The following is a 54,561-nucleotide window of genomic DNA, read 5'->3' as shown; positions in this document are numbered from 1 at the left end:
CACATGGGCCAGCGTGTGCGCCGCCGCCATGGCGAAGCTGCCATGGCGCAGCAGCACCAGAGACTCCCCGGAGAAGGCCGAGAACGTCGTCAGCCCGCCGAGGAAACCGGTCACCAACAGCAACTTCAGCAACTCGTGGGGTTGGCGGCCGAACCACTCCAGCGCCACGCCGATCAGCAGGCCGCCGACCAGATTGACCATCAGCGTGCCGAGCGGGAAGCCCGCCCAGCGCGTGTTGAACATGACGCCCGCCTGCCAGCGGGCCAGCGCGCCCAGCGCCGCACCGAGGGACACCGCCAGCGCATTCATCGGGCATTGCCCCCCTGGATGCCCCAGCGCGCCAGCGCCTCGTCGTCGGCCACGCGCGCATCCACCCAATGTGCGCCGTCCGGTCCATGCTCCTTCTTCCAGAACGGGGCCTGGGTCTTCAGGTAGTCCATCAGGAACTCGCAGGCCTGGAAGGCCGCGCCCCGGTGCGCACCGGTGACCAGCACCAGCACGATCTGGTCGCGCGCCTGCAGCAGGCCCACGCGGTGGATGACGCGGGCGGCGCGGATGTCGAAGCGGGTGAAGGCCTCGTCCACCATGGCCTCGATGGCCGCCTCGGTCATGCCCGGGTAATGCTCGAGCTCCATCGCCGAAACGGCCGCGCCGCTGCCATGCTCGCGCACGGTGCCGACGAAGGCGACGACGGCGCCCACGCCGCCGTCCGCGGCCCGCAGGGCGCTCATTTCTGCGCCGGCGTCGAAGTCTCCTGACTGGATGCAAACTCTGCTCATGTCACGGATTCTCACCTTGGCCTGCGGTGAGATTCACCTGTTTGAGCGTTGAAGGCGGCGCGCGGCGCCCGATACTTGTCATCATTTCTTCCACCCCCGCCGGGAATCGACATGGCCCTGATGGATTTCATCAAGAAACAGTTCATAGACATCATCCAGTGGACGGAAGACAGCGACGGCACACTGTCGTATCGCTTCCCGATGGCCGACATGGAGATCCAGAACGGTGGTCAGCTGGTGGTGCGTGAATCCCAGGTTGCCGTGTTCGTCAACGAAGGTCAGGTCGCCGACGTCTTCGGTCCCGGCACCCACAGGCTGACGACGCAGACGCTGCCGGTGCTGACCTATCTGAAGAACTGGGACAAGCTGTTCGAGTCGCCTTTCAAGAGCGACGTCTACTTCTTCAGCACCCGCCAGCAGATCGACCAGCGCTGGGGCACCAGCCAGCCCATCTCCATCCGCGACAAGGATTTCGGCGCCGTGCGCCTGCGCGCCTTCGGCAACTACGCCTACCGCATCCAGGACGCCAAGACCTTCCACAGCCAGATCTCCGGCACGCGCGAGCGCTACACGGTACAGGATCTGGAAGGCCAGCTGCGCGGCCTGATGCTGCAGCACATCAGCGACGCCGTCGCCGGCAGCGGCACGCCCTTCCTGGACCTGGCCGCCAACCAGATCGAGTTCGCCGCCGCGTTGAAGAACGCGACCGCGCCGTCCTTCGCCGCTCTTGGCCTGGAGCTGCTGTCGGTGACGATGCAGAACGTGTCGCTGCCCGAAGAGCTGCAGAAGATCCTCGACCAGCGCATCGGCATGGGCATCATCGGCCAGAACATGGGCCAGTTCATGCAGTACCAGGCCGCCCAGGCCCTGCCCGAGATGGCCAAGGGTGCCGCGGGCGGCGGCAGCGGCATCGCCGGCGAGGCGATCGGCCTGGGTGCCGGCGTGGCCCTGGGCCAGACGCTGGCACAGACGCTGGGCCAAGGCCTGGCCGGTGTCGGCACGGCGGCGCCCGCGCCAGCGGCCAGCAGGCCCGACGACATCGTGGCCCTGCTGGAGAAGCTCGGCGACCTCAAGGCCAAGGGCATCCTGACCGACGAGGAATTCGCCGCGAAGAAGGCCGACCTGCTGAAGAAACTTGGCTGAGCAGGCGCAGCGCCGCTGGCGCGCTTCGTGCCCCAACTGCGGCGCGCCGGTCGAGTTCGCCAGCGCCGCCTCGGGCAGCGCCGTGTGCGGCTTCTGCCGCAGCACGCTGCTGCGCGACGGCGAGACACTCGCTCGCATCGGCCAGAGCGCCGAGATCTTCGAGGATTACTCGCCGCTGCAGCTGGGCGCCACGGGCCGCTGGATGGGCAGCGGCTTCGCCGTCGTCGGCCGCGTGCAGCGTGGCTCCGAGCTCGGCAACTGGAACGAATGGCACCTGCTCTTCGAGGCCGGCGAGCACCCGCGCGTGGGCTGGCTCAGCGAGGACAACGGCCAGTTCGTCCTCAGCCTGGAGGCGGCGCTCGCTGAGCCCCCGCCGCAGGACGCGCGGCCCGGCCTGCCACTGACGCTGGCCGGCCAGCGCTGGCAGGTGGCCGCCGTCGTACAGGCCGCGGTGCGCGCCGCCGAGGGCGAGCTGCCGCGCCCGCCCAGGCCCGGCCGCGTCGTCGAGCTGCGCAACGCCCAGGACGAGGTCGGCACGCTGGAGTTCGGCGCGGACGGCCCGCCGGTCTGGTCCGTCGGGCGCGGCGTGCAGCTGGCCGACCTGGCCCTGCAAGGCCTGCGCACGACAGCCGAGGGCGAATCGGTTGCCGAAGCCAAGTTCAAGGGCCGGACCATCGCCTGCCCCAACTGCGGCGCGCCGCTGGAGCCCAAGCTTGCGCAGACCAAGAGCATGGCCTGCGCCCAGTGCCATGCCGTCGTGGACCTGCCGGCGGGCGAGGCCAAGGCCCTGGGCTTCACACCCCAGAGCCCCGGCCTGGAGCCGCTGATCCCGCTGGGGCGCAACGGCACGCTGGCCCTGGCCGGCGACAAGCCCGAGGCCTGGCAGGTCGTCGGCTACCAGGAGCGCTGCGACCTCCCCGAGGACGCCGACGACGAGCAGAGCTTCTGGCGCGAATACCTGCTGTTCAACCGGCTGGCGGGCTTTGCCTTCCTGGTCGACACGCGCGAGGGCTGGAGCCTGGTTCGCACGCTGACCGGCGCGCCCACGCCCGCACGCGACGGCGTGAGCTGGCAGGACCGCGCCTACGCCCAGCGCTGGGCCTACGAGGCCAAGACGACGCACGTGCTGGGCGAGTTCTACTGGCCCGTGCGACTGGAGGACCGCGTCCGCGTCGTCGACTACGCCACGCGCGACGGCCAGTACCTGCTGAGCCGCGAGCAGCAAGGCCCCGAGGTCACCTGGAGCGGCGGCCGCCCCGTGCCGGCCGAGGCGGTGCAGAAGGCCTTCGGCCTGTCCGCGCCGGCCGCACAGTTCGCGCGCGACGCCTCGGCCTTCAAGAACAGCGGCAGCACGCTGCTGCGCAACATCGTCGTCGGCCTGTTCCTCGCCGTGCTGCTGTTCGCGCTGCTGCGCGCCTTCTCCGGCGACGACTGCGAGGGGTACAAGAACAGCTTCGGCGAGAACAGCAACGAATACCGGCAATGCCGCGCCAGCACGCGCGGCAGCGGCGTCTACGTCGGCAACAGCGGTGGCAGCTACGGCGGCTACAGCAGCGGTGGCGGCGGCCACAAGTAAGAAGGAGCGATCACCATGACCCTAGACTGGCTCAAACCTGAAATCATCTTCGGCTCGGCGCTGTACGCCTTCATCGGCGTCGTCGTGTTCTGGGTGTCCTTCATCATCCTCGACAAGGTGACACCCGCGTACAAGCTCTGGGTGGAACTGGTCGAACGCAAGAACGTTGCGCTGGCCATCGTCGTCGGCGCGATGTGCCTGTCCATCGGCAACATCGTCGCAGCGGCCATCCATGGCTGAGGCGTGCACGACGCTGGGGGCGCCGTGAGCGCCCACGATTTCGCCGCGCTGACGGGCAACGCCCACGAGGACTGGACGCTGTTCGCGGTGCGCCTGCATGACCGGCCCGGCATGGCCGCGCGGCGCCGCGAGCTGCTGCAGGCCCATCTCGAGTGGGTGGCCGCCCACGAGGGCCTGCTGCGCGTCGCGGGCTCGCTGCGCGAATCGCCCGAGGCGACGCCGGTGGGCGGGCTGTGGGTCGTGCGCGCGCCGGACAGGGCCGCGGTCGAGGCGCTGATCGCCACCGACCCCTTCACGACCGGCGGCCTGCGCGAGCGCTGGGAGATCTTCTACTGGAGCAAGGCCCTGCCCCGGACGGTGTCCTTCTAGACTGCTGCCCGCCATCCCACTTCATCCGCACGCCATGCTCCTGCCGGCCCCCACCCGCCGCCTCGCCCTGCAAGCCCTGCTCTGCGCCGCCGCGGCGCCGGCCCTGGCCGCCGATGCCAGGCCCGACATCGCCATCGTGCTGGCCCGGCTGGACCTCGCCACGGGCCGGGTGAGCGAGGTCAAGCGCATCACGGACACCAGGGGCGCCAACTTCCAGCCCGCCTTCACGCGCGACGGCTCCGCACTGCTCTACGCCTCCGACCGCAGCGGCTCCAACAACGTGTACCGCCACGACTTCGCCAGCGGCAAGACGACGGCGCTGACGAACACGGAGCACAACCTCTACTCGCCCACGCCGCTGCCCGACGGCAGCGGCTTCTCGGCCATACGCGTCGTCGACGCCGACCCGAACTACGGCATCGAAAGCAAGCAGCCCTCGCTGTGGCGCTTCGGCTGGGACGGCCAGGCCATCGCGCCGGTCGTCCCCGTGCTGCGGGTCGGCTATCACGCCTGGATAGACGCGCAGCGCCTGGCGCTCTTCATCGTCGACGACGTGGCCCAGCGCAACGCCCACCGCGCCGTGATCTTCAACCGCGCCACCGGCCAGACCACGCCGCTGACCGACAAGCCCGGCCGCTCGCTGGGGCGTGCGCCCGACGGCAGGCGCGCGAGCTTCGTCGAGCAGGCCGACCCCGCGCATTGGCGCATCTGCGCGATGGGCGAAGGCGATGCCGCGCCCCAGGTGCTGGTGGAGACGCCGCTGGGACCCGAGGGAGAGAAGGATCCCAACCGCAGCCAGTACTACGCCTGGCTGCCCGACGGCTCGCTGCTGATGGCGCGCGAGCGGCTGCTGCTGCGCTGGGACGGCCGGCCGGGCAGCGGCTTCAAGCCTCTCGCCGAGCTGGCGGACGTCGGCGGGGCCATCCGCAACATCGCCGCCAGCCCCGACGGCACGCGCCTGGCCTTCTCGGTGCTGCTCGCCCCGGCCCAGCCGTGAGCGAGCAGCACCGCACGCGCGCCACGCCGGCCGAGCTGCTGCTGCTCGCCAGCGTCTTCGTCATCGCCGCCTGTGGCCTGGTCTACGAACTGGCCGCGGGCGCGCTGGCGAGCTATCTGCTCGGCGACTCGGTGCTGCAGTTCTCCACCGTCATCGGCGTCTACCTGTTCGCGATGGGGCTGGGCTCCTGGCTGTCGCGCTTCGTCGAACGGCAGCTCGTCGGTGTCTTTCTGCAGGTGGAGCTGCTGGTGGGCGTCATCGGCGGCCTCATGCCCGCGGCGCTGTTCGCCGTGCACAGCCTGCTGCCGCCGGGCGAGGCGGCGCCGTTCCGCGTGCTGCTTTATGCGCTGGTGCTGCTGGTCGGCACGCTGGTGGGGCTGGAGATCCCGCTGGTCATGCGCATGCTGAAGCGCCACTTCAGCGCGCGCTACGGCCTCAAGGACCTGGTCTCGCAGGTGCTCACCTTCGACTACCTCGGCGCCCTGCTTGTCGCGCTGGCCTTCCCCCTCGTGCTGGTGCCGCAGCTGGGCCTGGTGCGCACGGGCGTCGCCTTCGGGTTGCTGAACGTCGCCGTCGCGATCTGGGCGCTGTGGCTGTTCCGCGCCGACCTGCGCGCCAAGCGCGCCCACGCCGCCGCCTGCGCGCTGTCGGCAGTGCTGCTGCTGGCGGCGCTGGCCGGCGCCGAGCGGCTGACGACCTGGGCCGAGGACCGCTTCTACGGCGAGCAGATCGTCTTCAAGCAGAGCAGCGCCTACCAGCGCATCGTCGTCACCGACGGCCATGCCGGCACCCGCCTGTTCCTGAACGGCAACCTGCAGTTCCACTCCCGCGACGAGTACCGTTACCACGAGACCCTGGTGCAGCCCGCCATGGCGGCGCATGGCGCTCCAAAGCGCGTGCTGGTGCTGGGCGGCGGCGACGGCATGGCCGTGCGCGAGATCCTGAAGTACGCCAGCGTCGAGCAGGTCACCCTCGTCGAACTGGACCCGCTGATGACCACGCTGTTCCGCGACAACGCGCGACTCTCGGCGCTGAACGGCCACGCGCTGTCCAGTCCCAAGCTGCGCATCGTCAATGCCGACGCCTTCGGCTGGCTGGAGCAGCAGCACGACACCTTCGACGTCATCGTCATCGACTTCCCCGACCCCTCCAACTTCGCGCTCGGCAAGCTCTACACGGCCAGCTTCTACGAACTCGTGGACCAGCACCTGAGCGCCTCCGGCTATGCCGTCGTGCAGACCACGTCGCCGCTGATCGCGCGGCGCAGCTTCTGGACCGTCGTCACGACCATAGAGGCCACCGGGCTGACGGCGACGCCCTACCACGCCCATGTGCCGTCGTTCGGCGAATGGGGCTTCGTGCTCGCGTCGCGCCGGCCCTTCAGGCTGCCCACGCAGTTCCCGCCGGGCCTGCGCTTCGTCAGCCCCGGCAGCCTGCCGGCCCTGCTGGACTTCCCGCCCGACATGGCCCGCGTGCCGACCGAGGTCAACCGGCTGTCCAACCAGGTGCTGGTGCAGGAGTTCGAGGCCGAATGGGGGCGGGTGCACTGATGCTGAGGCGGCGCGAGCTGCTGCTCGCCGGGCTGGCCGGCGCGGGCTGCACCCCCGACGCGCCGGCCCTGCAGGGCGGCTGGGTCGGCACGCACCCGGAACGGGGCCATCGGCTGCGCGGCGAATTGCCCCAGGCCGGCGGACCGCCGAGGAAGACCGGCATCCTCATCGTCGGCGCGGGCATCGCGGGCCTGGCCTGCGCACGCGAACTGGCCCGTCGCGGCATCGACGACTTCGCGCTGCTGGACCTGGAAGACCAGGCCGGCGGCAACAGCCGCGGCCACGGCCTGGCCGGCTCGGCCTGCCCGCTGGGCGCCCACTACCTGCCGCTGCCCGGCCCCGAGGCACGCGAGGTCAACGCGCTGCTGCACGACCTGGGCCTCGCCCGCGAGCAGTTCGGCCGCACGGTGTGGGACGAGCGCCACCTGTGCCACAGCCCGCAGGAGCGCCTGTTCATCGACGGCGAATGGCGCGAGAGCCTGCTCCCGCCGCCGTCCGATGCGGCCGCGCTCGCCCAATACCGGCGCTTCTCGGCGCTGGTCGCCCAGGCCCAGCGCGAGCTGGGCTTCGCGATGCCCACGCACCACGCCCGCTGGACCGCCGGCCATGCCGCGCTGGACGCGCAGACCTTCGCCACCTGGCTGGACGCCAACGCGCTGACCGACACCCGCCTGCGCTGGTATCTCGACTACTGCTGCCGCGACGACTTCGGCGCCAGTGCCGACGCCGTGTCGGCCTGGGCCGGGCTGCACTACTTCGCCAGCCGCCACGGCTTCCATGCGCCGGGCGACGAGGCCGGCGAGCGCGAGCCGGTGCTGACCTGGCCCGAAGGCAATGGCTGGCTGTCGCAGCGCCTGGCCGCACCGCTGCGCGAGCGCATCCACACCGGCCGCCTGGCGATGCGCGTGACCGAAGGTCGCTCGGGTATCGAGTTGCTGGCCTGGAACGAGACGGCCGGCGCCCCCGAGCGCTGGCAGGCCCGCGCCGTCGTCATGGCCACGCCGCTGTTCATCGCCAACCGGCTGCTGGCCACGCCACCCGAGGCGCTGCGTGCCGCCGCCGGCCGCCTGCGCTACGCACCCTGGCTGACCGCCAACCTGCTGCTGCGCGAGCCGCTGCTGGCCCGCCCCGGCGCGCCGCCGGCCTGGGACAACGTGCGCTACGGATCGACGGCGCTGGGCTACGTCGACGCGCGCCACCAGACGCTGGACCCGACGCCGCGCCCGCCGCTGCTGACGGCCTATCTGGCATTGCCGACGGCCGAGCGCGACGAGCTGCTGACCCAGCCCTGGCGGCACTGGGCACAGCGCGTCATCGCGGAGCTGGCGACAACCCACCCTGACCTGCCCGCCCAGGTCGAACGCATCGACCTTTGCCGCTTCGGCCATGCCATGAGCATCCCGGTGCCCGGCCTGCGCGGCTCGGACGAGCTGGCCGCGCTGAACGCCGCACGCGGCCGCGTCGTCTTCGCGCACGCCGACCTGGCCGGCTACTCGGTGTTCGAGGAGGCCTATACGGCCGGCGTCACGGCCGCGGCGCGGCTCAGCCTCTGAGCAGTCTTTGCCGGCTCACCTCGGCCGGCTCGAAGAGCTCGACCAGCGCGGCCATCAGCCGCTCGGCCTTGGTGCTGTTGTCGCCGCCGTAGTTGCAGACATAGACGTCCAGCGTCACCGCGCCCAGCTCGGGCCAGGTGTGCACGGCCAGGTGCGACTCGGCCAGCAGCACGACGCCGGTGATGCCGCCCTGCCCGTCCGCGGGGCCGAAGCGGTGCATCAGCTCGGCCACGCCCTGCAGGCCCGCCGCGGTGACGGCCTCGCTGCACCGGGTCCCAAGCGATACCGGATCGGTCATCAGGGACAGCGCAGGGTCGACTCCGCGCAGATCCGCGGTCAGGTGCAGGCCCTTCAAGGCTCAGCCACCGGTCACCGGAGGGAAGAACGCCAGTTCGTCGCCATCCGCCAGCGCAGCGGATTCAGGCACCATCTTCTGGTTCAGCGCCGCGCGCACGGCGCGGCTGCGGGCCAGGGCTTCGGCATGCACGCCACCGCGGGCGAGCAGCGCGTCGCGCGCCGTGCCCACGGTGCTGGCGCCGGGCAGGCTCAGTGCCTCGCCCTCGCCCAGCTTCTCGCGCAGCGAGGCGAAGAAGCGCAACTTCACGGTGACCGTCACGACAGCAGCTCCGCGAAGGGGATGAAGCGCACCGCGTCGCCAGCCTTGAAGAACCGGCCGGCCGGGTTGTCCAGCAGGCCATCCGCCCAGAAGGCCGAGGTCAGCACGCCGCTGCTCTGGTTGGCGAACAGGGCCAGACCGCCCGCCTCGTCCAGGCGCACGCGCAGGAATTCGCGGCGCTTGTCGGGGTTGGGCCAGTCGAAACCGGCGGCGATGCGGTAGCCGCGCGGCGCCAGCTGCGCCGCGCCCTGCAGCTTCAGCAGGAACGGCCGCACCAGCACCAGGAAGGTCACGAGGCTGGATACCGGGTTGCCCGGCAGGCCGATGAAGTGCGCGCCACCGACGCGGCCATGGGCGAACGGCTTGCCGGGCTTGATGGCGATGGCCCAGAGGTCCAGCTGCCCCTCCGCCTGCACTGCGGGGCGCAGGTGGTCTTCCTCGCCGACGGAGACGCCGCCGGAGGTCAGGATGACGTCGGCCCGGGCGGCCGCCTCGCGCAGCGCGGCGCGGGTGGCGTCGAGCTGGTCGGGCACGATGCCCAGGTCCACCACCTCGCAACCCAGGCCCTGCAGCAGCGCCCGCAGCGTGAAGCGGTTGGAGTTGTAGATGGCGCCGGGCGGCAGCGGCTCGCCCGGCATGACGAGTTCGTCGCCGGTCGAGAACAGGGCCACGCGCGGGCGGCGCGTCACCGTCAGTTCGGCGGCGCCGGCCGTGGCCGCGAGGCCCAGGGCCACGGCGTCCAGCCGCGTGCCGGCGGGCAGCACGACGTTGCCGGCCTTCAGGTCCTCGCCGCGCAGGCGCACATGCTGGCCGGGCGTGACCGGCTGGGTCACGCGCACGCGGCCGTCCAGCAGCTCGGTGTGCTCCTGCATGACGACGGTGTCGGCGCCCGGCGGCACCTGGGCGCCGGTGAAGATGCGCGCGGCCTCGCCGGCGGCGAGCGCAAGGGGCACGCTGCCGGCCGGAATGCGCTGTGTCACGGGCAGGGCCGCAGCGGCATCGGCGGCACGCAGCGCATAGCCGTCCATGGCCGAGTTGTCGGCCGGTGGCACATCCACGGGCGAGATCAGGTCCGCCGCCAGCACCCGGCCGCAGGCCTGCGTGGCGGGCAGCGTTTCGCGCCCCGCGAGGGGCTGGACCTGGGCCAGCAGCGTGGCCAGCGCCTCGTCCAGCGGGGTCAGGGCGGGTTTCTTGGGAGCATCAGACATGGGCGTGAATGTAGGCCTTCACGGCTTCCACATCCGCCCGCATGACCTTCACGCGCTTGGGAAGCTGCTCTATGCCTTCGAGGCCCGCGGGGCGGGGCGGCTCAATGTCCAGCGCCTCGTGGATGGTGGCCGCGAACTTGGCCGGCAGCGCCGTCTCCAGCACCAGCATGGTCACGGCAGGGTCGCACTTCTCCAGCGCGACCTTGAGGCCGTCTGCCGTGTGCGGGTCGATGACGACGCCATGCTCGGCATGGCAGCGACGTATGGTCGCGATGCGGTCGGCATGGGTGCTGCGGCCGGAGACGAAGCCAAAGCCCGCGATGTCCATATGCTCGCCGGCCGTCAGCTCGAAGGCCGGCGACGTGAAATGCTGCTTCACACGGCCACCATCGCGGCCCAGCAAGTCGAACACGAAGCGCTCGAAGTTGCTGGCCTTGGAGATGTCCATCGACGGGCTGGAGGTCTCGTGCGTGTCGGCCGTGCCGCGCGGCCGGTAGGCGCCGGTGCGGAAGAACTCGTCCAGCACGTCGTTCTCGTTGGTCGCGACGACGAGTTTGGCGATGGGCAGGCCCATCATGCGCGCCACATGGCCGGCGCAGACATTGCCGAAGTTGCCCGACGGCACCGTGAAGCTGACCTTCTCCTCGTTCGACTTGGTGGCCTGGAAATAGCCGGCGAAGTAGTAGACGACCTGGGCCAGCAGCCGCGCCCAGTTGATGGAGTTGACGGTGCCGATGCGGTGCTCGCGCTTGAAGGCCAGGTCGTTGGACACGGCCTTGACGATGTCCTGGCAGTCGTCGAACACGCCCTCGATGGCGATGTTGTGGATGTTGGCGTCCTGCAGGCTGAACATCTGCGCCTGCTGGAAGGGGCTCATGCGGCCATCGGGGCTGAGCATGAAGACGTTGACGCCCTTCTTGCCGCGCATCGCGTACTCGGCCGCGCTGCCGGTGTCGCCGGAGGTGGCGCCCAGGATGTTCAGCGTCTCGCCGCGGCGGCCCAGCTCGTACTCGAACAGCGCACCGAGCAGCTGCATGGCCATGTCCTTGAAGGCCAGCGTGGGGCCGTTGGACAGGCCCTGCAGCGCGATGTGCTCGCCCAGCCAGGTCAGCGGCGTGATGGCCTCGGTGCCGAAGACCTCGGCCGTGTAGACCTTGCGCGTGATGGCGCGCAGGTCATCGGCCGGGATGTCGTCGATGTAGAGCGACAGGATCTCGAAGGCCAGGTCCGCATAGGCCAGGCCGCGCCAGCGCGCCAGCGTGGCCGCGTCGACCTTGGGGTAGGCCTTGGGCAGGTAGAGGCCGCCGTCGGGCGCCAGACCTTCGAGCAGGATGTCCGAGAAGCCGCGCTCGGCCTGGTCGCCGCGGGTGCTGATGTACTTCATGTCGGTGTCCGGATCAGGCCAGTTCTTCCTTGCGGATGCGCACGATCGGCGCGAGCACGGTCGGCAGGCCCTGCATCTTGGCCAGCGCCTCGTTCATGCGGCCCTCGATGGTGTCGTGGGTCAGGATGATGAGGTCGGTCTGGCGCTCGCCCTCGGCGGACTCGCGCTGCAGCACCGCGTCGATGGAGATGTCGTGCTCGGCCAGGATGGTGGTGATGCGCGACAGCACGCCGGGCTGGTCGGCCACGACCAGGCGCAGGTAGAAGGCCGTGTGCACGTCGGCCATCTCGAGGATGGGCGTGTCGCTGATGGCGTCCGGCTGGAAGGCCAGGTGGGGCACCCGGTGGTCGGGGTCGGCCGTGGCCAGGCGGGTCACGTCGACGAGGTCGGCAACGACGGCCGAGGCGGTCGGCTCGGCGCCGGCACCCTTGCCGTAGTACAGCGTCGTGCCGACGGCGTCGGCCTGCACGACGACGGCGTTCATCGCGCCCTCGACGTTGGCGACCAGGCGGCTGGCCGGGATCAGCGTCGGGTGCACGCGCACCTCGATGCCCTCCTGGCGGCGGCGCGTGATGCCCAGCAGCTTGATGCGGTAGCCCAGCTGCTCGGCGTACTTGATGTCGGTGGCCTGCAGGCTGGAGATGCCCTCCACATAGGCCTTGTCGAACTGCACCGGCACGCCGAAGGCGATGGCGCTCATCAGCGTGAGCTTGTGGGCCGCGTCCACGCCCTCGATGTCGAAGGTCGGGTCGCTCTCGGCATACCCCAGGCGCTGGGCCTCCTTGAGCACGGTGGCGAAGTCCAGGCCCTTGCCGCGCATCTCGGACAGGATGAAGTTGGTCGTGCCGTTGATGATGCCGGCGATCCACTCGATGCGGTTGGCGGTCAGGCCCTCGCGCAGTGCCTTGATGATGGGGATGCCGCCGGCCACGGCCGCCTCGAACGCGACGACGACGCCCTTCTCGCGGGCGGCTTCGAAGATCTCGGTGCCATGCAGGGCCAGCAGCGCCTTGTTGGCCGTGACGACATGCTTGCCGTTGGCGATGGCCTGCAGCACCAGCGTGCGCGCCGGCTCGATGCCGCCGATCAGCTCGACGATGATGTCGATGGCGGGGTTGTTGACCAGTTGCTGGGCGTCACCGACGCAAGGCACGCCGTCGCCGACGATGGCCTGGTAGGCCTTGGCACGCTCGGCGCTGCGGGCCGCCACCATCGCGATCTCGATGCCCCGGCCGGCGCGGCCGCGAATCTCGGCCTGGTTGCGCTGCAAGACGTGGAAGGTGCCGGCACCGACGGTGCCCAGGCCGATCAGGCCGACTTGAATCGCTTTCATGGAAACCCTTGGTCAGTTGGGGGCAGAGCAGCTCGCTGCGCTCGGGCGGCCTGTCCCGCAAGTCAAAAAATACTCTCTCAGGAGAAATGACGGCGGCGGTAGCCGCCCAGGAAACGTTCGATGCGGCCGATGGCCTCCCGCAGGTCGTCCACATTGGGCAGGAAGACGAGGCGGAAGTGGTCGTGCTCGGGCCAGTTGAAGCCGGTGCCCTGGACGATCAGCACCTTCTCCTCGGCCAGCAGCTCGTAGGCGAACTGCTGGTCGTCGGCGATAGGGTAGATCTTGGGATCCAGGCGCGGGAACATGTAGAGCGCCGCCTTGGGCTTGACGACGCTGACGCCGGGGATCTGCGTCAGCAGCTCGTAGGCGAGGTCGCGCTGGTGGCAGAGCCGTCCGCTGGGTGCGACGAGGTCGCGGATGCTCTGGTAGCCGCCCAGCGCCGTCTGGATGGCCAGCTGGCCCGGCGTGTTGGAGCACAGGCGCAGCGAGGCCAGCATGTTCAGGCCCTCGATGTAGTCGCGGGCGTGGCGCTTCTCGCCGCTGAGAACCATCCAGCCGGCGCGGTAGCCGCAGCTGCGGTAGTTCTTTGAGAGGCCGTTGAAGGTCACGAAGAGCACGTCGTCGGCCAGGGCCGCCATGCTGGTGTGGACGTTGCCGTCGTACAGCGTCTTGTCGTAGATCTCGTCGGCAAAGATGACAAGCTGGTGCCGGCGGGCGATCTCGATGATGCCCTGCAGCAGGTCGGTCGGGTACAGCGCGCCGGTCGGGTTGTTGGGGTTGCAGACCATGATGCCGCGGGTGCGCGGCGTGATGTTGGCCTCGATGTCGGCGAGGTCGGGCAGCCAGCCGGCGCCTTCGTCGCAGCGGTAGTGCACCGGGCGGCCGCCCGACAGGCCCACCACGGCCGTGTAGAGCGGGAAGTCGGGGCTCGGGATGAGGATCTCGTCGCCGTCGTTGACCAGCGCGTTGATGGCCATCTGGATCAGCTCGGAGGCGCCGTTGCCGAGGTACACGTCGTCCACGGTGACGCCCCGGATGCCCTTCTCCTGGGTGTAGTGCACCACCGCCTTGCGCGGCGCGAACAAGCCCTTGCTGTCGGTGTAGCCACCGGCGTCGGCCAGGTTGCGGATCATGTCCTGCACGATCTCGTCCGGCGGCGTCAGGCCGAACACGGCCGTGTTGCCGATGTTCAGCTTGATGATCTTCTGGCCCTCCTCCTCCATCTGGCGCGCCTTGTCCAGCACGGGGCCGCGGATGTCGTAGCTGACGCTGGCGAGCTTGCTGGACTTGGCGATGGGCTTCAAAAGGCGCTCCGACGCAGCGTTTGCTGCAGTGCAAAAGGGGGACTTCGGAGTTTAAGCAAGGCCCGGCCACGCAGCCCGCCGTTCTGAGGGACACTCGCGGCCGGCTTTCGCCCTGTTTTCCATGAAGTTCCAGCTCGACGAGCCGCAAGGCGGCAACAGCATTTCCCGCCATGACGCCCAGGGCGTCTGGGTCAACGGCCAGCCCCATACCGCCAGTGTCCTGGTGCCCTGGAAGGGCGAGGTCGTCGCCTGGCCGCCTTCGCGCTTCGAGGAACTTCTGCCTGCGCATTTCGAAGCGATCAAGGCGCTGAATCCGGAGCTGGTCGTCTTCGGCAGCGGCGCGCGGCTGCGCTTCCCGAATCCGGCGCTGTGGCGCGGCCTGGTCGAGGCGCGCATAGGCTTCGAGGTCATGGACATTGCCGCCGCCTGCCGCACCTACAACGTGCTGGCAAGCGAGGGCCGCAACGTTCTGGCAGCATTGCTGATCGAGGGATGACCGCAACCGGCGGGAGGCCGGGGCTAGGCTTTATAATCACTGGCTATTGCTTGCGGGCGCCCGCGTGAATTGCTTCACAAAGCAATCACGAACCGGGGACCCCGCGGGCCCAACTTGCCGCACCCCCCAATGACGCCTGCGCTCAACAAACCCCTGCCGGAAATTGAGGCTCAAGCCACCGGCGGCGTGAAGTTCACCGCCAACGCCTTCCTGGGTAAGTCGGTCGTGCTGTATTTCTACCCGAAAGACAACACGCCCGGTTGTACCACCGAGGCCATGCAATTCCGCGATCGCCACAAGGACTTCGTGAAGGCCGGCGCGGTGGTGCTGGGCGTTTCGCGCGACAACATGGCCTCGCACGAGAAGTTCAAGCAGGCGCTGGAACTGCCCTTCGAGCTGATCGCCGACACGGAAGAGAAGCTCTGCCACATGTTCGGCGTCGTCAAGAACAAGATCATGTACGGCAAGAAGGTCAAGGGCATCGAGCGCTCGACCTTCCTGATCAGCCCGACCGGCATCCTGGTTGGCGAATGGCGCGGCATCAAGGTCGCCGGCCATGTCGACGAGGTGCTCAAGGCCGTCAAGGGCCTGAAGAAGGAAGCCGCCTGAAGCGCGTGACAGGCTGACATCGCGCAGCCCCGCGGGATGTGCATAATCAGCCCATGCCCCGGGTCGAAACCTTGTCTCAGACTGCAAAGCCGCACTCATCCTGTGCGGCTTTTTGCTTTCTGGCGCCTGGTTTGCGTGGGGTTCACTTCCCGTCGACACGCCGTACATGCCACTGCCTAAGCCTCCTGCACAACGCGCCAGCCGCCTCGATGCCACTGCTTACTCGGCCACTCTGACCCCCAGCAAACCCCGCGCGACGGCCTCTGCCGTCGCGCCGGCGGCCGCACCGGCCACACCGGTCGCGGCCGCTACAGCCGAAGTGCTGCGCCTCCCCACCGCCACCCCCGCCGTCGCCAGGCCCACCCTGCCCGTGAAGGCCGCGAGCAATGCGCCGGCCAAGTCCGCCGCGCCCAAGGTCAAACGCGCACGCAAGCCGGCCGGCACGGCCAAGCTCTTCGTGCTCGACACCAATGTGCTGATGCACGACCCGATGTCGCTGTTCCGCTTCGAGGAGCACGACATCTTCCTGCCCATGATCACGCTGGAAGAGCTGGACGGGCACAAGAAGGGCATGACCGAGGTCGCCCGCAACGTGCGCCAGGTCAGCCGCGAGCTGGACCAGCTCGCCGCCAGCCTGCAAAGCAGCAGCGTCGAGGAGATGTCCAAGGGTCTTCCCCTGGCCGCCACCGGCCACCGCGAGGCCGAGGGCAAGCTGTTCTTCCAGACCGGCCTGATCGACACGCCGCTGCCGCAAGGCCTGCCCCAGGGCAAGGCGGACAACCAGATCCTCGGTGTCGTCCAGGCGCTGAAGGGCCTGCACCCGGGCCGCGAGGTGGTGCTGGTGTCCAAGGACATCAACATGCGCATCAAGGCCCGCGCGCTGGGCCTGCCGGCGGAGGACTACCGCAACGACAAGACGCTGGAAGACTCCGACCTGCTCTACACCGGCGTCCAGGCCCTGCCCTCGGACTTCTGGGATCGCCATGGCAAGACCATGGAGAGCTGGCAGCAGGGCGGCACCACCTTCTACCGCATCAGCGGGCCGCTGGTGCCCACGCTGCTGGTCAACGAGCTGGTCTACCTGGAAGCCCCCGGTGCGACGCCGCTGTACGCCAAGGTCACCGAGATCACCGGCAAGACGGCCGTGCTGAAGACGCTGAAGGACTACGGCCACCAGAAGCACTCCGTCTGGGGCGTCGCCGCGCGCAACCGCGAGCAGAACTTCGCGCTCAACCTGCTGATGGACCCGGAGTGCGACTTCGTCACGCTGACCGGCACCGCCGGCACCGGCAAGACGCTGATGACGCTGGCCGCCGGCCTGTCCCAGGTGCTGGACGAGCGCCGCTACAGCGAGATCATCGTGACCCGGGTGACCGTGCCGGTGGGCGAGGACATCGGCTTCCTGCCCGGCACCGAGGAGGAGAAGATGGGTCCCTGGATGGGGGCGCTGGACGACAACCTCGAGGTGCTGGCCAAGGGCGACTCCGCCGCCGGCGAATGGGGGCGCGCGGCAACCAACGACCTGGTGCGCAGCAAGATCAAGATCAAGAGCCTGAACTTCATGCGCGGGCGCACCTTCCTGAACAAGTTCGTCATCATCGACGAGGCCCAGAACCTGACGCCCAAGCAGATGAAGACCTTGATCACCCGCGCCGGCCCCGGCACCAAGATCGTCTGCCTGGGCAACCTGGCGCAGATCGACACGCCCTATCTCACGGAGGGCAGCTCGGGCCTGACGTTCGCGGTGGACCGCTTCAAGGGCTGGGCCCACAGCGGCCACGTGACGCTGGCACGTGGCGAGCGCTCGCGCCTCGCCGACTTCGCGTCCGAAGTGCTCTGAGCCCGCCGCCTGCGGGCGGTCGGATCCTGGCGGCCCCTTCCCAGGGGCCGCTTGCATTTCAGCGCTTCAACAGCCCGCCCAGCATGCCGGCGATGTCGCCCAGGCCGCCGGCGCCGCCCTGCGGCAGCTGACCCTGCGGCGTCAGCCGGTCGACGATCTGCGGCAGCAGCTGGCTGAGCTGCTCGCCCGCCTCGGCGTGCGACACGCCGGCCTGCTGCGCCAGCTGGCCCAGCAGCCCGCCCTCGCCGCCCAGTGCGCTGCCGATCTCGCTGCCCGAGACCGGCTGGTTGGCACCGTTGGAAATCCAGCTCTGCACCTGCTCGCCCAGGCCACCGGCCTGCAACTGCTGCAGCAGCCCGGCCAGGCCGCCATGGGCCGTGCCGTTGGACAGCAGGCCCGCAATCAGCGTCGGCCAGTCGGGCTGGCCGCCCTGCTGTCCCTGGCTGCCCAACGCCTGGGAGGCAGCACCCAGCACTTGATCCAGAAGTCCCATCACCATCTCCAATGAAAAGAGGTCGGCGGCCAGTCTAGGGAAAAAGGCGGCCTCGCAGAATGTGAGCGCTATCAATCACAATGCGACCGTCGCACTCTTTCGCCTCGCCATGATCTACCGTCCCCTCGGCCGCACCGGCTGGAACATCTCGGCCATAGGCTTCGGCGCCTGGGCCATAGGCGGCACCTGGGGCCGCACCGACGACACGGCCGCGATGGCGGCCCTGCACCGCGCACTGGACCGCGGCGTGAACTTCTTCGACACGGCCGACGTCTACGGCGACGGCCACAGCGAGCGGTTGCTGGCCCGCCTGAGGCGCGAGCGCCCGCACGACGCGTTCCACATCGCAACCAAGGCCGGCCGGCGCCTGGCCCCGCATGCGGCCGAGGGCTACCGCGACCTGCGTCCGTTCATCGAGCGCAGCCTGCGCAACCTGGACGTCGACGTCCTGGACCTGCTGCAACTGCACTGCCCTCCCAGCGCCGTCTACACGATGCCCGAGGTCTTCGGCGCCCTGGACGCGCTGGTGCGCGAGGGCAAGCTGCGCCACTACGGCGTCAGCGTCGAGCGCATCGACGAGGCCATGGCGGCACTGAAGTTTCCAGGCGTGCAGTCGGTGCAGATCATCTTCAACCTGTTCCGCCAGCGCCCGGCCGAGACCTTGCTGCCCGCCGCGCGGGCAGCCGGGGTCGGCGTGCTGGCGCGGCTGCCGCTGTCCAGCGGCATGCTCAGCGGCAAGTTCACGCGCGACAGCCGCTTCGGCGTCGACGACCACCGCGGCTTCAACCGTCAGGGCCAGGCCTTCGACAAGGGCGAGACCTTCTCGGGCGTGGACTACGAGCAGGGTCTGGCCGTCGTCGAGGAACTGCGCAAGCTGCTGCCCGAGGGCGTCAGCATGGCCCGCCTGGCGCTGCGCTGGATCCTGATGTCCGAGGCCGTCAGCGCCGCCATCCCCGGCGGTCGCACGCCGGCCCAGGTCGACGAGAACGTCAGCGCCGCCGACCTCGCCGCCCTGCCCGCGCCGCTCATGCAGGCCCTGGCCGACCTCTACCAGCGCCGCATCGCGCCGCAGGTCCACGCCCTGTGGTGATCACTCGCCGCGCTGCGCGGCCGTGGAGAAGCGCTGCACCGCGCCGTCCGCGGCCACGGCCTGGCGGCCCGCGGCGATGAGGCGGTCGATCTGCTCGGTCGGCAGCTTGAGCCGCGTCGGGATCAGGTTCAGCGCCTGCTCCTCGGCCTCGGGCAGGTCGGCGAAGCTGATCTGCGTGACGCTGAACTTGATGTCCTCGCAGCGCCAGTCGGGGTTGGCGGCGCGCAGCGCGGCCTTGCGCTCGTCGCTGAGGCTGCAGCGGTAGGTCACCAGGTCGCGTTCCCAGTTGCGCACCATGGGCACGAAGCTCGCATAGCTCATGCGCATGGTGCTCTCTATGGCCGTGTCGACGGCGCCCGACGCGATCTCCATGCCCGACGGCCCCGCCATCTCGCGGGCCCAGTCGGCACTGGGGCCCTGGCCGGCGTCGACGACGATGAAGAGCAGCCGGCGCAACGTCGCGGCGTCCTGCTCGGGGATGGGGCCGTAGGGCGTGTTCAGGAGCACGCGGCTCTGCAGGATGGCCACCAGGCCCAGGTTGTCCGTCAGCCCGCCGTCGACCAGCTTCAGATAGCGGCCCGCCTTGGGATCGGCGTTGTCGCGGAACAGCCGCGCCAGCGCCAGGCGCAGGCGGTACTGGTCGTCGCGCTCGTCGCGGCGCACCGCCAGGCCCGGTGGCAGCTGCACCTGGCAGGCCTCGGGGAAGCGCTCCAGCACCACCGGCGCGAAGAACAGCGGCACGGCCATGGACGCCGCCACCGCCTCCGAGACCGGGTAGCTCGCCAGGTCGCTGCACAGCGCATCGAAGGCCCGCTCGTGGAACGGAAAGGCCAGCCGGTACTGCACGTTGCTGGCGCTGATCCAGACGACGGGCCGCGAGCGCGCGAACATGTCGGCGAAGGTGGCGCCCTTGAAGACGTCCTTCTCCAGCCAGTCGTTGAAGTCGCTGCGGTCGTTCAGCCCGCCGGCGAACAGCCGGCGCAGGTTGTTGGGGTTGAGCAGGCTGAAGCGCAGGCCCGCCTCGCCGTCGCGCAGCAGCACCTTGTCGCGGAAGTCACGCAGGCCCTCGGCGCCATGCAGGCCGAAATAGGCCGACGTCAGCGAGCCGCCCGACACGCTGGTGATGAAGCTGACCTCGTCGAGCAGGTTGCGCCCCCGCTTGGAAGGCTGCTCGCGCAGCCCTTCCAGCACGCCGTAGGCGAAGGCCGACGCCCGCAGGCCGCCGCCCGAGAAGCTCAGCGCCACCAGGGTGTCTTCGCCCAGCGCCTTGGATACATGCTGCGGCGCAGGCACGGCCGCCGGCTTGTTGCGCGGCGGGTTCATGGGCGCGCCGGCGCAGGCCGTCAGCAGCAGGCAGGTACAGAGCAACAGCAGGGCGCGCATCGGGCGTCTCTCGGTCGTGAGGTGGGCGGACCCGCGCATTCTGCCGATGCTGCCAGCCCCTGGTGGGCCGCCGCCGGACAATCGCGGCCATGCCGCAGCCTCCCCGCTGGATCGCCCACCTCGACATGGACGCCTTCTACGCGTCCGTCGAGCTGCTGCGCTATCCGCAGCTCAGGGGCGAGGCGGTCGTCATCGGCGGCCGCAGGGCGGACGCGCCGCGGCAGCTGGAGGACGGCAGCTGGACCTACTCCAGGCTGCGCGACTACACCGGCCGCGGCGTCGTCACGACCAGCACCTACGCCGCCCGAGACCTGGGCGTGTTCTCGGCCATGGGGCTGATGAAGGCCGCGCTGCGCGCGCCCGACGCCGTCCTGCTGCCGGCCGACTTCGAGTCCTACCGCAAGTACTCGCGCCTCTTCAAGGCGGCGGTGGCCGAGGTGGCCCCCGTCATCGAGGACCGCGGCATCGACGAGATCTACATCGACCTGACCGACGTGCCGGGGGTGCGCGACGCCGTGGGCCACGACCCGCTGGGCGGCGTGAAGGCGGTGGCGCGCGAGATCAAGAACTCGGTGGGCCGCGCGACGGGCCTGACCTGCTCCATCGGCATCACGCCCAACAAGCTGCTCAGCAAGATCGCCAGCGAGCTGGACAAGCCCGACGGCATCACGGTGCTGACGCTGGACGACATCCCGCGCCTGATCTGGCCGCTGGGCGTGCGCAAGATCAACGGCATCGGCCCCAAGGCCGGCGACAAGCTCGTCAAGCTGGGACTCGCGACCGTGGGCGACATCGCCGCCGCCGCGCCGCAGTGGCTGGTCGAGCAGTTCGGCGACAGCTATGGCCACTGGCTGCACAACGCCGCCCACGGCCGCGACTCGCGTCCCGTCGTCACGCACAGCGAGCCGGTCTCCATCAGCCGCGAGACCACCTTCGAGCGTGACCTGCACGCCGTGCACGACAAGGCCTTGCTGGGCGGCATCATGGACGATCTGTGCGAAAGCCTCGCCCGCGACCTCGCCGCCAAGCGCTACGCGGGCAAGACGGTGGGCATCAAGCTGCGCTTCGAGGGCTTCGTCACCGTCACGCGCGACCAGACCGTGAAGCAGCCCATCACCAGTGCCGCCGACATCCGCCGCGCCGTGGGCCTGTGCCTCAAGCGCGTCAAGTTCGACAAGCGGCTGCGGCTGATGGGCGTGCGCATCGGCAACCTCGTGCATGCCAGCGAGGTGCCTCCGCCCGCACCGGCGCGTGCGGAGGCCCTGCCCGTGCCCGACAACCTGAGCCTGTTTTGAGCGCCTGGGCCTACACCGTCTCGGTCCGCAGCCTGTGCGAGTTCACCGCCAAGCGCGGCGACCTGGACCGCCGCTTCACGCCTTCGGCCACGGCGCTGGAGGGCCAGGCCGGCCAGCTGGCCGTGCTGGCGCGCCGCTCGCCCGGCTACGAGACCGAGCTGCCGCTGGAAGGCCTGCACGGCCACCTGCGCGTGCGCGGGCGCGCCGACGGCTATGAAGCCGACGTGAACCGGCTGGAGGAGATCAAGACCATCCGCGGCCCGGTCGAACTCATCCCCGAGAACCGCCGCGCGCTGCACTGGGCCCAGCTGGAAACCTACGGTGCCCTGATCGCCGCCGAGCGTGGGCTGGCCGAGCTGGAGCTGGCGCTGGTCTACGTGGACGCCGACACGCAGCGCGAGACCGTGCTGCGCCAGACGCTGACGGCCGCCGCGCTGCAGGCCGGCTTCGAGGCCCGCTGCGTGCAGTTCGAGGCCTGGGCCGCGCAGGAGGCCGCCCACCGCGCCGCGCGCGACGCGGCGCTGAGCCGGCTGCCCTTTCCGCTGGGCGAGCTGCGGCCGGGCCAGCGCCTGCTGGCCGAGGCCGTCTACCGCGCCGCCGCCAACGGCCGCTGCCTGCTGGCCCAGGCCCCCACCGGCATCGGCAAGACACTGGGCACGCTCTACCCGCTGCTGCGCGCCATGCCGGCCCAGGGGCTGGACAAGATCGGCTACATGACCTGCAAGGGCACCGCGCGCCTGACCGCGCTGGACGCGCTGCAGACCCTGCGCGACGCCAGCCCCGGCCTGCCGCTGAGGATGCTCACGCTGGTCGCCAAGGAGCAGGCCTGCGAACACCCCGACAAGGCCTGCCACGGCGCCGCCTGCCCGCTGGCCAGTGGCTTCTACGACCGACTGGACGCCGCCCGCGCCGAGGCCGTGCAGGCGGCCTGGCTGGATCCCGCCGCCCAGCGCCGCATCGCGCTGCGCCACGGCATCTGCCCCTACTACCTGGGCCAGGAGCTGCTGCGCTGGGCCGACGTCGTCGTCGGCGATGTGCACCATGCCTTCGACCCGCACGGCCAGCTCTATGGCCTGGCCCAGTCCCAGGGCTGGAAGCTGGCGCTGCTGGTGGACGAGGCGCACAACCTCATCGACCGCACGCGCGACATGTACAGCACCCAGCTGAGCCTGGCCCGCGTGCGCGAGGCGCTGGCCGCTGCGCCGGTGAGCCTGCGCGCGCCGCTGCGCCGGCTGGCCGCCGAACTCGTCGACCTGGGCCGCGCTCAGAGCAGCGACTACGAAGCCCTGACCGAGGTTCCCGACGACCTCGCCGAGGCGCTGCAGCGCGTCAACACGACCCTGGGCGAGCATGTGCAGAACCACCCGCTCGACGTGGGCCCCATGCTGCAGTTCTATTTCGAGGTGCTGGGGCTGCAGCGCCTGCTGGACCGCCTGGGCACCCATTCGCTATGCGACCTGCAGCGCAGCGCGCGCCAGACCTCGCCGGCGGACGCGCCCGCCAACCTCTCGCTGCTGGAGGACGACGCGGGCGACGGCCGCGACGTGCTGCTGTCCATCCGCAACCTCGTGCCCGGCGCCTTCTTGAAGGAGCGCTTCGAGGGCTGCCACAGCGTCACGCTGTTCTCGGCGACGCTGGGCCCGCCGGACTACCCCCGCCAGCTGCTGGGACTGCCCGAGGACACCGCCTGGATCGACGTGCCCGCGCCCTTCCCGCCCGAGCACCTCAGCGTGCGCGTGGCCGGCCTGTCCACCCGCTTCGACCACCGCCAGGCCTCGCTGAACGCGCTGGTGGACCTGCTTGCCGCGCAGTTCGCCGAGCATCCGGGCAACTACCTCGCCTTCTTCAGCAGCTTCGACTACCTGGAGCAGGCCTCCCAGCGGCTGGCCCTGCGCCACCCCGAGGTGCCGCAATGGAGCCAGGCCCGCGCCATGGGCGACGCCGCGCGCCGCGCCTTCCTCGGCCGCTTCGTGGAAGACGGCCGCGGCATAGGCTTCGCCGTGCTGGGAGGCGCCTTCGCCGAAGGCGTGGACCTGCCCGGCACCCGCCTCATCGGCGCCTTCATCGCCACGCTGGGCCTGCCGCCTGTGTCGCCCCTGCAGGACCGTGTGCGCGAGCGGCTGGACGCGATGTTCGGCGCCGACCATGGCTACGCCGACCTCGTGCCCGGCCTGCAGAAGGTCGTGCAGGCGGCCGGCCGCGTGCTGCGCTCGGTGGACGACCGCGGCTGGGTCTGGCTGCTGGACCAGCGCTACCGCCGCCCGGAGGTGCGGGCACTGCTGCCGGCCTGGTGGCAGCTTTGACCGGGACTGACGCTGCGCCCCGGCACCGCGCCGTTATGAAAGCTGTCGACCGGCTTTACACGCGCTTCGCCGAGCCACCGCAAGTCATTGATAAAGCTAACGTTTTTTTCATGGCACGCAAGCTGCATTCGCCCACCTCCGCCGGCATTTCCGACCTGGCAAAGGAGGCAAGATGAAGTTCGCTCGTCAAACTCTCGCCGTCGCCGCCCTGGCCGCGGCCAGCTTCGCGACCATCGCCGCACCGGTGCGATACACCTTCACCAGTGATCTCGCGCCCGTCTCGCCCAACTCGGGCAGCAACTTCGGCGGCTACGTGGAGTTCGACGATTCGCTGCTGGCCGCGAACGCCGTGATCGCGGTGTCGTCGTTCTCGGACTGGGCCTTCAGCTGGGGCACCAACTTCAGCTATGGCCCGTCGAACTCGACGTTCGCGACGGGCTTCACGATCTTCCAGCTCGGCGCGAGCCTGGAGGTGACCGTGGCCGACCTGTGCTTCTCGCCCAGCGGCGTTTGCGACACCGCCAACCACCCGGCGGCGCGCATCGGCGCCCACGGCGTTGCCGCGACCTACAACGCCAGCGGCAGCCAGGATGTTGCCGCCGGCTCGTGGTCCGGCCCCAGCAACCCGTTGCCCGAGCCGGGCTCCCTGGCGCTGGCCGGCCTGGCGCTGGCCGGCCTTGCGTTCGGGCGACGCCGGCACGGCTGACCGCAAGCCCCCGTCCGAGCAGCAGAGGCCCACGGCAGCGGGCCTGCGACTTTGCGCAGGGTTCTACTGCGCAAATGGCCCAAAAATGCCCTGAAGGCCAAGCGCTTTCCTGGACGGCAACCAGCGGCTGGCCCTACCAGCGATCGGCTTCCTGGGCTCCTGCGCAGACCGCATCAACGACGCGCCCTGCCGCGACGTCGCCCGGGCCTGCATGGCAGGCAATGCCGGCGTTGCCTGTCGCACCTGCCGGACGCAGGACTTCGGCAGCGTGCACTGAGCAGGATTCGGCAAGAGCAAAGCCGCGAAGCAAGCCGTTCAGACTCGCCTTCGCGGCTTGCTGCCCCAATGAAGGGGTCAGGCCTTGCGGGTCTTGGCGCGGCGGGCGGCGCAGGCGCCGACCAGGGCCAGCCCGACCAGGGCGGCCGCATCAGGCTCGGGCAACTGGTTGCCGGCGCCGATCTGGAAGGTGATGAACTCGCCAGTCTGCGCATCGGTCACCGTGTAGGTGCCGACAGCCATGCGCATCGAAGCGAACGAGGCGCTGCGAAAGGTCCAGTTCTGGTCAGGCGACCAGAGCCAGCCTTGGAGGTCTTCACGCCCGATGCCCAGGCCCGGAATCTGCGCGCCGCTGGGACTGCCGACATAAGTCGTGAAGGCCTTGTGGCCGCTGTTGACCGTCGTGCCGAAGCTCGAAGCGGACCACGGGCCATTCGCAGAGGCCCAGGGCGAATAGTCGGTGCCGTCGTGGAAGCCGAAGGACATGTTGATTTCGCCGACGCTCGCACCGCCCATGATGTCGTGATTGCCGTTCTCTTCGACGCCCGTCCCCCCCCACATGAACACCCTCGGCATCAGCACCAGCTTGCTGGTGTCGATGGTGCCGGAGGAGTTCATGACCACGTTGCCATCGGACTCGGTGAACTTGAAGACGATGCCGGCGTTCGCGGCGGTGCTCAGAGACGCCGCCAGTGCTGCTGCAGCGAAAGGGAAAGTGATCTTCATTGTGGTTCTCCTCAAAATGAGGATCCCCGGAAGCAATCCCCATGCCACCGAACCATCTTCTTTGGAAATCAATGACTTGGTCGTGATTGCCTTGTTTTTCATGGCTATCGATGTAAATTTCTTTGACATTCATCGAGTACCCGACTCAGGGGGGTGAACAAAGAATCTTTCGACCCGCTGAATCCAAAAGCCGCGGCCGGTCGCTCCAAGGAAGGACCATCCACCCGTTTTCAAGGAGCCGCCCGTGATGTTCGACATCCAGTCCGCCCTGCCGCTGTTCATTCCCATCCTGGCGATGTTCATTCCCATCATCGCCATCCTGTCGCACTACATCGGCAAGGCACACAGCGAGCGCCAGCGCCACGAGACCATTCGCGAGCTGGCCCGGGCAGGCCAACCCATCCCGCCCGAGTTGCTGGCCGATGTGCAGGACAGCGACTGGCGGCGCGCTCGCCGCGACCAGGCCAACCCCAACCGCATCCTGGTGCCCGCCGTCATCAACATCGGCGTGGGCCTGGGCCTGATGGGCATGTTCTCGCTGATGATGCCGGGCGCCTGGCTCTGGAGCATCGGCCTGCTGCCGCTGTTCATCGGCATCGGCCTGGTGCTGTACTGGGCCGTCGAGCGCAAGCAACCGCAGCAGCCGTGACGCCTGGCGCCTGCGTCGCACCGGCCGAGGCCGGCCTGGTGGCCCGCGCGGCCGCCGGCGACCGCGCGGCCTTTGCCACCCTCGTGCAGGCCCACCAGGGCTATCTGCGCAAGCTGCTCGGTCGCGTCTGCCGCGGCGACCAGGGCCGCGCCGACGACCTCGCCCAGGAGGCCTTCGTGCGCGCCTGGCGCGCCCTGCCCGGCTTCCGCGGCGAGGCGCGCTTTCGCACCTGGCTGACGCGGCTGGCCTACTCCGCGCTGTCCGCAGAGCGCCCGGCCCTGCCGCTGGTGGACGACGCGCCCCCCGACCCCGACGCGCAGGATGACTTCGCCCCGGGCGCCGACTGGCGCATCGACCTCGACCGCGCGCTGGCCGGGCTGGGCGAGGCCCAGCGCCACGCGCTGCTGCTGTGCTACGGCGCCGACCTCAGCCACGCCGAGGCCGCCCAGGTGCTGGGTTGGCCGCTGGGCACGCTCAAGACCCAGGTGCTGCGCGCCAAGGCGCGGCTGCGCAAGCAACTGGGCGCCTGGGAGACCACGCCATGAATGATTTCGACGATGACGCCTCCTTTGACGATGCGCTGCGGCAGCGGCTGCAAGATGGCGGCGAGCCCGACGACGCCGGGTTCAGCCTGCGGGTGATGGCGGCGCTGCCGCCGCCCGTGGCAGCACAGCAGTGCCGCCGCGCGCGCTGGGTCCGAAGGGTGCAATGGGCGGCGATCGGCACGGCCGCCTGCGGGGCGACGGCGCTGCTGGCCGGTGCCGGCGGCCCGTTGGACATGCCGCATGCGCTGGCGGTGGCGGCACTGATGGGGCTGCTGGCCTTCTGGTCGATTCCGAGCCGGTGGAGCCGGGGCTGAGGCGGGCGGCGGCGCCAGGGGCTGCCTAGCCAGGCATCGGGCCGATGCCAAGATCCAGCCGCAGCTTCTTCGGCAGCTTCGCCGCCACCAGCTCATGCGAGCGCCTCACCAGCGCCTTCAGCTCCGACAGCGGCAGGGCCTTGGCATCCTCCACCGCCACCCAGTGATACCTGGCCGCATACGGCGCCGGCTTGAAGCCGGGCAGGCCGGTCAGCTCCAGAAACCGGTGCGCATCCACCTTGAAGCTGCAATGCGTCCATAGCCCCGGATGCGGCCCACCGACGAAGAACATCTTGCCGCCGACGCTGGCGACCCAGTCGGCGCCCCATTTGATGTCCTGGGTGGCGCCCGGCAATGCCATGGCGGATTCGGCGAGAGCGGCAAAACCCATGATGCGGTGACCGGGCGAGCAAGCGGGAAGCCCATTGTGCCCAGGCCACCGCGGCTGCCGGCAGGAGCGAGTTCGCCAACTTTTTCACGCCAGCGGCGCACATCCGGGCGATTCGCCGTCCCACTGCAGGCCCTGCGGCGGGGCTGCCAGAGAATCGGCTGCTACGCCTCGTAGAGCCCGGCGCCCCGCGCCCGTCACGACCTGCTTGCCGGATGAACTCCCCAGACCTGGGCGCCGACCCGGCCCCGCTCGCCGCGACACCAGTCCTCAATCCCTTGCAGCATGGGCTGGCCCTGTTCCAGGCCACGCCGCCGGACCATGCGCACGCCGCCCGCTGGTTCCGCGCCGCGGCCGACGCTGGCGACGCCGACGGCCTGGCCATGCTGGGGCTGTGCCAGCTCGAAGGCCTGGGACTGCCGGCCGACCCGGTGCAGGCACGCTCGCTGCTGGAGCTGGCGGCGGCGCGCGGCAGCGCCATCGGGCACTTCCAGCTCGGGCGGGCGCTGTTGACCGCCCGAGGCGGCCCCGGCGACGAGGAGCGCGGCCTCTGGGCCTATGTGGCGGCGGCGGCCCAGGGCCATGCCGAGGCCTCATTCAACCTTGCCAACTGCCTGCATGCCGGCGTCGGCTGCCTGCCCGACCGCCTCGCCGCAAAGGCCCTGTACCTTCGCAGCCGGGCGCTCGGCTGCCCGCTGCGCCCGCAGGGCGTGCTGGTGCAGCAGCGCGAACTGAAGGTGGTCCGCGCGCTGGCCCAGCGCTTCGCCGACCCGGACCAGCTGCTCTACCTGGTGCGCGAGCGCCAGCAGGAACTGGCCTTGCTGCAAGCGATTGCGCAGCCCCAGCCGCGCAACAGCCGCGGCACCACCGAAACCAGGCTCAGGCCCTGGCGGCTGGCCGCGGGCGTCGTCGCGGCCATGGCCGGCACGCTGGGGCAATATCTGCGTCCCGGGTCCGGCGATGCCGGCCCGACGACGATCAACTTCTGATGTCCGACCGCCCCATCCGCCTGCCCTCGCTCGACGCCCTGCTGGCCTTCGACGCGGTCGCGCGCGCGGGCAGCTTCGAGGCCGCGGCGACCGAGCTGGCGCTGACTGCCAGCGCCGTGGCCAAGCGCGTGGCCGGACTGGAGGAGAGGCTGGACCGCCCCCTCTTCGTGCGCCAGTCGGCCAGGGGCCTGAGCCTGACGCCGGCCGGCCACGAATACCTGCCCCAGGTGCGCCAGGCCCTGGCGCTGCTGCAGGCCATGCCGCTGCATCAGCGCGCCGGTCCGCGGCGCGAGCGGCTGCGGGTGACGTCCACGCCCACCTTCGCGCGCCAGTTGCTGGTGCCCGCCCTGCCCGGCTTCACGACGGCCCACCCGCAGGTCGAGCTGGAGCTGACGCTGTCGGTGCCTCTGCTGGACGAGGGGGACGCCGGTGCCGACCTGGAGATCCGCCACGGCGCCGTGCCGGATGACATTGCCGCCGACGCGGTGCTGCTGCGCGACCGCCTGACGCCGTTGGCCGCGCCGACGCTGCTGGCGGGCCGCCCGCCCCTGCGCGCACCCGCCGACCTGCTGGCCCTGCCGCTGCTGCGCACGCCGCTGCAGCCCTGGGCGCCCTGGCTGCGCGCCGCCGGCCTGCCCGACGTGCCCGAGCCCGAGGCCGGCCCGCGCTTCGTGGACCTGGGCCTGACGCTGGCCGCCGCGCTTGCCGGCCAGGGCGTGGCGCTGGCCCGGCTCAGCCTGGCCCGCCACGAGCTGGCCGAGGGCCGCCTGGTTCAGCCCTTCGCTCTGGCCGTGCCGGCCGAGCGCCACTACGGCCTGGTGCGCCACCGCGCCAGCCCGGCGGCCGAGGCCTTCGCCGAATGGCTGCACGCGCACTGCCGCGCGGTGGAGGCGGCATAGGCGGAAAACTCTTCCGCCGCGGGCCGAGGTTTTTTCCGGGGCAGCGGGCGCGGCGCGGGCCTAGCATCACGGCCTGACCCCAACCGCTGCCGCACCGCCATGCCCGTCATCACCTGCATCGAAGACCTGCGCCAACTCGCCGAGAAGCGCGTGCCGCGCATGTTCTACGACTACGCCGACTCCGGCTCCTGGACGGAGACGACCTACCGCGCCAACGAGAGCGACTTCCAGGCCATCAAGCTGCGCCAGCGCGTCGCCGTCAACATGGAAGGCCGCAGCACGGCCGTGAAGATGATCGGCCAGGATGCCAGGATGCCCGTGGCCATCGCGCCCGTGGGCCTGACCGGCATGCAGCATGCCGACGGCGAGATCCACGCCGCGCGCGCCGCCGAGAAGTTCGGCATCCCCTTCACGCTGTCGACGATGAGCATCTGCTCCATCGAGGACATCGCCGAGCACACCTCGGCACCGTTCTGGTTCCAGCTCTACATGATGCGCGACCGTGACGCGATGGCCCGCATGATCGAGCGCTGCAAGGCCGCGAAGTGCTCGGCCCTGGTGCTGACGCTGGACCTGCAGGTCATCGGCCAGCGGCACAAGGACCTGAAGAACGGCCTCACCGCGCCGCCGCGGCCCACGCTGGGCAACATCCTCAACCTGATGACCAAGCCACGCTGGTGCCTGGGCATGGCGGCCACGCGCCGCCACACCTTCCGCAACCTGGTGGGCCATGTGAAGGGCGTCAGCGACATGCGCTCGCTGTCGGCCTGGACCAACGAGCAGTTCGACCCGCGCCTGTCCTGGGCCGACATCGCCTGGGTCAAGGCGCAATGGGGCGGCAAGCTGATCCTGAAGGGCATCATGGACGCGGAGGATGCCAAGCTGGCCGTGCGGGCCGGCGCCGACGCCATCGTCGTCAGCAACCACGGCGGGCGGCAGCTGGACGGCGCGCCCAGCAGCATCCATGCGCTGCCGGCCATCGTGGCCGAGGTGGGCTCGCAGATCGAGGTCTGGATGGACGGTGGCATACGCTCCGGCCAGGATGTGCTCAAGGCCTGGGCCCTGGGCGCCAAGGGCACCATGATCGGCCGCGCGATGGCCTATGGCCTGGGCGCGATGGGCGAGGAAGGCGTCGCCAAGGCGCTGGCCATCCTGCACAAGGAGCTTGACGTGACCATGGCCTTCTGCGGCCACACCCAGCTCGCCAACGTGACGCGCGACATCCTCGTGCCGGGCACCTACCCGACGGCCTGAAGCGGCCTCAGCCCGCGCCGGGCGGCACGTCGTCGTCCCGTCGGGCGTGATAGCCCGTGGCGCCCGCCTTCCAGTACGCCGCCACCTTCATCGCCGCCTTGGGATGGCCCTTCTCGCGCAACAGGATGTCGCGCAGCATGGCCATCGGCTGCGCCTCGCCGGCGCACCAGACAAAGCCCTCGCCCGACGGCAGCCGCAGCGCCCGCAAGGCCTCGGCCAAGGCCAGCAACGTGTCGAAGCAGCATGGCACGGCCCGCGTGGCGACGGGCGCTTCGGGCATGAGCAGCAGTTGGACGCGACGTTCAGCGAGCTGGTGGCGCGCAGCGGTCGCGACAAGGCACAGATCGCCCGCCTCATCGCCGGGCTCAAGGAGCGCGGCCTGCTGCTGGCCCAGCCCGATCCCAGGACCGTCGCGTCCAGCGGCTCTTCCTGTCGCCGGAGAGCGCCGCCGCGCTGCAGGGCCTCGGCGCTGCCGAGTGCCGTCAGCGGATGGGCCTGCTGGCACGGGTGCGCGCCAACCTGGACACCGCTGCGGACTGAGCGTCAGCCGCCGGCGCGTGCGCCCGTCATGATGATGGCCATGCCCAGCAGGCAGACGCCGACGCCCACCCAGTCCGTCGACGTGGGGCGGACCCGGTCCACCAGCATCAGCCAGGCCATGGCCGTGCCGATGTAGACGCCGCCATAGGCCGCATACACCCGGCCGGTGGCCGTGGGATGCAGCGACAGCAGCCAGGCGAACAGCGCCAGACTGGCCGCACCGGGCAGCAGCAGCCAGGCCGACCCGCCCTGGCGCAGCCACAGCCAGGGCAGATAGCAGCCGACGATCTCCGCCAGCGCGGTGAGCACAAAGAGACCGAAGGTCTTGAGCAGGTCCATGGCGCCGCATTGTCCGGCGCGCGGCGTCAGGCCCGCCGCGGCCGGCCGCGCAGCGGCTTCAGCAGCTCGCCCAGCGCGTTGTGGTCGATCTCGTACATCAGCGCAAGCAGCCGGCCGATCTCGCCCCTGGGAAAGCCCTCGCGGGCGAACCAGGCAAGGTAGTTGCCCGGCAGGTCGGCGATCAGCGTGCCCTGGTGCTTGCCGAAGGGCATCTCGGTGGACACCAGCTTGAGCAGGTCCTCGGGGTTCATCTGGACGTCAAAGCCATTGCAGGCGCTTGAAGCGCCAGTACAGCGCGCCGCTGACCAGCGCGATGGTGCCCAGCGCCATGGGGTAGCCGAAAGCCCACTTCAGCTCGGGCATGGTCTCGAAGTTCATGCCCCAGATGCCGGCCAGCGCGGTGGACGCGGCGAAGATGGCTGCCCAGGCCGCAAGCCGCTTGGTGACCAGGGACTCGTCGATGGCGACCAGCGTCAGGTTGACCTGGGTCGCGGCGATGATGGTTTCGCGCGCGGCGTCGACGCCGGCCTGGATGCGCAGCAGGTGGTCGTAGACGTCGCGGAAGTAGTCCGGCATGGCCTTGCAGACGCCCGGCACCCGCCCGCCGTGCAGCTTGGCCGACACCTCCAGCAGGGGCGTCACCGCATGGCGCAGCGTGGCCAGGCGCTGCTTCAGCCCGAACAGCTGCTGCACGACGGCCTGGCGGTCCTGGCGCGGCTGGAACATCGTGGCCTCCAGCGCCTCCAGCTCGGCCTCGACGGCGTCCATGTGGGGGAAGTAGCGGTCCACCACGGCGTCCATCAACGCGTAGAAGACGAAGCCCGGCCCCTGCCGCAGCAGCTCGGGCTCGCGCTCGGCGCGGTCGCGCACACCCAGGAAGCCCTGGGCGCTGCGATGGCGCACCGAGACGATGAAGCGCGGGCCGACGAAGACATGCACCTCGCCCACCTCCAGCCCTTCCGGGCCGGCCTCCAGCAGGTGCATGGCGGCGAACAGCATGTCACCGTACTCCTCCAGCTTGGGGCGCTGGTGCCCCTTGCGGGCGTCCTCGACGGCCAGTGGCGGCAGGTCCAGCTCGCGCTGCAGCAGGTCCAGCTCGTCGTTGCCCGGGTCGCGCAGAGCGATCCAGACGAAGCCGCTCTGACGCTGCAGCGCCTCGGAGACGCCCTCCAGGCCCGGTTCGGCCACGACGCGGCCGTCCTCGTACACGACGCTGTTGATCAGCACGGCCGTCGGCCTCTCAGGACTTGGGCAGCGCGAGCTGGGCGAGGTCGATGCCGCGCTCCCGGGCGATGGCCTCCAGCACCGGCAGCAACGGGCCCAGCTTCTCGTCCAGCGCGTCGCGCACCGTGTCGACGACGACCTGGGTGCTGCGCTCGATCTCGATGTGGGCAGCGTCGCCCACGACCTTGTCGCCGAAGGTGGTCATGCGCAGCGTCTCGGGGATGAGCCAGACCTCGAACCAGCCCGAGCCGTCGCGCTCGCGCCGGGCCTCGGCGACGGTCAGGCTGCAGCCGTTGACGCCCACATAGCCCTTGGCGAAGACATAGCGCATCCACGGCGCGGGCAGCGCGAAGCGGATGACATGGTTGTTGTCGGGCCGGCGGATCTCGGCGATGCGGGCCGACACGTCGACATGGCCGGACAAGGGGTGGCCGCCGATCTCGACCCCCTCCCTGGCCGCACGCTCCACGTTCAGGCCTGAGCCGGCCTGCAAGCCCCCCAGCGTCGTGAGGTTCAGCGTCTGCGCCATCACGTCGAAGCTCGCCACGCCGGGCGCGGGCCGCTCGGTGACGGTCAGGCAGACGCCATCGCATGACACGCTGGCGCCAATGGCCAGTTCGGCGTCGAAGCCGTCGGGAAACCTCAGCTCCAGCGTGTGCAGGCCCTCGCGGGCCGTGATGGACTCGACGCGGGCCACGCCCTGGACGATGCCGGTGAACATCAGCGGCCTCCCTTCGCAGCGAAGGCGTCGGCCGAGAAGCCCAGCGTCAGGCTGCCGTCGGCCCAGCGCACCACGGGACGCTTGATGACGCTCGGCTCGGCCAGCATCAGCGCGGTGGCCGAGGCATCGTCCACCACGGCCGCCTTGGCAGCATCGTCGAGCTTGCGCCAGGTGGTGCCGGCGCGGTTGATGAGCTTGTCGCGGCCCAGGGCCTGCAGCCAGGCCGGCAGCTCGGCGACCGGGACGCCCTGCTTCTTGAAATCGTGGAACGCGACCTCCAGGCCCTGGCCGGCCAGCCAGGTGCGGGCCTTCTTGACGGTGTCGCAGTTGGGGATGCCGTAGACGGTGATCATGGCCGTCACCGTACCATGAGCCCATGATCGACTGGCTGGACGAGGACTCCCTGGATTTCCCGCCGAGCGCCCGCGCGCTCGGCCCCGAGACCGACGCCCCCGGCCTGCTGGCCGCCGGCGGCACGCTGACCCCGGAGCGGCTGGCCGCCGCCTACCGGCGCGGCATCTTCCCCTGGTACGGCCCCGGCCAGCCGCCGCTGTGGTGGGCGCCCGACCCACGCATGGTGCTGCAGACGGCAGGCTTCAAGCTGTCGCGCTCGCTGCGCAAGACGGTGCAGCGCTTTGCCGTCACGCCCGGCTGCGAGATCCGCATCGACTTCGACCGCGCCGCCGTGCTGCGGGCCTGCGCCGACGCGCCGCGCGAGGGCCAGTCGGGCACCTGGATCGTGCCCGAGCTGCAGGCGGCCTACCTGGCCTGGCCCGCCATGCACAGCGTCGAGACCTGGGTGGACGGCGAACTGGTCGGCGGCCTGTACGGCATCAACCTGGGACGCATGTTCTATGGCGAATCGATGTTCATGCGCCGCACCGACGCCTCCAAGATCGCGCTGTGCGCCCTGATCTGCCTGTGCCGGGAGTTCGGCATCCCCTGGATAGACTGCCAGCAGAACACTCGCCACCTGGCGTCGCTGGGCGCCGCCGAAGTCCCGAGAAGCCAGTTCGAGGCCCACCTCGCCGCCCATGTGGACCAAGCCACGCCGGGGCCGTGGACCTATCATCCGGCGTACTGGCACCGGCTGCTGACCCCAACGTGACCCACCCCAAAGAACTGCCCCTCGCGCAGATCCAGTTCTATGCCACGGCCGCCTACCCGTGCAGCTACCTCATGGGCCGGCAGGCACGCTCGCAGGTGGCCACGCCCAGCCACCTGATCCACGCCGACGCCTACTCCAACCTTGTCGCCGCGGGCTTCCGCCGCAGCGGCCTGTTCACCTACCGCCCCTACTGCGACCAGTGCCGCGCCTGCATTGCGTTGCGCGTGCCGGTGGAGCGTTTCGAGGCCAGCCGCTCCCAGCGCCGTGCCTGGAAGGCCCACCGCCACCTGCAGGCCAAGGTGATGCGCCTGGGCTATTCGCCCGAGCACTACGCCCTGTACCTGCGCTACCAGGCCGGCCGGCACAGCGGCGGTGGCATGGACCACGACAGCGTGGACCAGTACACCCAGTTCCTGCTGCAGTCGCGCATCAACTCCCGCCTGGTGGAGTTCCGCGAGCCCATGCCCGACGGCAGCCTGGCGCTGCGCATGGTGTCCATCCTGGACATCCTCAGCGACGGCCTGTCGGCGGTCTACACCTTCTACGATCCCGACGTGCAAGGCAGCCTGGGCACCTACGGCGTGCTGTGGCAGATCCAGCAGGCCAGGGAGCTGAAACTCAGCCACCTCTACCTCGGCTACTGGATCGCGGAGAGTCCCAAGATGGCCTACAAGGCCGGCTTCAGGCCGCACCAGATCCTGCAGAACGGCGTCTGGGTGGACGCTGACTGAACGCCCCGCGTTCCGTGAGGGCGGCCCGCGCCCCTGGCAAGCCGATCGATCAGCTGCGCCGGCATGCTGGAGTTCGGACACTCAACGCTCGAGCTCGGTGGCCGCCGAAGAAAACCCGCTTGAATTAACGGTTAGGATCGAGCACGCAAGGCATCGAGGGCCTTTCGAGCTTGCTGCAACCTGCTCAGATGGCCTGGAGCACCTGTTTCCGCGCACCTGGCCCCTAGCATCCGATACCAGAACGACCCGGGAGGTGACCTGATGCTCAGAAGACTGTTGGCTGCTGCCGTGATTGCGCTGCCCCTGGCCGCACCTGCCGAGGAAGCCGCAAAACCGGCGCCGACCATCGCGCTCATCTCGACGCTCGGCGACCAGCTCAGCATCGTCAAGCAGCGCGGCAAGCGTGCCCGCAGCGTGGACGACTTCTCGCGCCGCACGCTGCAAGTGGACCCGCAGCTGCTGAACATGGCTGTGCTGCGCGGGCTGGACAGCGCCCTGGCCGCCGAGGAACCCGCCTCGCGCCGCGTCATGCTGCGCTGGAGCGCCAACCCCGGGCTCGTGGAGCAGATGAAGAACGCCTCCTTCGAAGCCCGCGATGCGCTGGTGCTCGATGCCCTGCGCGAGCGCCTGACCCAGATACCGCAACGCGCCGAGTGGGATCGCATCGAGGCCATCCTGCCGCGCTACGCCTGGGAGACGCGCGAGGGCATGCCCAACCGGCTCGGCGGCATCGGCATCTACGTCAAGCCCACCGGCAACCAGTGGGAGCTGCTCGATGAGGATGGCATCGATCGCAAGCAGGAGTACGCGGACCCGGACCAGACCACCATCAATCCGCACACCGGCGAGCAGCAGAAGGACAAGGCCTACGTGGCGCCCTTCATCTCCTTCGAGCGCGTGACGCTGGACGCCAAGACCTTGGCCGTTATCTCTCGCAAGCCGCAGTTCACACACGCCAAGTACAGCGATCCGAAGTCCAACTCCATCGACGTGATCGAGCAGGTCTCGCCGGCCGAGATCGTGACTCGGCTCAATACGCTCGTGGAGCAGGCCGCCTACCGCTCGGTGCGCGGATCGGTGGACGTCGGCCCGGTCAAGCAGGTGTCGAAGTAGGAGTGGCCAGCCGCCACCGACGGCTTATGGCCGACGGCGGGCTGGCGACTCGCCCCTTTTTCGCGGGCGTCCACCACCGAGCCGCAGCTCAGACCAGCACTTCCACGCAGGCCGGATGGCCCAGGAAGCCCTCCGGGCTGGCGCTGCGGCCGTAGGCGCCGCTCTGGTAGACGACGGCCAGGTCCCCGACCTCGCCTCGCGCCATGTCCATGCGGTCGGCCAGCAGGTCCAGCGGCGTGCACAGCGGCCCGACGACGCTTGCCGCCTCCGTCGCCGGCTCGCGGCGGCCCTGCGGCTCAACCGAGGCGGGGTAGTTCTTGCGCAGCACCTGGCCGAAGTTGCCGGAGGCCGACAGGTGGTGGTGCAGGCCGCCGTCCGCCACCAGGAAGACCTGGCCGCGCGAGACCTTGCGGTCGACGACGCGGCTGACGTAGACACCGGCCTCGCCGACCAGGTAGCGGCCCAGCTCGATGACAAGCCTGGCTCGCGGCAGGTCGGCCTTGGCCCGGGCCTGCAGCGCCGCGAGGTTGTCGGCGATGGGCGCCAGGTCCAGCCGCGTCTCGCCCGGGAAATACGGGATTCCGAAACCGCCACCCAGGTTCAGGAACCTGACCGGCGCGGGCGCGCTCTCGGCCAGCCGCAACGCCAGCTCGTAGCTCTTGAGCTGGGCCTCGCAGATGGCCTCGGCCTTGAGGTTCTGCGAGCCTGCAAAGAGATGAAAGCCTTCGAAGGCGATGCCATCGCCAGCGAGTCGACCCACCTCGGCCAGCACCTCCGGCAGCGCCTCGGCGTCGATGCCGAACTGCTTGGGGCCGCCGCTCATGCGCATGCCCGAGCCCTTGAGCTCGAAGTCGGGATTGACGCGCAGCGCGACGCGGGCCGGCAGCGACAGGCGCTGCGAGGCGCGAGCCAGCGGCGCCAGCTCGCGCACGGACTCGACGTTGACGAGCACGCCGGCCGCCACCGCCTGGCCCAACTCGATGTCGCGCTTGCCTGGGCCGGCGAAGCTGATCTCGTGCGGGTCGGCGCCGGCGTTCAGCGCCACCTGCAGCTCGCCGGCCGAGGCCACGTCGACGCCATCCACCAGCCCGGCCATCAGCTGCACCAGCGCCGGCATCGGGTTGGCCTTCATCGCATAGTGCAGCTCGATGCCCCGCGGCAACGCCGCGCGCAGCTCGGCAACCCGTGCCTTCAGCAGGCCGCGGTCATAGGCGTAGAACGGCGTCTGGCCGACGCGCTCGGCCAGCACCGACAGCCGCTGGCCGCCGACGAGCAGCTCGCCGTTGGCGTCGCGGGGGAAGAGCACGGGTGCGTGCTCGAGGGCGCGCTTCGGGGGAGTGGTATCGCTCATGCGGCGTTGCGCTCGACCCAGTCGGTCGAGAGGGTCTTGCGGTCGATCTTGCCGTTGGGGTTGCGTGGCAGCGGGCCCGAGCGGGCGTCGAAGCCATGCGGCACCATGTAGGCCGGCATGCGGGCCTTGCAGGCCGCGGTCAGCGCGACCAGGTCCAGTGCGCCCGCGCCCTCCGGCGGCGTGGCGATGACCTGGATGGCCTGGCCCAGCGTGTCATGGTCGACGCCAAACGCCACGCATTCGCCCACCAGGCCGGTGGCATACAGCACCTCTTCCACCTCGGTGGGACTGACTCGGTAGCCCGAGGTCTTCATCATCTCGTCGCGGCGGCCGACGAAGTACAGGAAGCCCTCTGCATCGCGCCTCACCGTGTCGCCGGAGAAGACGGCAAATTCGGGCAGTTGCAACCCACCCTCGCGGCCGCCCACGCCGACCGGCAGCGGCTTGTAGCGCTCGGCCGTCTTCTCGGCATCGTTCCAGTAGCCCAGGCCGACGAGGGCCCCGCGATGCACCAGCTCGCCCGGCTCGTCCGGCGCGCATTCCGTGCCGTCCTCGCGCAGCACCAGAATCTCGGCGTTGGGGATGGCGCGACCGATGGAGTCCGGCCGGCGGTCCACCTCGGTGGGCGGCAGATAGGTGGAGCGGAAGGCCTCGGTGAGGCCGTACATCAGGAAGGGCTTGGCGGAAGGCGCCTTGGCGCGCAGCAGGTCCAGCGTCGCGCGCGGCATGCGGCCGCCGGTGTTGGCGAAGTAGCGCAGGTGCTGATCGATGGCGGCCGGCCATTGCAGCTGCGTCAGCTGGATGTAGAGCGGCGGCACGGCGGTCAGGCCCGTGACCTTCTCGCGCTCCATGGCCTTGAGCACGTCCTTGGGCATCAGGTAGTTCAACAGCACGACGCGCGCGCCGCTGTGAAAGGCGGTGGTCAGCTGACTGAAGCCGGCGTCGAAGGACAGCGGCAGCGCGGCCAGCAGCGTGTCGCTGGCGCGGTTCTCAAGGTAGCTCGCCACGCTCTTGCCGCCCGCCACCATGTTGCGGTGCGACAGCACCACGCCCTTGGGCCGGCCGGTAGAGCCGGACGTGTAGAGGATGGCCGTCATGTCGGTGTCGATGACGCGGTGGCCGGCCCGGGTCGGCGCCCCCAGCAACGCGGACCAGTCATGCACCGGCACCGGCGCCGAGCCCGTGCCGCCGGTCAGCACCACATGGCGCAGCGAGGGGCATTGCGTCAGCGCGTCGCCCAGCTGGGCCAGCCGCTCGGGCGACGTGACCAACACGCGCACATCGCAGTCGCGCACGATGAAGCCGACCTGATCGGGCTTGAGGAGCGGGTTCAGCGGCACGAAGACGCCACCGGCGGCCGGCGCGCCGAAGCTGGCAACCACCGTCTCGAAGCGTTTCTCCAGATAGATCGCAACCCGCTCGCCGCGAGCCAGGCCCAGCGCCATCAGGCCGCTGGCGAAGCCGCGCACGGCGGCGTCGAGCTCACCATAACTGAGCGTTGCCGCACCGTAGGTCAGCGCGGGGGCGTCGGGCATGCGCTCGGCGGCCACGGCCACCAGCTCGTTCAGCAGAGTCGATTCGGGCATGAAGCGGCGATGTCAAAAAAGGGTGCGCGGGAGTGAAAAAAGTATCTCATGCGACCCCGAAGCCAAGGGGTGGCGGCCCCCGGAGCCAAGGGGGCCGCCGGCTAAACTGCCGCGCTTGCTTTTCGGACGCCCAAGATGGATAACGCCCAGGTGCTCGGCCACGTGCTGAGACTTCTCGACGACGTGCTGAGCCTGAATGGCCGCGCCCAGACCTTCACCCGCGACACCGCCTTGCTCGGCGCGCTGCCCGAGCTGGACTCCATGGCCGTCGTCAGCCTCATCACCGCGCTGGAAGAGCAGCTCGGGCTCGCCGTCGACGACGATGACATCGACGGCGACACCTTTGCGACGGTCGGTTCGCTGGCGGACTTCGTGGCCGCCCGCCTGGGTTGATCCCCCATCCCGACGCCTTCTTCCTGCCCGCCGCCGGCGGCGAGCAGCGCCTGTGCCTGTTCCATGCGCCGTCGGCGACGTTTCAGGGCGCCCCGCGCGGCAAGCTGCTCTACCTGCATCCGTTCGCGGAGGAGATGAACAAGTCGCGCCGCATGGCCGCCCTGGCCTGCCGCGCGCTCGCCCAAGCCGGTCACGCCGTGCTGCAGATCGACTTGCGTGGCTGTGGCGACTCTTCCGCCGACTTCGGCGATGCCGGCTGGGCCGACTGGCTGGCCGACGTGCACCTCGGCCTCGACTGGCTGGATGCTCGGGTGCCTGACGCCCCGCTGTGGCTCTGGGGCCTGCGCGCCGGCTGCCTGCTGGCCGCGTCGGCCGACTGGGGCCGGCCGGTCAACCACTTGTTCTGGCAGCCGATGACCAGCGGCAAGCTCGCGCTGCAGCAGTTCTTGCGCCTGAAGCTGGCCGCAGAGATGGCCGGCGGGGCCAGCAAGGGGCTGATGGACGGGCTGAAGGCCGAGCTGGCCGCCGGCCGCCCGGTCGAGGTCGCCGGCTACCGGCTGGGCGCCAACCTGGCTGCCGGCCTGGAGTCCGCCAGGCTGACCCCGGTGGGCAAGGCGGGGCGGGTCGAATGGCTGGAGCTCAGCACCCGCGAAGACGCCACGCTGACGCCGGTCAGCGAGCAAGCGCTCAAGGCCTGGCAGGACGCCGGCTGGGCGGTGCGCTCGCAGCTCGTGCAAGGCCCGGGCTTCTGGGCCACGAGCGAGATCGAGCTCGCGCCTGCGTTGGTCGCCCGCACGGTGGAGGCGCTGTCGTGAAGGAATCGGTACTGAGCTTCGCCTGCGAAGGCGAGCCGCTGATAGGCATCCTGGCCGAACCCGAAACCGAAGCCGCCGCCGCAGTCGGCGTGCTGATCATCGTCGGCGGCCCGCAATACCGCGTCGGCAGCCACCGCCAGTTCACGCTGCTGGCCCGCCATCTGGCGGCCAATGGCTTCGCCGCGCTGCGCTTCGACTACCGCAGCATGGGTGACAGCCCTGGCGAGGCGCGCGACTTCCTGGGCGTCGACGCCGACATCGCCGCCGCCATCACCGCGCTGCTGGCGGCCCGGCCGGCGCTCAAGCGCGTCGTGCTCTGGGGTCTGTGCGATGCGGCGTCGGCGGCGCTGCTTTACCTGGAGTCGACCCGCGACGCCCGCGTTGCCGGCGTCGCCCTGCTCAACCCCTGGGTGCGCTCGGCCGCCACGCTGGCACAAACGCATGTGAAGCACTACTACTGGCGACGGCTGCGCGAGAAGGAGTTCTGGCTCAAGCTGTTGAAAGGTGGCGTCGGTGCGAAGGCGCTGATGACGCTGGCCGGCAACCTGCGCCTGGCCCAAGGCGCCGGCAAGGCCCCGGGACAGAGCAGCTTCCAAGACCGCATGGCCACGGGACTGCGCGGCCTCGGTTGCCCGGCACTGCTCATTCTCAGCGGGGATGACTACACTGCCCGCGAGTTCAGCATGTATGCGCAGGGCTCGCCTGCATGGAAGGGGCTGCTGGACGGTCCCTCCCTGCAACTCGAAGCCTATGCCGAGGCGGACCACACCTTCTCCGACCCCGGCCAGGCCGCCAAGGTCGAGGCGGCCACGCTGAGCTGGCTGCGCAAGATTTGAGTGAGAGCGAAGATGAAGCCCATCCTGCCCCGCCTGATCCTCCTTTGCCTGACCGCAGCAACCCTGCCGGCTATGGCCGACACCGCGAAGCAATGCGGAACGCTGGAGTGGAACTACGGCCCCTACGACTACCGGACGGCCAACGCCCAGCAGCGCAAGCTGGTCGAATCCGCGCATTTCACGCCCGAGGCCGAGGATCTGCGGGAGGCCCCCACGGGCTCTTTCGGCGCCGACTTCAAGTACACGCTAAGTGTCTTCCCCAACCATCCGCGTGCCCTGCTCGCGATGGAGCGCCTGGTGGTCAAGGAAAAACGAAACCCGGCCAATGGCGCCAAGTACACGATCGAATGCTTCTACGAACGCGCGATGCGCTTCAAGCCCGACGATCACATCCCGCGGCTGCTCTACGTGAACTTCCTGTTGCGCCAGAACAAGCTCGACGAAGCCCGCACGCACCTGGACTACGTTGCCGAGACGACGAAAGAGGACCCGTTCGCGCAGTTCAACGTCGGCATGCTTTACGCAGACATGAAGGACTACGACAAGGCGCTCGTGCAGGCTCATCGCGTCATCGCGATGGGTTACGACCGCCCCGAGCTGCGTGATCGGCTCATTGCCGTGGGCCGCTGGGTCGCCCCCGCGCCCGTCGCCGATGCGGCGTCGGCGCCGGCTTCCGCCGCATCGCAGTGACGCATGGCCACCCTGCCCCGTGTCAGCGTCGTCATTCCCTGCTTCAACACCGAGCGCTACATCGCCGCCACCTTGCGCGCCGTGCTGGCGCAGGCCGGAGCGGCGCTTGAGGTCATCGTCGTCGACGACGGCTCGACGGATGGCTCCGCCGCGCTCGTCGAACGCGAATTCCCGCAGGTACGCCTGATACGCCGCAGCAACGCTGGCGTGGCCGCTGCCCGCAATGCCGGCATCGAGGCCGCCACCGGCGACTGGGTCGCGTTCTGCGACGCCGACGACATCTGGCTGCCGGGCAAGCTCGCTGCCCAGTTCGACACCATGGCTGCAGCGCCGGGCTGCCGCATGAGCTACACGGCCTGGCATGTCTGGGTCAGCGCCGAGCCCGAGCCCGAGCCGACCCTGCTGCAGCGCCTTGCCGCCGAAGCCGACGACCCCGGCCGTTGGCGCGGCGCCACTGGCTGGCTCTATCCCGAACTACTGCTGGACTGCGTCGTCTGGACTTCCACCGTGCTAATGCAGCGCAGCCTGCTGTCCGAGATCGGCAGCTTCGACACCGGCCTGCGCATTGGCGAAGACTACGACCTGTGGTTGCGCGCCTCGCGCGTCACCCGTATCGAACGCGTGATGCGCCCGCTGGCGCTGTACCGCCAGCACCCCGGCAGCATCACCCGCAGTGCGCCGCGGGACAACTATCGCGGCCGTGTCGTGCAACGGGCACTGGACACCTGGGGCCTGGCTGGACCAGACGGCCGCCTGGCCGACGCCGCGGCCGTGCGCACGGAGCTGGCCGGCAGTTGGAGTCAGTTCGCCTACACCCAGTTGCAGGCCGGTCAGCGCGCAGCGGCCCGCCGCAGCGCGCGCGCGGCGTTGCGCGTCCAGCCCGGGCATTGGCCCGGCTGGAAGCTGCTGCTGCGCTCCTGGCTGCCACGCGGAGGACGCACGACATGAAGATCGGCCTCGTCGCCCGCTGCCTGAACACTGCCCACATGCGCGGCATGGGTAAGTACGTCCTGGAGCTGATGCGCAACAGCAGCGACGACATCTCTTGGCACCTGTTCGCCGACGATCCGCGCCACCCGCTGCTGCACCCCGAGGGACCACGCTTCACACCCGACATCTTCGAGTTCCGCGGCGACCGCCTCCGGCTCTGGGAGCAACTCGGCCTGCCGCTGCGCGCGCGCCGCATGCCCCTGTCGCTGTTGCATTGCACCGAAGGCGCTCTGCCGCTTTGGCAGCCGCTGCCCACCGTCGTCACGCTTCACGACACACTGGCCTTCGAGGAGCGCCCCGACACCGCCGGCCAACGCCTGTACTGGGACCATGTCGTACCCGCCGCGCTCAAGCGTGCGGCCCATGTCATAACGATCAGCGAGTCCTCACGGCGTGACATCCTGGCCCGCTGGCCGGAGCTGGAGTCACGGCTGACCGTCATCTATCACGGCATCGAGACCGCCTATTTCGAACCGCCGACGGCCCCCATCCCGGCCACGTTGCAGCAGGCCCTGGGTGGGGCGGCCTATGCGGTCTACCTGGGCGGGCCGATGAAGCGCAAGCGCTTCGACTGGGCGCTGCGGGTGCTCGCGGCCCAGCACGACCCCGCACTCAAGCTCGTGGCCTGCGGCTTCGGCGCTGCCGCACGCGAAGCCGCCCGCGCCGCGCTGCCTCTTCCACTGCAAGGCCGCGTACTGTTTGCCGAGTTCCTGTCCGACGCCGAGCTGCAGGCGCTCTATGCAGGCGCCGCCGCAGTGCTCTACCCGACCCTATACGAAGGTTTCGGCTTCCCCGCCATTGAGGCTCAGGCCGCAGGCGTGCCCGTCATTTTCAGCCCCCTCGGCAGTCTGGCCGAACTGGTGGGGCCGCTGGCCATGCTGGCGCCGGCCGAAGACCTCGACGCCTGGGCAGCCGCGCTGCGTGAGGCTGCTACGCTGCCGCCTGAGGCTCGGGCCGACATGGCCGCTCGGGCACGCGCCTGGGCCCAGGGCTTCCGCTGGGCAGAAAGCTGGCGCCGGCACCTGGATGTCTATCGCCAGGTGGCCGGCGTCAGATGAAGCGCCTGGCCATCGTCATCTGCACCTGGAACCGCGTCGACATGCTAACCGCCACACTGCGCTTCCTGGCGACGGCGCGCACGCCGAAGAAGCGGGGCGTCCGCTGATGGCCAGCGTACACCGCTCGCTCGGCTTCGCCAACCCTAAGCCCTACCTACTGATCAGGCTGCAGCCGATGTCGTTTACGCTGCTCGCACGGCTGCTAACGCCGCAGCAGAATGACCTGTACTCGTTGTCCACGACGCCGATCAGCATGGTCGCAATTTCGGCCTCGTGAACTCCCTGATCGACATCAGGGCATCCCGCCACCACGCTCGCATCTGCGCCCGGCTCGGCGCACATCTCCTGGACCTGGACACGCGATGAACTCCGGCCTCGACTGGCGACTCCATCCACTGGCACCTAGCCAAGGCCTAGGCCCGCATCGCGAGGCCTGGGACGACCTCAACCGGCGCGTGATGGGTGGCCACAGCATGCTGGACGGCCTGTTCGTCGACGCACTGCTGCGCCATTTCGGCGATGACGGGGCGCTTCTCGCCACCGCCGGCCGCGACGGCGAACCCGTGGCCATGCTGCTGCTGAGCCCGCGGACGCGCTTGGGCATCTGGTCCAGCCTCCTGCCCTCGCAGACCCAGATCGGCCCTAGCCTGATCCCTGCGGGGCTGGACCTGAGCGGCCTGTTCGCCGCCCTGCCCGGCCATGCCGGCGAGTTGGACCTGCTCTGCAACGATCCACGCTTCGGCGATCTGCGCGAGCTGCCGGCCAAGCCCGTGAAGGCCCTGCCGCATGCGCTGACGATGAACATCAACCTCAGGGACGGTTTCGACGACTACTGGGCCCAGCGGCCCCGCAAGCTCATCCAGAACATGCGCCGCTACCAGCGTCGCCTTCAGTCGGAGGTCGGCGCCCAGCGCCTAGACGTCATCACCGATGCCGAGGCCATGCCCGCCGCCGTGGCGCGATATGCCGCACTGGAAAGCAGCGGCTGGAAGGGTCGCGAGGGCACGGCCATCAGTAGCGACTGCGCGCAGGGCCGCTTCTATGTCGAAGTCATGCGCGAGTTCGCGATGCGTGGTGAAGCCCTGGTGTACGAGCTGCGGGCCGGCGATACCTTGCTGGCTTCGCGCATGCTGCTGTTGCGCAACGGCATGGCGGTCATGCTGAAGACAACCTTCGACGAGCAGTTCGAGCGCTACGCGCCCGGCCGCATCCTGCTGTTGCGCACGCTGGAAGACCTGTTCACGCGGGCGCCCGGCAGCATCATTGAGTTCTATACCAACGCAGACTCCGATCTGCTGGCCTGGTCGACGTCGCAGCGCTGGATCAACCACGTCAGCGTCTACCGTTACAGGGTCCTGCCGGCCGCCTATGGCCTGCTCAGGCGTACGGCGCGCGGCTGGCTGCGACGCAGCAAACCTCCGATGGACACGGAGATCATGGTCAACCGCAGCGGTGCCAGCGTGGATACCTATGTCCATGTGCACGAGTTGCCCGCCGACGTCATCGCGCTGATGAACCAGGCCGAGCAGCGCCATGTCGAGTTCGGTGCCGACTGGCATGCCAATCTGATGGATAGCGTCTACGCGCACGAGCGTCGGACACATGAGGTACGCATCCATGTGCTGCGCCGCCAGGGCCGCGTGCTCGCGGTACTGCCCATCGTCGCGCAGACCGGTGCCTTGGGCCGCGAGGTCAGCGCGCTGTCCAACTTCTACACGGCCATCTACGCGCCGGTGCTGGATCCGGACATCGAGGCCGAGGACTTGCTGCCGCTGACCCGCGTGCTGCGTCGGGGCGGCGCCCGCGCGGCGGCCTACCGCTTCTCGCCCATGGATCCGACCTCGCGTGAGTTCGCGCTGCTCAAGCGCGCCCTCACGCTGGCCGGCCTGAACACCTACACCTACTTTGCCTTCGGCAACTGGTACGAGCCTGTGCGCCAGAGCTGGGCCGACTACCTGAAGGAGCGCAGCGGCCAGGTGCGCAGCACGATCAAGCGCAACTCGAAGAAGTTCGCGGCCGAAGGTGGGCGGCTTGAGATCGTGCGGGGTGGCGACGAACTCGAGGCCGGCCTGGCGGCCTATCAGGCCGTTTACGCACAGAGCTGGAAGGTGCCCGAGCCCTATCCCGACTTCGTTCCCGGGCTGATCCGCCTGTGTGCCCGGCGCGGCTGGCTGCGCCTGGGCCTGGCATGGCTGGGCGACAAGCCCGTGGCGGCTCAGATCTGGATCGTCGCCCATGGCCGGGCCGACATCTACAAGCTCGCATACGACGAAGCCCACAAGGCCCTGGCCCCCGGCACGCTGCTGACGGCACTGTTGATGGAGCAGGCCATCGACGTCGACCGCGTGCATGAGATCGACTACATGATCGGCGACGACGCCTACAAGGCCACCTGGATGAGCCAGCGCCGCGAGCGCTTCGGCCTCGTCGCCTACGACCCGCTCACGCTACGCGGCCTGCTGGGCCTCGCACGCCAGGCCGTCGGAGAAGCCTGGCGATGGCTGCGCCAGAAACCTGTGCCACGCCACGACAATCCAGCCGCCTGAATCCAACGCGACGACAAGAGATGCAAGCCCACGACCTGCCGCCCAACACGCCGTTCGCCTCCGGTGCCCCCCGCTTCGCCGTGCCCGGTACGGATGCCCTGGCCGCCTGGCAGCAGGCCCATGCTGCACGTGGCGCTGCCTGCGCGGCCGACGTGGGGGGCGAATTCGCCGTCGCGCTGAACCTCGCCGGAGGTGGCACCTACCTCGCCGTCGACCGCTTCGCCGTTCACAGCCTGTGCTATGCCGTGCGTGACGGCCGCCTGCACTTCGCCACGCGCGCCGACGTGCTGGCCCAGCACCTCGGCATCCGCGAGCTCGATCCGCAGGCCATCTTCAACTACCTCTTCCACCACTCCATCCCGTCGCCGCGCACCATCTTCGCCGGCGTCCAGCGGCTGCCGCCGGCCCACTATGCGTTGTTCGAGAACGGCCGGCTGACCGTCGCCCCCTACTGGGTGCCCCGCTTCGAGGAACAGGCCAGCCCGGATTTCGGCGCCCTGCGCGAGGAGTTCCGCGGCATCCTGCGCACCGCGGTCCAGGAGCGGTTGAGCGCCGACGGCCGGACCGCCTGCTTCCTCAGCGGCGGAACTGACAGCTCCACCGTGGCCGGCCTGCTGGGCGAGGCCACTGGCAAGGCGCCCGCCAGCTACTCCATCGGCTTCGAGGCTGAGGGCTATGACGAGATGGCCTATGCGCGCATCGCGGCGCGCGCCTACGGCGCCGACCATCACGAGTACTACGTCACACCGGCCGACCTCGTGAAGGCCATCCCCGACGTCGCCGCCCATTACGACCAGCCGTTCGGCAACTCCTCGGCCGTGCCGGCCTTCTACTGCGCCGCCAAGGCGCGCGCGGACGGCTACACCCGCATACTGGCCGGCGACGGCGGCGACGAACTCTTCGGCGGCAACGTGCGCTATGCCAAGGAGCGCATCTTCCACGTCTACAGCCAGATCCCGTCGCCGCTACGCGCCGGTGTGCTGAACCCGCTCTTCATGAACCAGGTCGCGGGCAGCATCCCGCTGCTGAAGAAGGGCACGAGCTACATCCGCCAGGCCCGCGTACCCATGCCCGACCGCATGCAGAGCTACAACCTGCTGGACCGCCTGGGCATGGCCGAGGTGCTGACACCGGCCTTCCTGGCCGCCGTCGACACCGGCGCGCCGCGCGAGCACCACCGCGCCACCTGGGCCGAGGGGCCGCGCGAAGCCAGCCTCGTCAACCAGATGCTGGCCTTCGACTGGCGCTACACACTGGCCGAGAACGACCTGCCCAAGGTCGTTGGCACGACGGCGTTGGCCGGCGTGGACGTCAGCTTCCCGCTGCTGGACACACGGCTACTGGACTTCTCGCTCAAGCTGCCCACGTCCTACAAGCTCAAGGGCCTGAAGCTGCGCTGGTTCTTCAAGGAAGCGCTGCGAGGCTTCCTGCCGGACGAGATCCTGACGAAGAAAAAGCACGGCTTCGGGCTCCCCTTCGGCCCCTGGGCCGTCAAGGATGCGGCGTTGAACGCACTGGCGGCCGAGTCGCTGCGCGGTATCGCGGCTCGAGGCATCGTGCGCGCCGAGTTCGTCGACAGCCTGATGACACGCCGCCTCAAGGAGCATGCCGGCTACTACGGCGAGATGGTCTGGATCCTGATGATGCTGGAGCAGTGGCTGCGCCGGCATGCGCCGGACTACCGGCTCGCCTGAACGGCGGGCCGCAAGGCCTGTGCCGCCAACAGCCGCGCTCCGGCCATGCTGAGGTGGTTGTTGTCCAGGTAGAGAGCTCGACCGTCCGCGCCGATGACGGCGCAGCGTCCCTCGCCGCACAGCGTCGTGTCGACCGCGATCCGCTGCGCACCGGTGGCGGCAGCCACGCGGGCCAGCATGGCCAGGGCCTGGCCTTCAATGCGGCGGTAGTCGTCACCGGCTATGCCGAAGGCCGCCGGCGCCAAGCCTCGGCGCTGATGCTGAGCCAGCGCCGCAGGCACCGGGTAGTCGTAGGTTGGCACCGGGTCCAGCAGCCAGACCTCCTTGCCCACGGCTTTCAACGCCCGGACCGCCTCCTGCAGGCCGCGCTCGAAGACAGCTGCCATCTGTGCATCGCCCAGATAGCTGGACGTGCGGCTCACCATCAGCACGCGGTCAACCTTGGCGTCCCCCACCAAGCCGGCCAGCATCGCCGCGTTGTGCTTTTCGCAGTAGAAGCGGCCAGGCAGCGCGAAGCCCAGCGCTGGCGGGCAGGCCGCGGCCGTCATTGCCGCAAGGCTGCGATCGGCCGGCAGGGATTCGGCCAGCACGTGGCCGATCTCCACGCCATGGCTGTCGCCCCAGACGGCCAGTTGGCGCGGCGCCTCGGCGGCACCGAACTGGCAGCGATCGGCATAGGCGATCTGCACGCGCTCGCGCGTGTGGCAGCGCTCCCGCCTCGGGCTGAAATCGACCGCGCCGGCCAGCAAGGCATTGGCCGGCGATGCCTCCTCGCCCGCATGGCGCGCCGCGAGAAACAGGCCACCCGCCAGCAGCAGGCAGGCCGCCATGGCCGCACCGCCGCCAAGCAGCAGGCTGCGCTGACGCCAAGCGGCACTGCGCACTGGCGCCTCCACCCAGCGCAGCGACGCCCAGGCCAGCGCCACGGCCAGCACCACGGCCACACCAGACTGCAGGGCGTCCGGCTGCCCCAGCAGCAAGTGGCGCGCGAACACTAGCATGGGCCAATGCCAGAGGTAGAGCGAAAAGCTCAGCGCGCCGATCCAGCGCAGCGGTGGCAGTGCCAGCCAACGGCTGGCGAAACTACCCTCTCCCCGCCCGGCCTCGATCAACGCAGCCGCCCCCAGGCAAGGCCACAGCGCCGTCATGCCCGGGAAAGAGGCGTCGGGCTTCAGCAGCACGCAGGCCGACACGATAGCCACGAGGCCCGCCACGCCCAGCAACTGCCGCGCACCGGCCGGCAGCGGCGGCCGGCCGCGGTCCACGCGCAGTGCCAGCAGTGAGCCAACCATCAGCTCGCAGGTGCGCGACAGCGCCGAATAGAAGGCCAGCGGCCCGTCATACCCAGTCAGGAACTGGGCATAGGCCAGCGACAGCAGGCCCACTGTCACCAGCACGAAGCCTATGGCACCGCGGGCCCAGCGATGCAGCGCCGCCAGCAGCAGCGGGAAGACGATGTAGTACTGCTCCTCCACGGCCAGCGACCAGGTATGCACCAGCGGCTTAAGCTCGGTGGCGCCTTCGAAATAGCCCGTCGTGCGGTACAGCTCGAGGTTGGACGCAAACACCCCCGTTGCGCCGAAAACGCGCGCGAACTCGCCCATGGCCTGCGGCGTGAGCAGCAGCCATGCCGCAGGCACGATGAGGGCCAGCATGACGAACAAGGCCGGGAAGATCCGCCGGATGCGCGCCGCGTAGAACGATGCAATGCTGTAACTGCCGGCCGCCAACCGCTGCAACAGCAGCGTCGTGATGAGGTAACCGGAGATGACGAAGAACACGTCTACCCCGACGTAGCCGCCCGTCAGTGCCTTGGGCCAGGCATGGAAGACGACGACCGGCAGGATGGCCAGGGCGCGCAGGCCCTCAATGTCGGGGCGGAACTTCATGGCTTGTCGATCAGGCTCAGCACCGCCGGCGCGACCCTGGCCGCACCGTGCATGCTGAGATGGTTGTCGTCGAAGTAGAGGCTGTGGTCGCCCTCCTCCAGCACAGCACAACGCGGCTGAGCGCACAGCAGTGCCCCCACGGCCACGCGCCGCGCCTGCCCCCCCGCCGCCAGCTTCTGTACCAGCGCCAGCGCACCGGCCTGGCGGGCGGCGTACTGCGACGGCGTCTGGCCCTGCTCAGCAAGATCCTGTCCGCGACGCCAGCGCAAGGCCAGTGCGGCGGGAATAGGGTAGTAATAGGTCGGCACCGGGTCCAGCAGCAGCACCTGCTTGCCTGCCTGGCGCAGGCGCCTCACGGCCTCGACCATGCCGGCCTCGAAGGCCGGCGCATCGGGAGCGTTCAGATAGAACTCATAGCGCGCCGCCAGCAGCACGCTGTTCACGTTTGTGTCTCCACTCAAGCGCTCGATCAGCGCGCGGTTGGCGGCGGCGCAGCGCGGCCGTCCCGGTGGCTCGTAGTCCAGCGCCGGCGGGCAAGTGGAACCTGTCAGTTGTGCGACGCGGCGATCGACAACCTGGTCACCCAGCGCCCGTGCGATCTCCACGCCATGGCTGTCGCCCCAGACCGCCAGCGTCGCTGACGCGTCCACGGGACCGAACAGGCAGCGGGCCTCATAGTCCAGCCAGCGGTTGCCGCTGGAATGGCAGCGCTTGCGGTCGGGGCTGAAGTCGCTGGCACCGGCCCGCAGCAGAGCGTCACGCCCCGGCCTGGCGGCGTGCTGGTCGGCGGCCGCCGTCAGCGCCCAGGCAGCCACCAGGCTAGCGACGATGGTCGACGCACCGGCCACCAGCATGAGCGGCTGGGCGGTCCTGGCCCGGCGCACCGGCGCCTCCACCCAGCGCAGCGAGGCCCAGGCCAACGCGACGGACAAGGAGACCGCGAGCGCGACCTGCGCAGGCGTAGGCAGGTCCAGCACGAGGTGTCGCGTCAGCACCAGCATCGGCCAATGCCAGAGGTAGAGCGAGAACGACATCGCGCCTATCCAACGCAGCGGCGCCACCGACAGCCAGCGCGTCGCGCCGGCCTGGCCGCTGCCGCCGACCCAGATCAGCGCCGCTGTCGCGAGGCAAGGCCACAGCGCCGCCGGACCAGGGAAGGCCCGATCGGCTCGCATCAGCAGCGGCGACGCGACCAGGGCCGCGAGTGCGGCCCAGCCCACTAGCGCATACACCCACGTCGGGCAGCCGGGTTTCGCGTCACTGCGGCTCACCCACCAAGCCAGGCCTGAGCCGATCATCAGCTCGAAGGTGCGGGCCGGCGCGGCGTAGAAGGCCAGCTCGGCATCGCGCTCCATCAGCCACAGGCAATAGGCCAGCGACAGCAGGCCTACGCCCAGCAGCGCGACGCCGATGCGCTGCCGTGCGACACGCCACAGCAGCGCCAGCAGCAGCGGGAAGACGATGTAGTACTGCTCCTCGACAGCCAGCGACCAGGTGTGCAACAGCGGCTTGAGGTCGGCGGCCCCTTCGAAGTAACCGGTCGTCCGGTAGAGCTCGACGTTGGAGACGAACAGGCCCGTCGCGCCCAGCAGCCGCGCGAACTCACGCAGCGCCTGCGGTTCCAGCAGCAACAGGCAGGCTGGCGCGACCAGGGCCAGCATCGCGAACAGCGCCGGGAAGATGCGCCGGATGCGCGCCGCATAGAAGGAGCCGACGCTGTAACTGCCGGCCGCCAGCCGCTGCAGCAGCAGCGTCGTGATCAGATAACCCGAGATCACGAAGAAGATGTCCACGCCGACGAAGCCTCCCGGCATGACCGCCGGCCAGGCGTGGAAGAGCACGACGGGCCCGATGGCCAGGGCCCGAAGTCCCTCGATGTCGGGCCTGAACTTCATCCGCGGAGAGTCAGCCAAGTGCCTGAGCCAAGGCGCTGACGACCCGGTCCTGCTGGTCCTCGGTGAGGTCGGCGCTCATGGGCAGGCTCATCACCCGCTGCGCCGCCGCGATGCTGTGCGGGCAGGCGTGGGCCGCCGCATAGCGCGCATAGGCCGGCTGGTGGTGCAGCGGCCTCGGGTAGTGCACGGCCGTCGGGATGCCGGCCTGCTTCAGCCGCGCCTGCACCGCCTCGCGGTCGTCGACGAACACGGTGTACTGTGCCCACACGCAGTCGCGCCCGCCCTTCACCTGCAGCAGCTGCAGCCCCGGCGCCGCGGCCCGCAGCTTGGCCCCGTAGGCCTCGCCCAGTTCGAGCCGGCGCCGCACCTCCCACTCGAAGCGCTCCAGCTTGCCCAGCACGACGGCGCATTGCAGCGTGTCCATGCGCCCGCCCACCCCCAGCCGCGTGTGCAGGTAGCGCTGGCTCTGGCCATGGGTGCGGATCTCCCGGCAGGCCTGCGCCAGCGCGTCGTCGCTGGTGAAGATCGCCCCGCCGTCGCCATAGCAGCCCAGCGGCTTGCTGGGGAAGAAGCTGGTGCAGCCGAAGGTGCTGAGGTTGCCGCTCTTCCTGCCCTGGTACGTCGCCCCGAAGCTCTGCGCCGCGTCCTCGATGACCGCCAGGCCATGCCGGCCCGCGATGGCGTTGAGGGCGTCCATGTCGGCCACCTGGCCGTACAGGCTCACCGGCATGATGGCGCGGGTTCTGGGCGTAATGGCCGCCTCCACGAGGGTCGCGTCGAGGTTGGCCGTCCCGGGCTCGATGTCCACGAACACCGGCACGCCGCCGGCCAGCACGATCATCTCGGCCGTCGCCGCGAAGGTGAAGGGGCTGGTGATGACTTCGTCGCCGGGCCGCAGCTCCAGCGCCATCAGGCAGATCAGCAGCGCCTCGGTGCCGCTGGCCACGCTGATGCTGTGCCTGGCGCCGGTGTAGGCGCTGAGCGCGGCCTCCATCTCCTTGACCTCGGGGCCCATGATGTACTGGCCATGGTCCAGCACCCGCTGGATGCGGGCGTTGATGTTGTCGCGCAGCGCCGCGTACTGGCTCTTGAGGTCGATGAAGTCCATCTTCAGATCAGCTCGAGTTGGTTGCCGTGCAGGCGGTAGCGGTCGCCGGTGTGGGGGCAGCTCGCGTCGACGGGCTCGGCGCTGTGCAGCGGCAGGTCCAGCTTCTCGCCGTGGCGGCTCATCCAGCCGATCTGCCGCGCGGGCACGCCCACCATGAGCGCGAAGTCGGGCACGTCGCGGTTGATGACGGCCCCCGCGCCGATGAAGGCGTGGCGGCCTATGGTGGTGCCGCAGACGATGGTCGAGTTGGCGCCCAGCGTCGCGCCCTGCTTGACCAGGGTGCGGCGGTACTCGTCCTTGCGCGCGACGGCCGCGCGCGGGTTGTAGACGTTGGTGAACACCATGCTGGGGCCGCAGAAGACGTCGTCCTCCAGCGTCACGGCGTCGTAGACGGAGACGTTGTTCTGGATCTTGACGTTGTCGCCGATGACGACGTCGTTGGCCACAAACACGTTCTGGCCGAGGGAGCAGCGCGCCCCGATGCGCGCGCCGGCGCTGATGTGCACGAAGTGCCAGACGCGGCAGTCCGCGCCGAGCCGGGCACCGGCGTCGACGATGGCGCTGGGGTGGATGGTGGTGCTCATCAGTAGCTCAGCGGCAGGTTGATGCGCTTGCCGTCGCGCGCGCTCATGTACATCGCGATCAGCAGCTCCAGCGACTTCAGGCCCTCGCGGCCGTCGGTCTCGGGCTGGGCCTGGCCGCACAGCGTGCGGATGACGTTGTCGTAGTACAGCGGGTGGCCAAAGCCGTAGACGGAGGTGGTCTGGTAGCTGGCGTCCTGGATGAGGGCGTCCATCTCGTGGGGGGCGTCGAACTCCCAGTGCTGGATCTCGTTGACGGCCAGTCCGCCGATGCGCACGCTGCCGCGCTCGCCCAGCAGGGTGATGGAGCCTTCCAGGTTCTTGGGGTAGGTCAGCATGCTGACGTTGACGGTGCCCATGGCGCCGTTGCGCCATTTCAGCGCCGCCACGCCGCTGTCCTCGACTTCGATGTGGCGCGCCAGCGTGCCGGTGTAGGCCATGACGCTCTCCACCGGGCCGACGATCCAGTCCAGCAGGTCGATGTAGTGGCTGGCCTGGTTCATGAACGCGCCGCCGTCGAACTCCCAGGTGCCGCGCCAGGCGGCGCTGTCGTAGTAGCTCTGCGGCCGGGTCCAGAAGACGTTGACGGCGACGTTGTACAGCCGCCCGAAGCGCCCCTGGGCGACGGCGCGCTTCAAGAGCTGCAGCGTGGGGTTGCGCCGGTTTTGCTTGACGACGAACAGCCGCACGCCGGCGTCGTCGCAGGCCTTGACCATGGCCTGCCCGTCCTGCCAGCGCGTGGCCATGGGCTTCTCCGTCATCACGTGCACGCCGGCCGCGGCGGCCTCGATGGCCTGGCGCGGGTGCAGGCCGCTGGGCGTGGTCAGCACGACGCAGTCGATGCCCAGTTCCGCGCGCGCCGCCAGCAGCTCGCCAAGCGACGCGAAGCCGCGTGCGCCGGTCCTGGCGACGGCCGCCGCCAGCGCCGCCGGCTCGGTGTCGCACACCGCCGCCAGCATGGCCCGATCGGCGTGCCGCTCCACGGCCTGGATGTGGTTCTGCGCGATGCGGCCGCAGCCGATGAGTGCGAAGCGGACCTGGCGGCC

The 54,561-nt window shown here is 69.9% G+C and carries 58 protein-coding genes (1 of these 58 only partly in view); 33 read left to right on the top strand and 25 right to left on the bottom strand.

What is annotated here, in order from left to right; translation table 11 throughout:
* Positions 1–309, bottom strand: the 5' portion of a protein-coding gene (crcB, locus tag JOY88_RS18205) for a fluoride efflux transporter CrcB (protein ID WP_293504052.1). The gene continues 57 nt to the left of window position 1, outside the view; only the first 309 of its 366 coding nucleotides appear in the window; the start codon lies at positions 307–309; its stop codon lies off the left edge, out of view.
* Positions 306–779 (bottom strand): molybdenum cofactor biosynthesis protein MoaE, encoded by a 474-nt coding sequence (locus JOY88_RS18200; protein WP_293504051.1) that lies wholly within the window; start codon positions 777–779, stop codon positions 306–308. Before JOY88_RS18200 ends, crcB begins: the two co-directional genes overlap by 4 nt.
* A gap of 111 nt (positions 780–890) precedes the next feature.
* On the opposite strand from JOY88_RS18200, the gene JOY88_RS18195 reads away from it, so the two are divergent.
* The 7 genes from JOY88_RS18195 to JOY88_RS18165 are packed head-to-tail and all read left to right on the top strand — an operon-like array spanning position 891 to position 8,207.
* Complete coding sequence (locus tag JOY88_RS18195) at positions 891–1,922, top strand: SPFH domain-containing protein (RefSeq protein WP_293504050.1); 1,032 nt, start codon at positions 891–893, stop codon at positions 1,920–1,922.
* Positions 1,915–3,498, top strand: coding sequence for a DUF4178 domain-containing protein (locus tag JOY88_RS18190; RefSeq protein ID WP_293504049.1), 1,584 nt, complete (start codon positions 1,915–1,917; stop codon positions 3,496–3,498). The genes JOY88_RS18195 and JOY88_RS18190 overlap by 8 nt, the downstream gene beginning before the upstream one ends.
* A gap of 15 nt (positions 3,499–3,513) precedes the next feature.
* Complete coding sequence (locus JOY88_RS18185; protein ID WP_293504048.1) at positions 3,514–3,738, top strand: DUF350 domain-containing protein; 225 nt, start codon at positions 3,514–3,516, stop codon at positions 3,736–3,738.
* 24 nt (positions 3,739–3,762) lie between these two features.
* Complete coding sequence (locus JOY88_RS18180; protein ID WP_293504047.1) at positions 3,763–4,107, top strand: YciI family protein; 345 nt, start codon at positions 3,763–3,765, stop codon at positions 4,105–4,107.
* Positions 4,108–4,141: 34 nt separating this feature from the next.
* Positions 4,142–5,104 carry a TolB family protein gene (locus JOY88_RS18175; protein WP_293504046.1) on the top strand — a complete coding sequence of 321 codons (963 nt, stop codon included), beginning with the start codon at positions 4,142–4,144 and terminating at the stop codon, positions 5,102–5,104.
* Positions 5,101–6,654: a polyamine aminopropyltransferase gene (locus tag JOY88_RS18170; RefSeq protein ID WP_293504045.1), complete on the top strand. Its 1,554-nt coding sequence runs from the start codon at positions 5,101–5,103 to the stop codon at positions 6,652–6,654. The genes JOY88_RS18175 and JOY88_RS18170 overlap by 4 nt, the downstream gene beginning before the upstream one ends.
* Positions 6,636–8,207 (top strand): flavin monoamine oxidase family protein, encoded by a 1,572-nt coding sequence (locus JOY88_RS18165; RefSeq protein ID WP_293504044.1) that lies wholly within the window; start codon positions 6,636–6,638, stop codon positions 8,205–8,207. The genes JOY88_RS18170 and JOY88_RS18165 overlap by 19 nt, the downstream gene beginning before the upstream one ends.
* On the opposite strand, the gene speD is transcribed toward JOY88_RS18165, so the two are convergent.
* From speD to JOY88_RS18135, 6 genes are all read right to left on the bottom strand, one after another.
* Positions 8,197–8,562 carry an adenosylmethionine decarboxylase gene (speD, locus tag JOY88_RS18160; protein ID WP_293504043.1) on the bottom strand — a complete coding sequence of 122 codons (366 nt, stop codon included), beginning with the start codon at positions 8,560–8,562 and terminating at the stop codon, positions 8,197–8,199. The genes JOY88_RS18165 and speD overlap by 11 nt on opposite strands.
* Before the next feature lie 3 nt (positions 8,563–8,565).
* Positions 8,566–8,823, bottom strand: a complete 258-nt coding sequence (gene moaD / locus JOY88_RS18155; RefSeq protein WP_293504042.1) for a molybdopterin converting factor subunit 1 — start codon at positions 8,821–8,823, stop codon at positions 8,566–8,568.
* On the bottom strand, positions 8,820–10,031 hold the full coding sequence (locus JOY88_RS18150) for a molybdopterin molybdotransferase MoeA (protein WP_293504041.1): 1,212 nt from the start codon (positions 10,029–10,031) through the stop codon (positions 8,820–8,822). Before JOY88_RS18150 ends, moaD begins: the two co-directional genes overlap by 4 nt.
* Positions 10,024–11,415 carry a threonine synthase gene (gene thrC, locus JOY88_RS18145; protein ID WP_293504040.1) on the bottom strand — a complete coding sequence of 464 codons (1,392 nt, stop codon included), beginning with the start codon at positions 11,413–11,415 and terminating at the stop codon, positions 10,024–10,026. Before thrC ends, JOY88_RS18150 begins: the two co-directional genes overlap by 8 nt.
* Before the next feature lie 13 nt (positions 11,416–11,428).
* Positions 11,429–12,748, bottom strand: a complete 1,320-nt coding sequence (locus tag JOY88_RS18140; RefSeq protein ID WP_293504039.1) for a homoserine dehydrogenase — start codon at positions 12,746–12,748, stop codon at positions 11,429–11,431.
* A 77-nt stretch (positions 12,749–12,825) separates the two neighbouring features.
* Positions 12,826–14,052, bottom strand: coding sequence for a pyridoxal phosphate-dependent aminotransferase (locus tag JOY88_RS18135; protein ID WP_293504038.1), 1,227 nt, complete (start codon positions 14,050–14,052; stop codon positions 12,826–12,828).
* 121 nt (positions 14,053–14,173) lie between these two features.
* Here JOY88_RS18135 and JOY88_RS18130 point away from each other — a divergent pair, with 121 nt between their 5' ends.
* The 3 genes from JOY88_RS18130 to JOY88_RS18120 all read left to right on the top strand — a co-directional run bounded on the left by JOY88_RS18130 (position 14,174) and on the right by JOY88_RS18120 (position 16,997).
* A complete protein-coding gene (locus JOY88_RS18130) occupies positions 14,174–14,548 on the top strand; it encodes an Mth938-like domain-containing protein (protein ID WP_293504037.1) in 375 nt (124 codons plus the stop codon).
* Between the two features lie 129 nt (positions 14,549–14,677).
* Positions 14,678–15,157, top strand: coding sequence for a peroxiredoxin (locus JOY88_RS18125; protein ID WP_088483312.1), 480 nt, complete (start codon positions 14,678–14,680; stop codon positions 15,155–15,157).
* A 166-nt stretch (positions 15,158–15,323) separates the two neighbouring features.
* Complete coding sequence (locus JOY88_RS18120) at positions 15,324–16,997, top strand: PhoH family protein (protein WP_293504036.1); 1,674 nt, start codon at positions 15,324–15,326, stop codon at positions 16,995–16,997.
* Between the two features lie 58 nt (positions 16,998–17,055).
* Here the strand turns inward: JOY88_RS18120 and JOY88_RS18115 are convergent, their stop codons facing one another.
* Positions 17,056–17,490, bottom strand: coding sequence for a YidB family protein (locus tag JOY88_RS18115; RefSeq protein ID WP_293504035.1), 435 nt, complete (start codon positions 17,488–17,490; stop codon positions 17,056–17,058).
* A gap of 109 nt (positions 17,491–17,599) precedes the next feature.
* Between JOY88_RS18115 and JOY88_RS18110 the strand changes: the two genes are divergently transcribed.
* Positions 17,600–18,580, top strand: coding sequence for an aldo/keto reductase (locus JOY88_RS18110; RefSeq protein ID WP_293504034.1), 981 nt, complete (start codon positions 17,600–17,602; stop codon positions 18,578–18,580).
* Here JOY88_RS18110 and JOY88_RS18105 read toward each other — a convergent pair whose 3' ends face one another.
* On the bottom strand, positions 18,581–19,963 hold the full coding sequence (locus JOY88_RS18105) for a patatin-like phospholipase family protein (protein ID WP_293504033.1): 1,383 nt from the start codon (positions 19,961–19,963) through the stop codon (positions 18,581–18,583).
* 89 nt (positions 19,964–20,052) lie between these two features.
* Here JOY88_RS18105 and JOY88_RS18100 point away from each other — a divergent pair, with 89 nt between their 5' ends.
* From JOY88_RS18100 to JOY88_RS18085, 4 genes are read left to right on the top strand one after another with little or no spacing between them, the layout of a single operon-like run.
* Entirely contained in the window at positions 20,053–21,258 is a 1,206-nt protein-coding gene (locus JOY88_RS18100; RefSeq protein ID WP_293504032.1) for a DNA polymerase Y family protein, read from the top strand.
* Positions 21,255–23,561: an ATP-dependent DNA helicase gene (locus JOY88_RS18095; protein WP_293504031.1), complete on the top strand. Its 2,307-nt coding sequence runs from the start codon at positions 21,255–21,257 to the stop codon at positions 23,559–23,561. Before JOY88_RS18100 ends, JOY88_RS18095 begins: the two co-directional genes overlap by 4 nt.
* A 35-nt stretch (positions 23,562–23,596) precedes the next feature.
* A complete protein-coding gene (locus JOY88_RS18090; protein ID WP_293504030.1) occupies positions 23,597–23,737 on the top strand; it encodes a hypothetical protein in 141 nt (46 codons plus the stop codon).
* Complete coding sequence (locus tag JOY88_RS18085) at positions 23,734–24,267, top strand: PEP-CTERM sorting domain-containing protein (protein WP_293504029.1); 534 nt, start codon at positions 23,734–23,736, stop codon at positions 24,265–24,267. Before JOY88_RS18090 ends, JOY88_RS18085 begins: the two co-directional genes overlap by 4 nt.
* A 354-nt stretch (positions 24,268–24,621) precedes the next feature.
* Here the strand turns inward: JOY88_RS18085 and JOY88_RS18080 are convergent, their stop codons facing one another.
* Entirely contained in the window at positions 24,622–25,371 is a 750-nt protein-coding gene (locus JOY88_RS18080; protein WP_293504028.1) for a hypothetical protein, read from the bottom strand.
* Between the two features lie 145 nt (positions 25,372–25,516).
* Here JOY88_RS18080 and JOY88_RS18075 point away from each other — a divergent pair, with 145 nt between their 5' ends.
* From JOY88_RS18075 to JOY88_RS18065, 3 genes are read left to right on the top strand one after another with little or no spacing between them, the layout of a single operon-like run.
* Positions 25,517–25,918, top strand: coding sequence for a DUF6249 domain-containing protein (locus JOY88_RS18075; RefSeq protein WP_293504027.1), 402 nt, complete (start codon positions 25,517–25,519; stop codon positions 25,916–25,918).
* Positions 25,915–26,463, top strand: a complete 549-nt coding sequence (locus JOY88_RS18070) for an RNA polymerase sigma factor (RefSeq protein ID WP_293504026.1) — start codon at positions 25,915–25,917, stop codon at positions 26,461–26,463. Before JOY88_RS18075 ends, JOY88_RS18070 begins: the two co-directional genes overlap by 4 nt.
* Positions 26,460–26,777 carry a hypothetical protein gene (locus JOY88_RS18065; protein WP_293504025.1) on the top strand — a complete coding sequence of 106 codons (318 nt, stop codon included), beginning with the start codon at positions 26,460–26,462 and terminating at the stop codon, positions 26,775–26,777. Before JOY88_RS18070 ends, JOY88_RS18065 begins: the two co-directional genes overlap by 4 nt.
* Positions 26,778–26,802: 25 nt before the next feature.
* Here the strand turns inward: JOY88_RS18065 and JOY88_RS18060 are convergent, their stop codons facing one another.
* Positions 26,803–27,138, bottom strand: coding sequence for an MmcQ/YjbR family DNA-binding protein (locus JOY88_RS18060; RefSeq protein ID WP_293504024.1), 336 nt, complete (start codon positions 27,136–27,138; stop codon positions 26,803–26,805).
* Positions 27,139–27,380: 242 nt separating this feature from the next.
* On the opposite strand from JOY88_RS18060, the gene JOY88_RS18055 reads away from it, so the two are divergent.
* The 3 genes from JOY88_RS18055 (at position 27,381) to JOY88_RS18045 (ending at position 30,307) form a co-directional block, all read left to right on the top strand.
* Positions 27,381–28,154 (top strand): tetratricopeptide repeat protein, encoded by a 774-nt coding sequence (locus JOY88_RS18055; RefSeq protein WP_293504023.1) that lies wholly within the window; start codon positions 27,381–27,383, stop codon positions 28,152–28,154.
* Positions 28,154–29,053 (top strand): LysR substrate-binding domain-containing protein, encoded by a 900-nt coding sequence (locus JOY88_RS18050; RefSeq protein ID WP_293504022.1) that lies wholly within the window; start codon positions 28,154–28,156, stop codon positions 29,051–29,053. Before JOY88_RS18055 ends, JOY88_RS18050 begins: the two co-directional genes overlap by 1 nt.
* A 99-nt stretch (positions 29,054–29,152) precedes the next feature.
* On the top strand, positions 29,153–30,307 hold the full coding sequence (locus JOY88_RS18045) for an alpha-hydroxy acid oxidase (RefSeq protein WP_293504021.1): 1,155 nt from the start codon (positions 29,153–29,155) through the stop codon (positions 30,305–30,307).
* A 7-nt stretch (positions 30,308–30,314) separates the two neighbouring features.
* Here JOY88_RS18045 and JOY88_RS18040 read toward each other — a convergent pair whose 3' ends face one another.
* From JOY88_RS18040 to JOY88_RS18015, 6 genes are all read right to left on the bottom strand, one after another.
* Complete coding sequence (locus JOY88_RS18040; protein ID WP_293504020.1) at positions 30,315–30,587, bottom strand: SIP domain-containing protein; 273 nt, start codon at positions 30,585–30,587, stop codon at positions 30,315–30,317.
* Positions 30,588–30,850: 263 nt separating this feature from the next.
* A complete protein-coding gene (locus JOY88_RS18035) occupies positions 30,851–31,186 on the bottom strand; it encodes a YnfA family protein (protein ID WP_293504019.1) in 336 nt (111 codons plus the stop codon).
* Positions 31,187–31,212: 26 nt separating this feature from the next.
* Complete coding sequence (locus JOY88_RS18030; RefSeq protein WP_293504018.1) at positions 31,213–31,437, bottom strand: DUF3820 family protein; 225 nt, start codon at positions 31,435–31,437, stop codon at positions 31,213–31,215.
* A gap of 7 nt (positions 31,438–31,444) precedes the next feature.
* Positions 31,445–32,413 (bottom strand): magnesium and cobalt transport protein CorA, encoded by a 969-nt coding sequence (locus JOY88_RS18025; protein WP_293504017.1) that lies wholly within the window; start codon positions 32,411–32,413, stop codon positions 31,445–31,447.
* A 13-nt stretch (positions 32,414–32,426) separates the two neighbouring features.
* Positions 32,427–33,131, bottom strand: a complete 705-nt coding sequence (locus tag JOY88_RS18020) for a riboflavin synthase subunit alpha (protein ID WP_293504016.1) — start codon at positions 33,129–33,131, stop codon at positions 32,427–32,429.
* On the bottom strand, positions 33,131–33,484 hold the full coding sequence (locus tag JOY88_RS18015) for a Spx/MgsR family RNA polymerase-binding regulatory protein (RefSeq protein WP_293504015.1): 354 nt from the start codon (positions 33,482–33,484) through the stop codon (positions 33,131–33,133). Before JOY88_RS18015 ends, JOY88_RS18020 begins: the two co-directional genes overlap by 1 nt.
* 23 nt (positions 33,485–33,507) lie before the next feature.
* Here JOY88_RS18015 and JOY88_RS18010 point away from each other — a divergent pair, with 23 nt between their 5' ends.
* The 3 genes from JOY88_RS18010 (at position 33,508) to JOY88_RS18000 (ending at position 36,083) form a co-directional block, all read left to right on the top strand.
* Complete coding sequence (locus JOY88_RS18010; RefSeq protein ID WP_293504014.1) at positions 33,508–34,239, top strand: leucyl/phenylalanyl-tRNA--protein transferase; 732 nt, start codon at positions 33,508–33,510, stop codon at positions 34,237–34,239.
* Positions 34,236–34,970 carry an arginyltransferase gene (locus JOY88_RS18005; RefSeq protein WP_293504013.1) on the top strand — a complete coding sequence of 245 codons (735 nt, stop codon included), beginning with the start codon at positions 34,236–34,238 and terminating at the stop codon, positions 34,968–34,970. The genes JOY88_RS18010 and JOY88_RS18005 overlap by 4 nt, the downstream gene beginning before the upstream one ends.
* Positions 34,971–35,231: 261 nt before the next feature.
* Positions 35,232–36,083 carry a hypothetical protein gene (locus JOY88_RS18000; protein ID WP_293504012.1) on the top strand — a complete coding sequence of 284 codons (852 nt, stop codon included), beginning with the start codon at positions 35,232–35,234 and terminating at the stop codon, positions 36,081–36,083.
* 88 nt (positions 36,084–36,171) lie between these two features.
* Here the strand turns inward: JOY88_RS18000 and JOY88_RS17995 are convergent, their stop codons facing one another.
* Positions 36,172–37,434, bottom strand: coding sequence for a pyridoxal-dependent decarboxylase, exosortase A system-associated (locus JOY88_RS17995; RefSeq protein WP_293504011.1), 1,263 nt, complete (start codon positions 37,432–37,434; stop codon positions 36,172–36,174).
* Complete coding sequence (locus tag JOY88_RS17990; RefSeq protein ID WP_293504010.1) at positions 37,431–39,020, bottom strand: acyl-CoA ligase (AMP-forming), exosortase A system-associated; 1,590 nt, start codon at positions 39,018–39,020, stop codon at positions 37,431–37,433. Before JOY88_RS17990 ends, JOY88_RS17995 begins: the two co-directional genes overlap by 4 nt.
* A gap of 135 nt (positions 39,021–39,155) precedes the next feature.
* Between JOY88_RS17990 and JOY88_RS17985 the strand changes: the two genes are divergently transcribed.
* From JOY88_RS17985 to JOY88_RS17945, 9 genes are all read left to right on the top strand, one after another.
* Positions 39,156–39,413, top strand: a complete 258-nt coding sequence (locus tag JOY88_RS17985; protein ID WP_293504009.1) for an acyl carrier protein — start codon at positions 39,156–39,158, stop codon at positions 39,411–39,413.
* Complete coding sequence (locus JOY88_RS17980) at positions 39,410–40,228, top strand: hydrolase 2, exosortase A system-associated (protein ID WP_293504008.1); 819 nt, start codon at positions 39,410–39,412, stop codon at positions 40,226–40,228. The genes JOY88_RS17985 and JOY88_RS17980 overlap by 4 nt, the downstream gene beginning before the upstream one ends.
* The gene (locus JOY88_RS17975; RefSeq protein WP_293504007.1) at positions 40,225–41,064 is read left to right on the top strand and encodes a hydrolase 1, exosortase A system-associated; all 840 of its coding nucleotides are present in this window, start codon (positions 40,225–40,227) and stop codon (positions 41,062–41,064) included. Before JOY88_RS17980 ends, JOY88_RS17975 begins: the two co-directional genes overlap by 4 nt.
* 12 nt (positions 41,065–41,076) lie before the next feature.
* A complete protein-coding gene (locus tag JOY88_RS17970) occupies positions 41,077–41,754 on the top strand; it encodes a tetratricopeptide repeat protein (RefSeq protein WP_293504006.1) in 678 nt (225 codons plus the stop codon).
* Positions 41,755–41,757: 3 nt separating this feature from the next.
* Positions 41,758–42,702 carry a glycosyltransferase family 2 protein gene (locus tag JOY88_RS17965; RefSeq protein WP_293504005.1) on the top strand — a complete coding sequence of 315 codons (945 nt, stop codon included), beginning with the start codon at positions 41,758–41,760 and terminating at the stop codon, positions 42,700–42,702.
* On the top strand, positions 42,699–43,802 hold the full coding sequence (locus tag JOY88_RS17960; RefSeq protein WP_293504004.1) for a glycosyltransferase family 4 protein: 1,104 nt from the start codon (positions 42,699–42,701) through the stop codon (positions 43,800–43,802). Before JOY88_RS17965 ends, JOY88_RS17960 begins: the two co-directional genes overlap by 4 nt.
* Before the next feature lie 106 nt (positions 43,803–43,908).
* Positions 43,909–44,079 (top strand): hypothetical protein, encoded by a 171-nt coding sequence (locus JOY88_RS17955; RefSeq protein WP_293504003.1) that lies wholly within the window; start codon positions 43,909–43,911, stop codon positions 44,077–44,079.
* An 85-nt stretch (positions 44,080–44,164) separates the two neighbouring features.
* A complete protein-coding gene (locus JOY88_RS17950; RefSeq protein WP_293504002.1) occupies positions 44,165–46,348 on the top strand; it encodes a GNAT family N-acetyltransferase in 2,184 nt (727 codons plus the stop codon).
* A gap of 20 nt (positions 46,349–46,368) precedes the next feature.
* A complete protein-coding gene (locus JOY88_RS17945; protein WP_293504001.1) occupies positions 46,369–48,042 on the top strand; it encodes an asparagine synthetase B family protein in 1,674 nt (557 codons plus the stop codon).
* On the opposite strand, the gene JOY88_RS17940 is transcribed toward JOY88_RS17945, so the two are convergent.
* The 5 genes from JOY88_RS17940 to JOY88_RS17920 all read right to left on the bottom strand — a co-directional run.
* On the bottom strand, positions 48,027–49,931 hold the full coding sequence (locus tag JOY88_RS17940; RefSeq protein ID WP_293504000.1) for an acyltransferase family protein: 1,905 nt from the start codon (positions 49,929–49,931) through the stop codon (positions 48,027–48,029). The two genes, JOY88_RS17945 and JOY88_RS17940, sit on opposite strands and share 16 nt — an antisense overlap.
* Positions 49,928–51,826 (bottom strand): acyltransferase family protein, encoded by a 1,899-nt coding sequence (locus JOY88_RS17935; RefSeq protein ID WP_293503999.1) that lies wholly within the window; start codon positions 51,824–51,826, stop codon positions 49,928–49,930. The genes JOY88_RS17940 and JOY88_RS17935 overlap by 4 nt, the downstream gene beginning before the upstream one ends.
* A 10-nt stretch (positions 51,827–51,836) precedes the next feature.
* Positions 51,837–52,934, bottom strand: a complete 1,098-nt coding sequence (locus JOY88_RS17930) for a DegT/DnrJ/EryC1/StrS family aminotransferase (protein WP_293503998.1) — start codon at positions 52,932–52,934, stop codon at positions 51,837–51,839.
* 2 nt (positions 52,935–52,936) lie between these two features.
* Positions 52,937–53,518 carry an acyltransferase gene (locus JOY88_RS17925; RefSeq protein WP_293503997.1) on the bottom strand — a complete coding sequence of 194 codons (582 nt, stop codon included), beginning with the start codon at positions 53,516–53,518 and terminating at the stop codon, positions 52,937–52,939.
* Positions 53,518–54,561, bottom strand: a 1,044-nt coding sequence (locus JOY88_RS17920; protein ID WP_293503996.1) for a Gfo/Idh/MocA family protein, incomplete at its 5' end; no start/stop codon positions are given. The genes JOY88_RS17925 and JOY88_RS17920, both read right to left, overlap by 1 nt.

Source organism: Roseateles sp., from assembly GCF_019237615.1.
In the GTDB taxonomy this organism is placed as follows: Bacteria; Pseudomonadota; Gammaproteobacteria; order Burkholderiales; family Burkholderiaceae_C; genus Pelomonas.
The sequence above is the reverse complement of the archived record's forward strand: the minus strand, read 5'-3'. Positions and strand labels throughout refer to the sequence as shown.

Coding starts and splice junctions, on each gene's coding strand:
- JOY88_RS18035 (WP_293504019.1), bottom strand. CDS start 31,186: ATGGACCTGCTCAAGACCTTCGGTCTCTTTGTGCTCACCGCGCTGGCG.
- JOY88_RS18040 (WP_293504020.1), bottom strand. CDS start 30,587: ATGCCCGAAGCGCCCGTCGCCACGCGGGCCGTGCCATGCTGCTTCGAC.
- JOY88_RS18045 (WP_293504021.1), top strand. CDS start 29,153: ATGCCCGTCATCACCTGCATCGAAGACCTGCGCCAACTCGCCGAGAAG.
- JOY88_RS18165 (WP_293504044.1), top strand. CDS start 6,636: ATGGGGGCGGGTGCACTGATGCTGAGGCGGCGCGAGCTGCTGCTCGCC.
- JOY88_RS18185 (WP_293504048.1), top strand. CDS start 3,514: ATGACCCTAGACTGGCTCAAACCTGAAATCATCTTCGGCTCGGCGCTG.
- JOY88_RS18065 (WP_293504025.1), top strand. CDS start 26,460: ATGAATGATTTCGACGATGACGCCTCCTTTGACGATGCGCTGCGGCAG.
- JOY88_RS18100 (WP_293504032.1), top strand. CDS start 20,053: ATGCCGCAGCCTCCCCGCTGGATCGCCCACCTCGACATGGACGCCTTC.
- JOY88_RS18010 (WP_293504014.1), top strand. CDS start 33,508: ATGATCGACTGGCTGGACGAGGACTCCCTGGATTTCCCGCCGAGCGCC.
- JOY88_RS18050 (WP_293504022.1), top strand. CDS start 28,154: ATGTCCGACCGCCCCATCCGCCTGCCCTCGCTCGACGCCCTGCTGGCC.
- JOY88_RS18200 (WP_293504051.1), bottom strand. CDS start 779: ATGAGCAGAGTTTGCATCCAGTCAGGAGACTTCGACGCCGGCGCAGAA.
- JOY88_RS17990 (WP_293504010.1), bottom strand. CDS start 39,020: ATGCCCGAATCGACTCTGCTGAACGAGCTGGTGGCCGTGGCCGCCGAG.
- JOY88_RS17970 (WP_293504006.1), top strand. CDS start 41,077: ATGAAGCCCATCCTGCCCCGCCTGATCCTCCTTTGCCTGACCGCAGCA.
- JOY88_RS17945 (WP_293504001.1), top strand. CDS start 46,369: ATGCAAGCCCACGACCTGCCGCCCAACACGCCGTTCGCCTCCGGTGCC.
- JOY88_RS17965 (WP_293504005.1), top strand. CDS start 41,758: ATGGCCACCCTGCCCCGTGTCAGCGTCGTCATTCCCTGCTTCAACACC.
- JOY88_RS18015 (WP_293504015.1), bottom strand. CDS start 33,484: ATGATCACCGTCTACGGCATCCCCAACTGCGACACCGTCAAGAAGGCC.
- JOY88_RS18020 (WP_293504016.1), bottom strand. CDS start 33,131: ATGTTCACCGGCATCGTCCAGGGCGTGGCCCGCGTCGAGTCCATCACG.
- JOY88_RS18120 (WP_293504036.1), top strand. CDS start 15,324: ATGCCACTGCCTAAGCCTCCTGCACAACGCGCCAGCCGCCTCGATGCC.
- JOY88_RS17995 (WP_293504011.1), bottom strand. CDS start 37,434: ATGAGCGATACCACTCCCCCGAAGCGCGCCCTCGAGCACGCACCCGTG.
- JOY88_RS18030 (WP_293504018.1), bottom strand. CDS start 31,437: ATGAACCCCGAGGACCTGCTCAAGCTGGTGTCCACCGAGATGCCCTTC.
- JOY88_RS18195 (WP_293504050.1), top strand. CDS start 891: ATGGCCCTGATGGATTTCATCAAGAAACAGTTCATAGACATCATCCAG.
- JOY88_RS18075 (WP_293504027.1), top strand. CDS start 25,517: ATGTTCGACATCCAGTCCGCCCTGCCGCTGTTCATTCCCATCCTGGCG.
- JOY88_RS17925 (WP_293503997.1), bottom strand. CDS start 53,518: ATGAGCACCACCATCCACCCCAGCGCCATCGTCGACGCCGGTGCCCGG.
- JOY88_RS18080 (WP_293504028.1), bottom strand. CDS start 25,371: ATGAAAAACAAGGCAATCACGACCAAGTCATTGATTTCCAAAGAAGAT.
- JOY88_RS17960 (WP_293504004.1), top strand. CDS start 42,699: ATGAAGATCGGCCTCGTCGCCCGCTGCCTGAACACTGCCCACATGCGC.
- JOY88_RS18130 (WP_293504037.1), top strand. CDS start 14,174: ATGAAGTTCCAGCTCGACGAGCCGCAAGGCGGCAACAGCATTTCCCGC.
- JOY88_RS17955 (WP_293504003.1), top strand. CDS start 43,909: ATGGCCAGCGTACACCGCTCGCTCGGCTTCGCCAACCCTAAGCCCTAC.
- JOY88_RS18060 (WP_293504024.1), bottom strand. CDS start 27,138: ATGGCATTGCCGGGCGCCACCCAGGACATCAAATGGGGCGCCGACTGG.
- JOY88_RS18140 (WP_293504039.1), bottom strand. CDS start 12,748: ATGAAAGCGATTCAAGTCGGCCTGATCGGCCTGGGCACCGTCGGTGCC.
- JOY88_RS18110 (WP_293504034.1), top strand. CDS start 17,600: ATGATCTACCGTCCCCTCGGCCGCACCGGCTGGAACATCTCGGCCATA.
- JOY88_RS18150 (WP_293504041.1), bottom strand. CDS start 10,031: ATGTCTGATGCTCCCAAGAAACCCGCCCTGACCCCGCTGGACGAGGCG.
- JOY88_RS17930 (WP_293503998.1), bottom strand. CDS start 52,934: ATGGACTTCATCGACCTCAAGAGCCAGTACGCGGCGCTGCGCGACAAC.
- JOY88_RS18115 (WP_293504035.1), bottom strand. CDS start 17,490: ATGGGACTTCTGGATCAAGTGCTGGGTGCTGCCTCCCAGGCGTTGGGC.
- JOY88_RS18085 (WP_293504029.1), top strand. CDS start 23,734: ATGAAGTTCGCTCGTCAAACTCTCGCCGTCGCCGCCCTGGCCGCGGCC.
- JOY88_RS17985 (WP_293504009.1), top strand. CDS start 39,156: ATGGATAACGCCCAGGTGCTCGGCCACGTGCTGAGACTTCTCGACGAC.
- JOY88_RS18000 (WP_293504012.1), top strand. CDS start 35,232: ATGCTCAGAAGACTGTTGGCTGCTGCCGTGATTGCGCTGCCCCTGGCC.
- JOY88_RS17935 (WP_293503999.1), bottom strand. CDS start 51,826: ATGAAGTTCAGGCCCGACATCGAGGGACTTCGGGCCCTGGCCATCGGG.
- thrC (WP_293504040.1), bottom strand. CDS start 11,415: ATGAAGTACATCAGCACCCGCGGCGACCAGGCCGAGCGCGGCTTCTCG.
- JOY88_RS18055 (WP_293504023.1), top strand. CDS start 27,381: ATGAACTCCCCAGACCTGGGCGCCGACCCGGCCCCGCTCGCCGCGACA.
- JOY88_RS18090 (WP_293504030.1), top strand. CDS start 23,597: ATGAAAGCTGTCGACCGGCTTTACACGCGCTTCGCCGAGCCACCGCAA.
- JOY88_RS18125 (WP_088483312.1), top strand. CDS start 14,678: ATGACGCCTGCGCTCAACAAACCCCTGCCGGAAATTGAGGCTCAAGCC.
- JOY88_RS18105 (WP_293504033.1), bottom strand. CDS start 19,963: ATGCGCGCCCTGCTGTTGCTCTGTACCTGCCTGCTGCTGACGGCCTGC.
- JOY88_RS17950 (WP_293504002.1), top strand. CDS start 44,165: ATGAACTCCGGCCTCGACTGGCGACTCCATCCACTGGCACCTAGCCAA.
- JOY88_RS18175 (WP_293504046.1), top strand. CDS start 4,142: ATGCTCCTGCCGGCCCCCACCCGCCGCCTCGCCCTGCAAGCCCTGCTC.
- JOY88_RS17940 (WP_293504000.1), bottom strand. CDS start 49,931: ATGAAGTTCCGCCCCGACATTGAGGGCCTGCGCGCCCTGGCCATCCTG.